Origin of the sequence: Duganella sp. sic0402 (genome assembly GCF_019219065.1) — a bacterium.
In the GTDB taxonomy this organism is placed as follows: domain Bacteria; phylum Pseudomonadota; class Gammaproteobacteria; order Burkholderiales; family Burkholderiaceae_D; genus Rugamonas.
In genome coordinates this window covers 228071-284665 of sequence record NZ_JAHUWK010000008.1, presented here as the reverse complement: position 1 = coordinate 284665, position 56595 = coordinate 228071, and the positions used below count along the sequence as shown (strand labels likewise).

Genomic DNA, 56595 nt, shown 5'->3' with positions numbered 1-56595 from the left:
AGCTGGCTTCCCGGTCGCCGAGATGTTCATCGACGCGGTGGAAGCGGCGGCGAAATAATCCCGATGACAAGAAAACTTCAATCCTCACTGGCGGTTTAACAATATGGTAGGCATACTACTTATGACACACGCGCCCCTGGGCCAGGCCTTTCTTGCGGCCTGCGCACATGTGTTCCGTGGTCCGACCGAGCATCTGGAAGCGATCGACGTGATCGCCGACCAGGATCTTGGCGAAGTGCAGACGCTGGCGGCGGCGGCGATCAAACGTCTCGACGATGGCGACGGCGTACTGGTCATCACCGATGTCAAAGGCGGCACGCCTGCCAACTGCTGCAACCGGCTGGCCGATGCGGGCCGGGTCGAGGTGATCGCTGGCATCAGCTTGCCGATGCTGCTGCGCGCCATCACCTACCGCCGCGACACGCTGGACGTGGTGGTCGAAATGGCGCTGGCCGGCGCGCAAAGTGGAGCCGTGCGCGTCGACAACCGGATACGCGTCGGGGAAACCTGACGCTTTTTAGCAATGCGCAATCTGATTGAGACAAAAGAAAAATGATTCAGCAAGAACTCGAAATTATTAACAAGCTTGGTTTGCATGCGCGCGCTTCCGCCAAATTTACCCAACTGGCAGCAAAATACAAAAGCGATGTCTGGCTGACGCGCAACGCGCGCCGCATCAACGCCAAATCCATCATGGGCGTGATGATGCTGGCCGCCGGCAAGGGCGCCAAAGTCCTGCTGGAAGCAGACGGTCCGGATGAAGGCGACTGCGTCGCCGCCCTGGCCGCGCTGGTCAACGACAAGTTCGGCGAAGGCGAGTAATGGGGGCGGAGCGCAGCCGTCCCCGTTTCCCCGCAGGCCAGCCGATGGCCTCGTTCACGCTGCACGGCATTCCTGTCTCACGCGGCATCGCGATCGGCCGCGCCCACTTGCTGGCGCCGGCGGCGCTGGACGTCAAGCACTACCTGGTGGCCGAGGAGCAGGTCGAGGCGGAAGTCAGCCGCCTGCAACACGCGCTGGCCGCCGTCCACAAAGAACTGCAAACGCTGTGGAACGAGCTGCCCAAGGATGCGCCGACCGAGCTGGGCGCGTTCATCGACGTGCATGCGCTGATCCTGTCCGACCCGATGATTTCCGAAGCGCCGCTGGACATCATCCGCACCCGCCACTACAACGCCGAATGGGCGCTGCTGACCCAGATCGATGAGCTGTCGGCGCAGTTCGACGAAATCGAAGACCCTTATCTGCGCGAACGCAAGGCCGACATCCAGCAGGTGGCCGAGCGCGTGCTGAAGGTGATGCTGGGCACCGAGCAGATCCTGCCGGCTGCCGCGCCAACCGGCGGCGACGAGTTCCAGCCGCAGATGATCATCGTCGCCCACGATATTTCGCCGGCCGACATGCTGCAGTTCCGCGACCGTTCCTTCATTGGCTTTGTCACCGATGTCGGCGGCCAGAACTCGCATACCGCGATTGTCGCCCGCTCGCTGGATATTCCGGCGACGGTGGGCGTGTCCGGCGCCTCGACGCTGGTTGAGCAGGACGACTGGCTGATCATCGACGGCGACGCCGGCGTGGTGATCGCCAATCCGAGCGCGCTGATCCTGAACCAGTACCGCGAGCGGCAGAGCGCCGCCGCACGCGCCAGGAAGAAGCTGCAAAAGCTGAAGAAGACGCCGGCCATCACCAAGGACGGCACCGAGATCACGCTGCTGGCGAATATCGAACTGCCGGACGATTGCCAGGCCGCGATGGAGGCGGGCGCCAATGGCGTTGGCTTGTTCCGCTCCGAATTCCTGTTCATGGGCCGCAACAGCAAGATCCCGTCGGAGGACGAACAGTTCGAGCAGTACAAGAAAGCCGTGGTGGCGATGAAGGGCCGCCCGGTCACCATCCGCACGCTGGACATCGGCGCCGACAAGCCGCTGGACCAGGGCGAGCAAACGGCGCTGAATCCGGCGCTGGGCCTGCGCGCGATCCGCTACTGCCTGGCCGAGCCGCAGATCTTCCTGGCGCAGCTGCGCGCCATCCTGCGCGCCTCGGCGTTCGGCAAGGTGCGCATCCTGGTGCCGATGCTGGCGCACGCGTTTGAAATCGATCAGACGCTGGCCATGGTGGCGCAGGCCAAGGCCGAGCTGCGCGAGCAGCATATCAAGTTCGATGATGATGTCGATGTCGGCGCCATGATCGAAATTCCGGCGGCGGCGCTGGCGCTGCCGATGTTCGTCAAGCGCATGGACTTCCTGTCGATCGGCACCAATGACCTGATCCAGTACACGCTGGCGATCGACCGGGTTGATTATGAAGTCGCACACCTTTACAATCCGCTGCATCCGGCTGTGCTGCAATTGATCTCGATGACGATTGCGGCCGGGCATAAAGCCGGGATCGACGTCGCGGTATGCGGCGAAATGGCCGGCGATGTTAAATTGACACGTCTGCTGCTGGGTATGGGACTGCGGGAATTCTCTATGCACCCGGCCCAACTGCTGTCGGTCAAGCAGGAAATCCTGAACAGCGACCTTGCGCGCATCATGCCGCAAACCCGCAAGATCATGCGCTCGATGGAACCCAATGTAATTGCAGACGCGGTCGAACAATTACAATTGATGTAAGTCGGCGGGACCCACCATTCGCGGTCCCGCCCTGATAGATGGCCCGCGGGGCCGCCCCTCAAAAAAAACTAAATCAACAATGTCATCCCTGGGATACGTTAAGCCGCAAACCATGCATTTTGCCGAGCCTTTGCTCCTGCAAAGCGGCGCGTCGCTGCGCGACTATATGCTGATGTACGAAACCTACGGCACGCTGAACGCCGACAAGTCCAACGCGGTGCTGGTCTGCCACGCACTGAACGCCTCGCACCATGTCGCCGGCGAATACGAAGGCCAGCCCAAAAGCACCGGCTGGTGGGACAATATGGTCGGTCCGGGCAAACCGCTGGACACTGACAAGTTCTTTGTGATCGGGGTTAACAACCTTGGTTCCTGCTTTGGCTCGACTGGTCCTATGCATGCCAACCCGGCCACCGGCAAGCCTTATGGCGCCGCCTTCCCGGTGGTCACGGTGGAAGACTGGGTGGCCGCGCAGGCGCGTCTCGCCGACCAGCTGGGCATCACGCAGTTCGCCGCTGTCATGGGCGGTTCGCTGGGCGGCATGCAGGCGCTGGCCTGGTCGATCATGTACCCTGAACGTTTGCGTCACTGCGTGGTGATCGCCTCGACCGCCAAGCTGTCGGCGCAGAATATCGCCTTCAACGATGTGGCACGCCAGGCCATCCTGTCCGATCCGGATTACCATGGCGGCGATTTCTACGCACATGGTGTGGTGCCGAAGAACGGCCTGCGCGTGGCGCGCATGGTTGGCCACATCACTTATCTGTCCGACGACGATATGGCGGAGAAGTTCGGCCGCAAGCTGCGCGATGTGGCGACCTCCGGCGACTACAAGTTCGACTTCGGCATCGACTTCGAGATCGAGTCCTATCTGCGCTACCAGGGCGACAAGTTCTCCGAATATTTCGACGCCAATACCTATCTGCTGATTACCAAGGCGCTGGATTACTTTGACCCGGCGCGCCTGCACGGCGGCGACCTGGCAAAGACCCTGGCGGGCACCAAGGCCAAGTTCTTCCTGGCTTCCTTCACCACCGACTGGCGCTTCTCGCCGGAGCGCAGCCGCGAAATCGTGCAGGCGCTGATCAGCAACCGCCGCAACGTCACCTATGCGGAAATCGACGCGCCGCACGGCCACGACGCCTTCCTGCTGGAAGATGCGCGGTATATGAATATGGTGCGGGCCTACTATGGGCAGGTGTGGAAAGAGATCGGAGCTGCGGCATGAATTTCAATGAACTGAGCGCGGCGCGTCCGGACCTGGCCTTCATCGCCCACTGGATCGACAACAAGGCGCATGTGCTGGACGTCGGCTGCGGCGACGGCGTGATGATGGATTATCTGCAAAGCGACAAGCAATGCAGCGGCTACGGTATCGAAATCGCCGACGACAAGGTATTGGCATCGACCCAGCGCGGCGTGCAGGTGGTGCAGCAGGATATGGAAAACGGCCTGGGACTGTTCGGCGATAACTCGTTCGATACGGTGCTGTGCCTGTCGTCCTTGCAGATGATGAAGCACGTCGAGGATCTGCTGCGCGACATCGTCCGCGTCGGCAAGGAGGCGATTGTGTCCTTCCCCAACTTCGCCTACTGGCCACACCGCGTGGCGTTGCTGAAGGGGCGCATGCCGGTGTCGGAATCGCTGCCATACGAGTGGTACGACACGCCCAACGTGCGTTGCGCCACCATCTACGACTTCCGCGACCTGGCGGAAGAATGCGGGCTGGAAGTGATTGAATGTGTGGCGCTGGCAGAGGGGAAACGGGTATCATTCCTGCCTAATCTGCGCGGCGATCTTGCCGTCTTCCGACTACGTAAAAAATAATGACACGCATATGAGTACCCGCCGGCCCTGGTACAGCTACATCAACGGACGCACCGCTTCCATCCTGTTCCTGGGCTTTAGCTCCGGCCTGCCGCTGTACACGCTGATTTACCTGATGCAGGCGTGGCTGGCCACGGCCGGGCTGGATGTCAAGGCGCTGGGCTTGTTCGGCCTGGCCATGTTCCCTTACACCTTCAAATTCCTGTGGGCGCCGTTCATGGACCGCTACACCGTGCTGCCGATCGGCCGCCGGCGCGGCTGGATGGCGGTGACGCAGCTGGCGCTGTTCGCCTTTATCGGCGGGCTGGGTATGCTCGATCCGAAACTGGAACTGTCGCTGATCGCGGTGGTGGTATTCCTGATCGCCTTCCTGTCGGCCAGCCAGGACGTGGTGATCGACGCTTATCGCCGCGAGATCCTGGCCGAGGAAGAGCAGGGGCTGGGCGCTGCCATCATCGTCAACGCCTACAAGGCGGCCAGCCTGATTCCGAGCGCGCTGGGGTTGGTGATGGCGGACAGCCAGCCGTGGCAGATCGTGTTCTGGACCGTGGCGGCCTTTATGCTGCCTGGCCTGGTGTGCACACTGCTGGCGAAGGAGCCGGTGGTGTACGGCGAGCCGCCAAAGAATCTGCAAGAGGCGGTGGTGCTGCCATTCCGCGAATTTGTCCAGCGTGACGGCTTGAAACAGGCGCTGTTCATCATCGCCTTCGTCCTGCTGTACAAGATCGGCGACACCATGACTACCGCACTGTCGACCAAATTCTTCCTGGATATCGGCTTCTCGACCAAGGACATCGGCCTGGCCGCCAACGCCACTGGCTGGTGGGCCAGCCTGGCCGGTGGCGCGGTGGGCGGCATCTGGATGATCAAGCTGGGCATCAACCGCGCGCTGTGGGTGTTCGGCGTGTTGCAGGCGATTGCCATCCTGGGCTTCGCCTGGCTGGCGCAGGTAGGGCCGGACAAGCTGCTGCTGAGCGCCGTCTTTGGTTTTGAAGCCTTTGCCAGTTTGGGACTGGGCTCGGCGGCGCTGGTGGCGTTCATGTCGCGCGCCACCGATCCGCGCTATACCGCCACCCAGTACGCGCTGTTTTCCAGCCTGGCTGCGGTCCCGCGCACATTCATCAATTCCTCGGTAGGGTATATTGTGGCGGAAACCGGATGGTTCTGGTTCTTTATCGTATGCTTCATCCTGGCCTTCCCGGCGATGATGATGCTGCCTAAAATCGCTCCATGGAATAGCGGACATGAAAAAGCTTAAATTGAAAGCCGCCGTGGCGGCGCTGCTGCTCTGTGCCAGCGCCATGGCGCAGAATGATGGTATCCCGGTCGAGAAGCTGTCGCGCGCGCGCGCGCTGGCCGGCGCTGACGCCGCGCAGTTCGATCAGCAGTCGAAACTGCAATACAACCAGATGCTAACCGAAGCGCACAAGAAGGATGCCGTCGCCACCGACAGCAATCCACAGCTGATTCGTCTGCGCGCGATCGCCAGGCGCATCATCCCGTTTACCACGCGCTGGAATCCCGATTCGGCCAAATGGGACTGGCAGGTCAATCTGCTGCGCTCCGACACCGTCAACGCCTTCTGCATGCCGGGCGGGCGCATCGCCTTCTACAACGGCATCCTGACCAAGCTGAATCTGACCGATGATGAAGTGGCGATGGTGATGGGGCACGAGATTGCGCACGCGCTGCGCGAACATGCACGAGCACAGGCCGGCAAGAATAATGCGGCGTCGCTGTTCGGCCGCGTTGCCGGCGCCGCCGGTGCTGCTTACTTCGGCATCGACCCGCGCCTTGGCGATGCGCTTGGCAGCGGCGCCGCCAAGATGGCGTCGTTGAAGTTCTCGCGCGGCGACGAAACCGAGGCTGATCTGGTCGGCATGGACTTGGCTGCGCGTGCCGGCTTCGACCCGCGTGCTGGCATCGCGCTGTGGGAGAAAATGAGCGCGATTAACAAGAACCAGCCGATCAGCTTCCTGTCGACTCACCCGACTGGCAAAGACCGCATCAAGGAAATGAACGAGCATATGCACCTGGTGCTGCCGGTGTATGCGCGCGCCAAAGGTCTTGATCCCAACAAACTGCCGGTTTACCGCTCGCTCGCGCTGCCACGCTCCTGATATGTCGTCTCATCCGCTGCCCATGCGCGACGGTGTCGCGCCCAGCTATCTGTATCTGCCGGAAGGCGAGTGGCCGGACCTGATCAGTTTCCTGGTGGCGCGCTTTCCAGATGTACCGGAGGCGACTTGGCGCGAACGCATGGCACGCGGCGATGTGGTGGATGGCGAAGGCCAGCAACTGCTGCCAGCCAGCCGCTTCAGGCGTGGCCTGCGGATTTTCTACTACCGCGAACTGGATATGCCGGAGACGCCGATTCCATTCAAGGAAGAGATCCTGCACATGGACGAGCATCTGGTTGTGGTCGACAAGCCGCACTTCCTGCCGGTGATTCCAACCGGCCGCTTCCTGCATGAGACGCTGCTGGTGCGGCTACGGAAAACACTGGGCGAACAGGACCTGACGCCGATTCATCGGCTGGACCGCGAGACGGCCGGTGTGGTGATTTTCTCGCGCAATGCCGCCAGCCGTGGCATCTATCAATCGATGTTCCAGAAGCGCGTGATCGACAAGGAATACGAGGCGCTGGCGCCGCGCCTGCACGATGTACAGTTTCCCTTTACCTATCGCAGCCGCATGGTGGAAGGCGACAAGTTCTTTACCATGAAAGAGGAGGAGGGCGAGCCGAATTCGGAAACGCTGATCGACATCATCGAGCACCGTGGCGAGCTGACTTTGTATCGTCTGCACCCTCACACCGGCCGTCAGCATCAGCTGCGCGTGCATCTGTCGTCGCTCGGCATCCCGATCGTCAACGACGCCTTCTATCCGGTGGCGCTGCCGTGCAAGCAGGACGATGTGTCGCAACCTTTGCAGTTGCTGGCGCGCGCCATCAGCTTCATCGACCCTGCCAGCGGCGAATGGCGCGAGTTCCGCTCGCGCCGCACGCTGTAAATCCTGAACCTAGCCCTGCGCCACATCCACCGCGATGTTCTGGCCAATCAGCAGTATCTCACCGCTGCTGGTGTGATAGGCGTGATAGTCGCCCTGCGCGCCATCGGATACCCATAGTGCACTCAGGTGGATGTGCGATCCGCTGGCAGCGGCGGTGATGGTCAGCTTGCCTGCATCGCTGAAGGTGCGCACAGCGATGCCGCTATTGATGGTCAGCTCGTTGGCGCCGCTGTCGCCAAAGTGCAGTGCTTCGACGCCTTGCACGTCCATACCGTTGAGGCCCAGTGTCAGGCCGGTGACCAGGCTCCGGACCGTCAGCGTGTCGTTGCCCAGGCCCGCGCGTATCTTGACGTAATCGATCGAACTGCAGGAGATGGTGTCGTTGCCGTTGCCTGTGGTGATGTCTGCGCCGAATCCGGTACTGACAAAATTGCTGCCATTCGCAGTGACGACCTTGCTGTCATTGCCCACCACGACATGCGCGTCATCGCCAGTCGTAATCTGGTCGCCGTATCCGCCACCGCCGTCCACTGTCGCACGTGCGCCGACGGTAATGGGGTTGATGCCGCCACCGGCGTACAAAACAATGTCGTCGTACTCCGGATGGTAGTAACCGATGTCGCGCGAGGTCATGTAGTAGGCTGCCCCGGTGATATTGCCCGCTTTATCGGCAATGCGCACGCCGTACTCCACGGCCTGCTCCAGGTCGAGTCCGGCCAGACTCCAGGTGGCGTGCGTCGTGTCAGTCTTGACGAGCGTGGCTTGCTGCCAGCTGGCGCCATGATCGAAGGTCACTTCTACGATCTGGTCGGTAATCGCGGCGTCGGCCGTCAGCGTGCCGCTGATGCTGGTATGGGTTTCGATGAAGTGATTGCCGGTCAGTGTATCGCTGCTGAACGCCTGGGTATCGACGGTGATGTTGGCGCTGACGCTGGACGCCGCCACATTGCCGGCCCGGTCGACCACGCGCGCCTGCAGGCTGTGCGCACCTTCGTTCAGGGAACCGTTCAGACTGATGTTGATGGTGTCGCGCGGGGTTGGGTCGTCATAGCCGTTGCTGAAATAATCGTTGCCGAGATAAAGATCGCCTGATTCGACAACATAGCGGCCCACCACCACCGAGCCATTGCTGGTATCGACGATCTCGATGGTGTCGCCGGCAGCGAAGCCATGCAGGCCGGCGACGTTCAGTGTGAGCGCCTCGATATATTTGGTGATGCCATCGGTGGACGATATGCCGGTATCGCTGCCATTGACCAGCGCCAGTTCATGCCCGGCCAGCGATACGGTGCTGGTCTTCAGCTGGTAATAGCTGGAGGCGACGCCGCTGGTATTGCCGGCGACGTCGATCACCCGCGCCTGGATATAGTTAGCGCCATTGAGCAGCGTCACATCCAGCTGCCAGCTGCCATTCGCTGCGCTGGCATTGGCCCAGGTGATGCCGTTGTCCATCGATACTTGCAGCTTCTGGCCGCTGAGCAGCGTGCCGCTGTAGCTGCCGCTGACCGTCTGGTCCGCCGTGTTGGTAATGCGGTCGTTGCTATTGACGCCGGTGTCAAGGGAAAAGCTGAAGCCTTCGCCGAGGTAGACCTTGATCGATTGGTTGCTGTACACGTAGTCGTGGCTGGCGGTGGCGCTGCTGCCGCCCGTCGTGTTGCTGACGCGCGCCAGTAGCGTGCCGTTGAATATGCCGGCCTCGCCCTGCCGCAGATTGGTGGTGTCGATGACGCCGTTATAGCTCCAGCTGTTGTCTGCGCCGGCCGTGGCCTTGTGCCACGACGCACCGTTGTCCAGCGATACCTGGATGAAGTCATTGGCGCCCAGCGTGCCGGTGTAGCTGCCGCTCAGCTGCTGGTCCCGTGCGGCGGTGATGTAGTCGCTGCTGTCGCCAGTGTCGGTGAAGTGGATGGCCGGCGCCACCACTGCCGCCGGTGTGGCGGGCGGCGTGCTGGCCGTGCCGCTGGCGGTGAACGGGAACAGCTTGGGCGAAGTGATGGCGTAATTGGCGCCATTGCTGCCATCGACCACGGCGCCGCTCTCCATCGTCACGCTATAGTTGACACCCGCTTTCAGCGGTGAGGTTAGCGTGATGACCACGTCCTGGCCGTTGTAGCTGATCTGCGGATCGCTGTCGTCCAGCTTGTGGACGTCGGTGGCGCCCACTATGCGCGTCGACAGGCCGTTGATGCCCATATACGACTGTGCATAGCCATCGCTGATCACAAAGTTGCCGTTGCCGGCGCTGACTGCACGGTCGAAGTGCAGGGTGATGGTGGAACCGGCGTAGCTGATGGATTGCAGCTTGAACGAGCCAACAGGAACAGTAATGGGAGTGGCCATGGTAGTGTCGTTATCTGAATTTAAGCGCTGTACTCAATGGTCAGCGGCGCGTGGTCGGAGAACTTCTCTTCTTTGTAGATGGCGACGGTCGTGGCCTTGGCGGCGATGCCTGGGGTGGCGACGTGGTAGTCGATGCGCCAGCCAACATTCTTCGCGTAGGCCTGGCCGCGGTTGCTCCACCAGGTGTATTGCTCTTCGCGCGGGTCGAGACCGCGGTGCACGTCGACGAAGCCGACTTCGTCAAAGAGGCGGGTCATCCATGCGCGTTCTTCAGGCAGGAAGCCGGAGTTTTTCTTGTTACCCTTCCAGTTCTTCAGGTCGATTTCCTTGTGGGCAATATTCCAGTCGCCGCAGATTACCACTTCGCGCCCTTCGGCGTGCAGTTGCTGCAGGTGGACCATAAACAGGTCCATGAAGCGGAACTTGGCTTCCTGGCGCTCCGGGCCGGACGAGCCGGACGGGCAGTAGACGGAAATCACCGTCAGAGTGCCGAAGTCGCAGCGTACATAGCGGCCTTCCGCGTCGAACTCCGGCGAACCAAAGCCGATCACCACCCGATCTGGTTCGATCTTGCTGTAGACGCCGGTGCCGGAATAGCCTTTTTTCTCGGCGTAGTGGAAGTGGCCGTGGTAGCCGCCAGGGTTGAGGAATTCAGGCGTCATGTCCGGCGCTTGCGCCTTGAGTTCCTGCACGCAGACAAAATCGGCGTCCTGCTTGGCCAGCCAGGTGAAAAAGCCCTTGGACGAGGCGGAGCGGATACCGTTCAGGTTGGCGGAGATGATTTTTGGCATAGATGAATCGTGGTGAAGATGACTGAATGCGCTAGTGTAGCGGTAAAATACGGGCACTTTACAGAAATGAGGCCTCATGAACACTTTACGTCAGGAATTTATTGCGTTTTCGGTCCAGAGCGGCGTGCTGCGCTTTGGCGAATTCACCACCAAGGCCGGACGCCAGTCGCCATACTTTTTCAACGCCGGCCTGTTCCATGACGGCGCCACGCTGGCCCAGGTTGCGCAATTCTATGCGCAAACGCTGCTGGATTCCGGCGTGCAGTTCGACATGCTGTTTGGCCCGGCCTATAAAGGCATCACGCTGGCCTCGGCCACGGCAGTAGCGCTGGCCGGCAAGGGCCGCAACACCTCGTTTGCCTTCAACCGCAAGGAAGCCAAGGACCACGGCGAAGGCGGCACCATCGTCGGCGCCAAGCTGCAAGGCAAGGTCGTCATTATCGACGACGTGATCTCGGCCGGCACCTCGGTGCGCGAGTCGGTGGAAATGATACGCGCCGCCGGCGCCGAGCCATGCGCCGTGCTGATCGCGCTGGACCGCATGGAGCGCGGCGGCAAGGATGGCCAGATCTCGGCGTTGTCGGCGGTACAGGAAGTGACGCAAAAGTACGGCATTCCGGTGATTTCCATCGGCAACCTGGACGATTTGTTCGGCTTCCTCAACGGCGCGGGCGCATCGCCAGAGCTGGCCCAGCACAAGGACGCGGTGGCCGCCTACCGCAGCCGCTACGGGATTGTTTAATTTGCTACGTTGCTAGACATTGATATTTCTATGGTGTAACCTTCCTGAAGCTAGGAGACTCACTAAGGTAGACCATGAATATCGCAACATTGAAGGTGCACGGTGATCCAGATGGCTTGGCGGACGTCCGCGACGGCCTGCCGAGCGAGCCGCACGGCGACTGGCAAAAGGGCGATGTCAAGCCGGATGGCCGGGTGCGTATCGACTCCGGCTTCTACGTGGCCATCGGCACCGAGCAGAATCCCGGCGACCTGCTGAAGCAGGTCCGCTTCTACCTGGGCGAGTGCCGCGCGCGCGGCATCCACTTCGAACGTTCGGACGTGGACGCCGAGCTGCGTATTTCCTTCCCCACCGAACCGGGCGTGGTCGCGCCGACGCTCGACCTGTCGCTGGCCGATATGACCATGCTGGTCGAGATGGGCATCAATCTCAGCATCACCGCCTGACGCGCATGGCGCGGTTTGGCGAAGACCGTCTCACCCAATTCACTGCGGGGCAGGGCGCGCAGCGCCGGGTCCATATCTGGTCGCCGGCTGCGCCGCGCGCGGTCATCCTCGCCATCCACGGCGGCATGGCGCATGGCGGCGATTACGTCACCCCGGCGCTGTACTTCCGCGAACACGGCATCGCCACTGTTGCTTATGACCTGAGCGGCCATCAGGATGCGCGCCGCGTCGACATTCCCGGTTTTCACGTGTTCCTGGATGACAGCCAGCTGTTCCTGCAATGGGTGAAGCAGCAGTATCCCGGCCTGCCCGTGTATGTGATGGGCCATTCGATGGGCGCGCTGATCGCCACCCACCTGGGGCTGGGCAGCTTTGCCGGCGATGCGGCGGTTCAGGGCTTTATCCTGTCCTCGCCTTATTACGTGAACGCCATCAAAGTCTCGCCCTTGCTGCTGGCGCTGTCCGGCGTGCTGGGCGCGCTGGCGCCGCGCATGAAAGTGCCGCTCGCGCCGTTGACGCATCAGCTGACCCACGATCCCGACATCACCGCGCGCCATGTGCGGGATGAGCGCGACGGCATCCGCGCCAGCGAAATCACGGTCCGCTTCGGCAATGCATTGACAGCGGCCCAGCAGGGACTGACGGCACGTATGCCTTTGTGGACCCAGCCGCTGTTTGCCGTGCTGGCCGGCGACGACAAGCTGGCCGACGCCGATGCGGCCGAAGCCATGCTGAAGTCGGTGCCGGCACACTTGCTGACCTATCAGCGCCATCCGCAGAACTTCCACGAAAACTTCAACGAGCTCAATCGCGAGCAGATCTTTGCCGATATCCTGGCGTGGATCGATCGTTAATCCGCTTGCCGGGCCGCTTATCGCGGCCGGGCTGCGCTTGTCGCAAGGCCGCCCGAATGGCGGCTGTTCCGGGCAAAGTAGCGCCATGACAAACCGTCATGACCTTGGAGATACCATGAAAAGCAAAATCGTTGTTGCCGCCCTGGTGGCTGTAATGAGTATGGTGGCGCATGCCGCGCCGCTGGAAGGCTGGGGCCTGAGCGGCGCGGCCTTCAAATCGTATGAAATTGGCGAAGACAGCCAGCAAACCATCAGCGGCAAGCCGGCGCGCTTCATCCGCTACGTGGACGGCGATGACAGCAAGTTCGGCACGCTGATGCAGCAGATTTCGGCCAACAACTACCGTGGCAAACGTGTGCGTTTCCAGGCGATGATCAAAACCCGTGACGTCAGCCAATGGGCAGGCTTATGGATGAGCGCCTATCGGGCGGGCGAGAAACAGCCAGCCGTCTTCTATAACAGCCAGGACAAGCCGATTGTCGGCAGCAGCGAGTGGCAGCTGCGCAGCGTGACGCTGGACCTGCCTGAGGATGCGGTGACGCTGAACTTTGGCGTCATCGATGGCGGCAAGGGGCAGGTGTGGATCGACCAGCTGTCGCTGGAGGTGGTGGGCAATGAGGTGCCGGTGGATGTGATGCCTGGGCAGCGCAAGTTGTCGCAGACGCCATCGCTATGAAGCCACTGCACGTCATTGTTGCAGCGCTGGCCGCCACCTGCCTGTGGGTGGCGGCGGCGGAATCCGTCGGCAAGCTGCCGCCGCCGTGGTTTATCGGCGGCGATCAAGCCACTTCTTACGAGGCTGGCATTGATAATGTCGAAACCAGCAGCGGCAAGGGCGCCAAGTTCCTGCGTTATGCGCAGGGCGGCGACAAAGGCTATGCGTCGCTGACGCAGTCGATCTCGGCGCAGCGCTACCTGGGCCAGCGGATACGCTTCCGCGCGATGATCAAGACGCATGAGGTCAGCAACTGGGCCGGCTTGTGGATGCAGGTGCAGGCGCCAAAGCGCCCCAACGCCGCGTTCTATAACAGTAGCGATCAGCCGCTGCGGGGCACCACCGCGTGGCAGGTGCGCAGCGTGACGCTGGATGTGCCCGAGGACGCCAGCATGATTTCATTTGGCGTGATCACCGTCGGCCGCGGCCAGGTGTGGATAGACGAACTGTCTTTTGAAATCGTCGGCAAGGACAAGCCGGTGGATGTGATGCCCTACTCAAAACTGCCGGAAAAGCCGATCTTATGACCGGCATGCCTGTTATCGATCCGGACAGCGCGCCGCAGGCCTTGCGCAGCGTGGTCGCCGGTTCGTACCGCCGGTATGGGCTCAGTGCGGTGCTGGTCGCGGTGGCGACGCTGCTTGCCATCGAGCTGCGCGCCTACACCTGGCTGGCGCTGTTCGCCGCCTTGCTGCTGCCTTTGGGCGGCATGGCGGCGCTGCTGATGCTGATGCAGCGTCATCCGCGCGGCCGTAGCTGGCGCGCGCTGGTGCTGGCACTTCTGATATTGCTGCCGGCCGGCGTGGCGGCTGCCGGAAGCGTGTATGCGCTGGCGCTGTCGCGAATCGGCGTGGTGCCGCTGAACCAGTTGCAGGTCATGGCGGTGGAGGCATCGCTGTTCTTGTTGCTGATGGTGCTGCCGCTATGGATGGCGCAGCATCGCGCGCGCACGCTGCATATCGCCCGGCTGTCGCAGGCCGCGCTGGCGTCGGATCTGAAAGCCTTGCAGGCGCAGATCGAACCGCACTTCCTGTATAACACGCTGGCCAATACCCGCTACCTGGTGCGGCAGCAGCCGGAGCGCGCGACCGAAATGCTCGACCATCTGATCGCCTATCTGCGCAGCGCCTTGCCCGACCTGCGCAGCCCGATGTCCACGCTGGGGCGCGAGTGCGAGCTGGCCGGCCATTACCTGGCGCTGATGGCGATCCGCTACGGCGACCGCTTGAGTGTGCATATTGACTGCGCCGATGAGGTGCGCGATCTGGCGCTGCCACCATTGATGCTGATGCCGCTGGTGGAAAACGCCGTGCAGCATGGCGTTGAACCGCATGCTGGCGCAGTGACGGTGTCCGTCAGCGCGCGCCGCGCAGATGGCCATGTGCAGGTCGCGGTGCGTGATAATGGCGCTGGTGTCGGCGATGCGGTGCTGGGCAGCGGCGTTGGGCTGCGCAATATCCGCCAGCGCCTGCACGCCTTGTATGGCGGCGCCGCCAGCCTGCGTCTGAGCATGGGCGAAGACGGCTGGACCCATGCTGAACTTATCTTGCCTCTGTCATGACACCACCCCGTATCCTGATCGCCGATGATGAACCGCTGCTGCGGGAAGAGCTGCAAGCGGCGCTGGCCGCGCTATGGCCGGAGGCGCAAGTGGTGGGGGCCGCCAGCGATGGCGTGCAGGCCTTGCACATGGCGCGCGAGCTGGCGCCGGACATCGCCTTCCTCGACATCCGTATGCCCGGCCTGAGCGGGCTGGAAGTGGCGCGTACCTTCGGCTCGCGCATCCACGTGGTGTTTGTGACCGCCTACCATGAGCATGCGCTGGCCGCCTTTGACGAAGGCGCTGCCGACTATCTGCTGAAACCCGTCGATCCGGCGCGGCTGGCGCGCGCCATTGAGCGCCTGCGCGCGCGGCTAGGCACACCGCCGCCGGACCTGGCGCGGCTGGTGCAGCAACTCGCGCCGAAGAAAGCGCCGCCAGCATGGCTGCAAGCCAGCGTTGGCAGCACCATCCACTTCATCGATTTGAACGACGTGATTTATTTCAGCGCAGAGCTGAAATACACCCGTGTGGTGACCGAGCATCTGGAAGCGCATATCCGCACGCCCTTGAAGGAACTGGCCGAGCAGCTGGAAGACGCCGGCTTCTGGCAGATCCATCGCGGCTATGTGGTGGCGGTACGGCGCATCGCCGCCGTCAACCGTGACGCCGACGGCGCGGCGTGGCTCAAGCTGCGCGGCCACGGCACGCGCCTGCCGGTGAGCCAGCGCTTCCAGCACCGCTTCAAGGGCATGTGAGCGCTTGATTAGCGCTGGATGAGGAAGCGAAATTGTCCCTCTGGCAGCATCAGTTTCGGTACTGGTGCACCTGGCGTCAACTGCACGACATCCGCCGGCACTGCGTCGTCAGGCTGGCCTTGCGGGTAAGCGTAGACAAAATAGGGCGTGATGGCATCGGGCTCGGATATCGGCGGCTCTGTTGCAGTGAAGCCGGCCAATGTACGCAACCAGGCTGGCCGACCGCTGTGCGCATCAACGCCGTATCTCGGGTGTACCACCTGCATATCGATCGCCGAGCGGTACGAGCCGAATACTTCGTAGCCATCATCTGGTGCGCGCAGCACGAATGGTATGCCGGGTCGCTGCCGTAGCGCCGCCGCGTATAGCGGATGCTCTGCTGCCGAATTGGTGTGCTCCATCATCGTGGTCTGGTCGATCGTGAGCGGATCGAGGCCGGTCAGATGACTGAGCTGGGCTGCCATCAAGGCTACGCCGCTGCCGTCACCCACACGCGGCTTCTCCCGCAGGTGGCCATAGCCCACATAGATGAAGACCTTGGCATCCGGATGAAGGGAGAAGATGCGTGCCACCAGATTGCGCGCCTCGCCGCTTTCGCGCCGTTCGATTTGCTCGGACATGGAGCCGCCGCTGTCCTGATCGAACGGCTCGTATTGCACCAGCTGCCATCCATCCGCCTTGGCGTCGCGCAGGAAGTTGCCGAATGCCGGCTCGCGGGAATAGTAGCCATCCGACAGCGCGAGATAGCCTTTGTTGAAGGGCGTCTTCTCGAACGTTTCGCACGCCAGCCAGTCGTAGCCTATGCGGCGTAGTTCCCGCGCCAGCCGCATGGCAAAGGCGCGATGTAGCGGTACATGATGCGCTTCGTTCAGGATCACCACGCGGTGCTTGTCTGCTTCACGGATGATGGCGCTGATAGCGTCTTCCTCCTGGGCCTTGGCGAGCCTCGCGAAGTCGTCTGCACTGGCGCTGCTCGCCGGGCGGGACAGGGTGAGTTCATCAAAGGCGGCCATGGCGCCCCTGTGATCGCCGACAAACGAACGCTGGGTACCCAGCCGCTGCAGCTTTTCAAGCAGCTCCCGCCTGGCCTTGGTGGCATCGGACTGCGCCAACGCCGGCTGACGCAATGTGGTGCGGACGTTCTCCACCGCAAGCTCTGCCTTGCGCAGATCGACTTCCGGGTCTACGCCGGCGCTGGCGCTCTGTATTGTGCCCGCCAGCAGGGCCATAATAATGGTGTGTCTCACTCCAGCACCCAGACGTATTGCATCTTCTGCCAGGTCTCCAGCGGTTTGCCGGCTTTCAGGGCAGGCTTGAATTGGCATTTGGTGATTCCCACGCGCGCCGCTTCGTCCAGGTCGGGGTGACCGCTGGAACGGTCGACTTTTGAGTCCTTGACCTTGCCATCGCTGCCAACCAGGAAATTCAGTTGCACGTTGCCGGTGTGCTGGGCCGCCAAGGCGCCTTCCGGCCACGCGGGCTTGCTGCATTTGCTGAAATCGATCAGTGCGCGGCGGTTGCCGGACGCGTTCTTGTCGGCGGCGGTGGCTTCCGTGTAGATCGATACGCAGGCCAGTGCGACGCCCAGCATGGCGACGGCGGCTTTCCAGTTCAGCGATTGCGGTGCGGGACGTAACAGGTATTGGATGCGCTTCATTAAATCTCCTCCATTGGCCGCCTGGGCCAGTTGATGATGGGAGAAGCGGAGCCGCTCCAGTTCCGACAACGCAAGGGCCAGGCGCCGCGGTTCGCCCAGCTGGCTTGCGGCGACGGCATCTGCAATCAGTTCGCGTTCGACACGGATGCGGTTCGATATCCACCACACTGCGGGGTGGTAGAACAGCAGCGTTTCGATCACGTTCTGCAGCAGGTTAATCAGGTAATCGTGGCGCTGGATGTGCGCCAGTTCGTGCGCCAGCAGCGCTTGCAGCAGCTCGGGCGGCATGCCGGTAGCCAGCGAGGTTGGCACCATCACGACCGGCCGCCACCAGCCGGCGGTAATCGGGCTGGCCAGTGTATCCAGCAGGCGCAGACGCACGGTGCGCGTCATGCCGAAGCGTTGCGCCAGTTGTACTAGCTCGCGTTGCAGGCGCTGTTGCGCGCTGTGGTTGCTGTCGCCGGGTTGGCGCGCCATGCGGTCTATCCATAGTAGTCCGGCCACCATGCGCAGTGCCAGCACGGCCGCGCACACTGACCACAGGCCGACTACGCCGCGCAATGCGTCGCGCAGATTGAACCAGTCGGCATCTGCGGTGAGGGCGCGTCCGGTCCATGGCAAGGCCAGCATGCTGGCGCTGGTGGCCGCAGCGTCGTTGCCAAGCCGCTGCCACAGCTCCAGCGCCGGCCAGGCGAGGCAGGCCAGCAGGCCGCAGCAGGCGACGATGTAGCGGTATTCGGCGCGGCTGTTGCGCAGCAGTGTGAGGATGACGGCGGTGGCGCAACCGAGCAGCAGGCCTTGCCACAGGAAGTGCATCAGCGTCAGGCCGAGGGCGAAGATGAAGGAGCTCATTGCTGGTCGTCCTTCAGCAGCTTTTCGATTTCAGCGCGCTCTTTTTTCGAGATGCCGTTGCGTAGTGCGGCCAGCACCAGCGCCTTGGCTGAACCTGCGAAGGCTTTCTGCATCAGGTCTTTCAGCAGGCTGCTTTGCAGCGTGTGCTTGGCCTGCGCGGGGGCGTAGATATGGGAGCGCTGACTTTCATCGCGCGTCAGGATGCCTTTGGTGTGCATGATCTGCATCAGGCGTAGCACGGTGCCGTAGGCGAGGTCGGGCTTGTCGGCCAACATGGCCTCGTGCACCTGCTTGGCGGTAGCTGCGCCGAGCGGCCACAAAGCCTGTAACAGCTCCAGCTCTCCGGCAGTAGGTTTAGGAATACTCATGCCACCTCCATATCGGTTGATGGGGGTAGAGTAACCTTTCTAGACAAGAATGTATACTTCCGGGTGTCGCCAGTGTGTATTGCGACGTGGCGGATCTGCATCAATAAAAAAATCCCCACGAGGCAGCCCTGGTGGGGATTTTTTGCGGCAAACAGGATTAGCCGGCCAGCTTGGCTTTCAGCAGCTCGGTCAGCTGCGCCGGGTTGGCTTTGCCGCGCGAGGCTTTCATCGCCTGGCCGATCAGCGCGTTGATCGCCGCTTCCTTGCCGGCGCGGTACTGCTCTACCGATTTCTCGTTGTTGGCAATTACCTCGTTGACGATGGCTTCCAGCGCGCCGGTGTCGGAGATCTGTTTCAGGCCTTTCGATTCGATCAGCGCGTCGACCAGATTGTCGTCGTCGGACTTGGCCGCCCACATATCACCGAACAGTTCCTTGGCGGTCTTGTTGTTGATGGTGCCGTCGGCGATACGCTTCAGCATCAGCGCTAGCTGCGCAGGCTTGACCGGCGCGTCGGCGATGTCCACGCCTTCGCGGTTCAGCGTCGACGAGACGTCACCCATCAGCCAGTTGGCGGCGGTCTTGGCGTTTTCCTTGCCGGCCGCGTCTACCACGGCGACGAAGTAGTTGGCCATGGCCTTGGAGGCGGTCAGCACCAGCGAGTCGTACTCCGGCAGCGCGTATTCGCTGACGAAGCGCGCGCGCATGGTGGCTGGCAGTTCCGGCATCGCGCCTTTGACTTGTTCGATCCAGGCGTTGGAGATGACCAGTGGCGGCAGGTCCGGGTCAGGGAAGTAGCGGTAGTCCTGCGCGTCTTCCTTGCTGCGCATTTCGCGGGTTTCCTTGCGGTCCGGATCGTACAGGCGGGTCGCTTGCACGACTTTGCCGCCGTCTTCAATCAGCTCGATCTGGCGGCGCACTTCGACGTGCACGGCTTCTTCGATGAAGCGGAATGAGTTCAGGTTTTTGATCTCGCAGCGGGTGCCGAATTCTGTCTGGCCTTTCGGACGCACCGAGACGTTGATATCGCAGCGGAACGAGCCTTCCTGCATATTGCCATCGCAAACGCCCAGCCACATCACCAGCGAGTGCAGGGCTTTGCAGTAAGCGACTGCTTCGGCGGCGCTGCGGATTTCCGGCTCGGAGACGATTTCCAGCAGCGGCGTGCCGGCGCGATTCAGGTCGATGCCCGACATGCCTGCATAGTCTTCGTGCAGCGATTTGCCGGCGTCTTCTTCAAGGTGGGCGCGGGTCAGGTTGACGGTTTTGGTGACGAACTCGCCGTCCTTCTCGTAGCCGAAGGTGACTGCGCCGCCTTGTACTACAGGATCTTCGAACTGGCTGATCTGATAGCCTTTCGGCAGGTCAGGGTAGAAGTAGTTTTTACGCGCGAAGATCGAGGCCGGGGCGATTTTTGCGCCAACGGCCAGGCCGAAGCGGATCGCGCGATCCACGGCTTGCTTGTTCATGACCGGCAGCACGCCAGGCAGTGCCAGGTCAACCGGGCTGGCCTGGGTGTTGGCTTCGGCGCCGAAGGTGGTCGGCGAGCCGCTGAAGATTTTTGATGCGGTAGTGAGCTGTACGTGGTTCTCAATACCGATGACGACTTCCCATTCCATATGATTCTCGCTGAGTGTTTGTTCTTAGATGCCGGCCGGAGCGCGGGTGTGCCAGTCGGTCGCTTGCTGGTAGGCGTGGGCGACGTTCAGCAGCTTGGCTTCGCCAAAATGTTTGCCGATGATCTGCAGGCCGACCGGGCGGTCTTTCGCGCCGAAGCCGACCGGAATCGACATGCCAGGCAAACCGGCCAGGCTGGTCGACAGCGTGTAGATGTCGGCCAGGTAGGCGGCCACCGGATCGTCCGACTTGTCGCCCAGGTCCCACGCCACCGTCGGCGCCACCGGGCCCATGATCACATCGCATACCGCGTCCGGACCATTCAGCACTTTCTCGAAGTCCTGCGCGATCAGGCGGCGGATCTTCTGCGCCTTCAGGTAGTAGGCGTCGTAGTAGCCGTGGCACAGCACATAGGTGCCGACCATGATGCGGCGCTTGACCTCGGCGCCAAAACCTTCGGCGCGGGTCTTGCGGTACATGTCTTGCAGGTCCTTGTAGCCATCGGCGCGATGGCCGAAGCGTACGCCGTCAAAGCGCGACAGGTTGGACGAGGCTTCCGCCGGCGCGATCATGTAGTAGGCCGGGATCGACAGCGCGGTATTCGGCAGCGAAATATCAACCAGCGTCGCGCCCAGTTCCACGTATTTGGCCAGTGCGGCGCGGACGGCGTCTTCCACGTCTTTCGACAGGCCTTCGCCGAAGTATTCCTTCGGCACGCCGATGCGCAGGCCGCTCAGTGGCTGGCCCAGTTCGCGGGTGAAGTCTTCGTCCACGCCGCCCAGTTCCGGCGTCAGCGAGGTCGAATCGCGTTCGTCAAAGCCGGCCATGGCGTTCAGCAGCAGCGCGCAGTCTTCGGCGGTTTGCGCCATCGGGCCGCCCTGGTCGAGCGACGAGGCAAACGCGATCATGCCGAAGCGCGACACGCGGCCGTAGGTTGGTTTGATGCCGGTGATGCCGCAGAAGGCGGCTGGCTGGCGGATCGAGCCGCCGGTGTCGGTGCCGGTAACGCCCGGCGCCAGGCGCGCGGCGACCGCAGCGGCGGAACCGCCCGATGAGCCGCCAGGCACGGCGCTTTTGTCCCATGGATTTTTGACCGCGCCGAAGGCCGAGTTTTCATTGGCCGAGCCCATTGCGAATTCGTCGCAGTTCAGCTTGCCCAGCGTGACCATGCCAGCTTGCTGGAACTTCTCGACCACGGTGGCGTCGAATGGGCTGACGTAGTTGGCCAGCATTTTCGAGCCGGCGGTCGAGCGCCAGCCCTTGGTGACGAAGATGTCCTTGTGGGCGATCGGCACGCCGGTCAGCGGCGTGGCGGTGCCGGCGGCGATGCGCGCGTCGGCGGCGGCGGCTTGCGCCAGGGTCAGTTCGCGGTCGACGTGCAGGAAGGCGTTCAGGTCGCTCTGTTCGATGCGGTCGAGGAAGTGCTTGGCCAGTTCGGTGGCGCTAATCGCTTTGCTTTGCAGGAGGGCGGACAGCTCTTTAATGGTTTTGGTGTGCATGGCGTTTCAATTCATTGTTACAGCGTCGTCTCCGCGCAGGCGAGGACCCATAGAACGCTGGCTCAGCATGGATTCCCGCCTTCGCGGGAATGACGGCGTGTTACTCAATCACTTTCGGCACCAGGTACAGGCCGTCCTGGGTCTTCGGTGCGACGGCTTGATAGTCGTCGCGGCGATTCGGTTCCGAGGCCACGTCTTCGCGCAGGCGCAGGGCGATATTGTTCATGTGCGCCGCCAGCGGGTGACTCAGCGGGGCGACACCTTCAGTGTCAACCGCCTGCATCTGTTCGGCCAGCGCGAAAATGCCGTTCAGCTGCTCCAGCGCGGTGGCGCTTTGCTGTTCGTTCATCTCAAGTTGGGCCAGTTTGGCAATGCGGGTTACGTCGGATAGGGTCAGGGACATGGCACAGTTAGTTGTGATATTGATAAAAAACTTGAAATTCTGCCTATCCGTCGACATTTGCCGACGAATGCCGCCTAAATCGCGGTCTGAGGCACCACACTTTTGCGTGGATTTTGGGTAAATCCCAGTCAAATTATAAGGTAGAATGGCGGGTTGATGCGTTGTCGGCGCTGAATCATTGCTGCCGCCGCATTTCGGACAGAATTTTTTACTCAACGGATTACGCGCACGCAGGTAGCGCCACAGGACACTTTAATGTTTGGTTTTTTACGTCGTTACATTTCCTCCGACCTGGCCATTGACTTGGGCACGGCCAACACCCTGATCTACGTTCGCGGCCAAGGTATCGTCCTTGATGAACCGTCGGTCGTCGCCATCCGCCAGGAAGGCGGACCAAATGGCAAGAAGACCATCCAGGCAGTTGGTAAAGAAGCAAAGCAGATGCTGGGCAAGGTGCCTGGCAATATCGAGGCGATCCGCCCGATGAAAGACGGCGTGATTGCCGACTTCACCGTCACCGAACAGATGCTGAAGCAGTTCATCCGCATGGTGCACGACTCCAAATTCTTCCGTCCTTCGCCACGCATCATCATTTGCGTGCCATGCGGCTCGACCCAGGTGGAACGCCGTGCGATCCGTGAATCGGCGCTCGGCGCCGGCGCCTCGCAGGTGTACCTGATCGAAGAACCGATGGCGGCAGCGATCGGCGCCGGCCTGCCAGTGTCGGATGCGACCGGCTCGATGGTGGTCGACATCGGCGGCGGCACCACCGAAGTGGGCATCATCTCGCTGGGCGGCATGGTCTACAAAGGTTCGGTGCGCGTGGGCGGCGACAAGTTCGATGAAGCTATCGTCAACTACATCCGCCGTAACTACGGCATGCTGATCGGCGAACAGACTGCGGAAGCGATCAAGAAAGCCATCGGCTCGGCCTTCCCTGGCTCGGAAGTCAAGGAAATGGAAGTCAAGGGCCGCAACCTGTCGGAAGGCATCCCGCGCTCGTTCACCATATCGTCGAACGAGATCCTGGAAGCGCTGACCGACCCGCTGAACAACATCGTCTCGGCGGTGAAGAACGCGCTGGAACAGACCCCGCCGGAGCTGGGCGCCGACATCGCCGAAAAAGGCATGATGCTGACCGGCGGCGGCGCGCTGCTGCGCGACCTGGACCGTCTGCTGATGGAAGAAACCGGCCTGCCGGTGCTGGTGGCCGAAGATCCGCTGACCTGCGTGGTGCGCGGCTCGGGCATGGCGCTGGAGCGCATGGATCAACTGGGCTCGATCTTCTCCTACGAGTGATCTGACAAAACCGGGGCCGCCAAACAGCGGCCCCGGTTGTTTTGGGTGAGTTGACAGTCTCGTTGGCGCGCGAGCGCCGGATTATTTGGAAGTCATGGAATACAGTCCTCCGCCACTTTTCAAGCAGGGCGCTTCGGCCCGGGTCAAGATGATGGTGTTCGCGTGCATCTCGATTGCACTGCTTTTGGTCGACTCACATATGCGCACGCTGGTGACGGTGCGCAAGGTAGCCGGCACCGTACTGTATCCGCTGCAAATGGCGGCCTTGCTGCCGCGCGACGCCATCTACGGCGTCGGTGATTATTTCTCTACCTTGTCGTCGCTGGAAAAGCAGGTGCGCGACCTGAAAACCCAGCAGATCGCCAACTCGCAGGCTTTGCAGCAGGCGCAGCTCCAGGCGGCCGAGAACGCGCAGCTGCGCCGCCTGTTCGACGCGCGCCAGCATCTGCCGGTGAAGTCGATGCTGGCCGAGGTGCTGTACGACGCGCGCGACGTCAACAGCCGCAAGCTCATTCTCGATCGCGGTAGCCGCAACGATGTAGCGCTTGGCCTGCCGGTGATCGACAACCAGGGCGTGGTCGGCCAGGTGACCCGCGTGTTCCCGTTCACCTCCGAGGTGACACTGCTGTCCGACAAGGAGCAGGCGATACCCGTGCAGCTGCTGCGCAATGGCTTGCGCAGCGTGGCCTATGGCCGCGGCAAGTCCGGCAATCTGGAACTGCGCTTCACCGCGCCGAATGCCGATATCCAGGTGGGCGATATCGTGGTCACCTCCGGCCTGGATGGCGTCTACCCGGCCGGCCTGGCGGTGGCGCGGGTGACGCAGGTGGAAAACAGCGCCGGCGGTTCCTTCGGCGGTGTGATCTGCCAGCCGCTGGCCGGTATCGCCAACAATACCCAGCTGCTGATACTGATGTCGACGCCGGAGCTGCCTCCGCGTCCGCCCGAAGAAGAACCGCGCGCGCCGCGCAAGGGCAATAACAAGATGGCGCCGATCAAGGACGCGCCGAAAGAGGAGGCCGCGCCAGCCGGTGCTGCTACCGCTGTCACCGCCGCCGCCGCGCCGGCTGCCGCAACCTCGCAGAACGCCACGCCAGGACTGATACCGCACCAGCCTCCTGCGCCGAAGCCGGCCACGCCAGCCGCTGCGGCAACGCCGGCCCCGGCTGCTGCCACCCAACCCAAGGAGCCGGCACGATGAATCGTCCGCACTACATCCTGCTGCCGGTCAGCCCGCTGTTCATCGCCTTCAGCCTGTTCTGCGCTTTTTTGCTGAACCTCCTGCCCTGGGGGCAATTCATCGGCGTGCCGGATTTCGTCGCGCTGGTGCTGGTGTTCTGGGGCGTGCATCAGCCGCGCAAGGTTGGCATCGGCACCGCCTTCGTGCTGGGCCTGCTGATGGATGTGCATGACGCCACGCTGCTGGGCGAGAACGCGCTGTCGTACACGCTGCTGTCCTACTTTGCCATCATGCTGCACCGCCGGGTGCTGTGGTTCCCGATCATGACCCAGGCGCTGCATGTATTCCCGCTGCTACTGATGGCGCAATCGGTGCAGCTGATCGTGCGCTTCTTCGTGTCGGGCAAATTCCCCGGCTGGTTCTATTTCATCGAGAGCGCGGTGGCCGTGGCGCTGTGGCCAGTGGCAACCTGGCTGCTGCTGGCGCCGCAGCGGCGCGCGGTGGACCGCGACCATACGCGCCCCATCTGACGCAGCGGTTCCGGCATGACTGAAATAAAGGACAATCAGCGCGAACTACAGCAGTTCCGCCTGCGCCTGACGGTGATCGGCGGGCTGGTGTTTTTCTGCTTTGGCTTGCTGCTGATGCGCTTCATCTGGCTGCAGGTGATCAAGTACAACGACTTCGCCGTCAAGGCGGAAGAGAACCGCATCGCCATCGTGCCGATCGTGCCGAACCGCGGCCTGATCTACGACCGCAAAGGCGTGCTGTTGGCGCGTAACTACTCGGCCTATACGCTGGAAGTCACGCCGTCCAAGCTGCACACCACGCTGGACGAAGCGATCGACGAACTCTCCAAGCTGGTGGAGATCGATGTCAAGGATCGCCGCCGCTTCAAGAAGCTGCTGGACGAATCGAAGAGTTTTGAAGGCGTGCCGCTGCGCACCCGCCTCACCGACGAGGAAGTGGCGCGCTTCAGCGCGCAGCGTTTCCGCTTCCCCGGCGTGGAAGTGCAGGCGCGCTTATTCCGCCAGTATCCGCTGGGTGAAACCGCATCGCACGTGATCGGCTATATCGGCCGCATCAACCAGTCCGAAATCAAGGCGATCGAAGCCACCGACGATGCTGCCAACTACAAGGGCACCGACCATATCGGCAAGGAAGGCCTGGAGAAAAGCTACGAGAAGCAGCTGCATGGCCAGACCGGCTACCAGGAAGTGGAAGTGTCGGCTGGCGGTCGCGCCATCCGCACCTTGTCGCGCACGCCCGCCACGCCGGGTAATAACCTGATACTGTCGATCGACATCGAGCTGCAGAAAGTGGTGGAAGAAGCGTTCGGCGAATGGCGCGGCGCGTTTGTCGCGATTGAGCCGGAAACCGGCGACATCCTGGCTTACGTCTCGCGTCCCGGCTATGATCCCAACCTGTTCGTTGACGGCATCGACTCGCAAAGCTGGAATGAGCTGAATACCTCGCTCGACCGGCCGATGATCAACCGCCCGCTGTCCGGCACCTACGCGCCGGGTTCGACCTTCAAGCCGTTCATGGCGCTGGCCGCGCTGGAGCTGGGCAAGCGCAACGCCGCCACCGCCTATCCCGATCCGGGCTTCTTCTACCTGGGCGGCCACAAGTTCCGCGACGATAAGGTCGGCGGCCACGGCAACGTCGACCTGCGCCGCTCCATCATCGTCTCCTGCAATACCTATTACTACCAGCTCGGCAACGACATGGGGATCGACCCGATCACCAAGTTCATGGCGCCGTTCGGCTTTGGCCAGAAGACCGGCATCGACCTGGATAACGAGAAGACCGGTGTGCTGCCGTCCAAGGAGTGGAAGAGCAAGCGCTTCAAGGGCAACGCTGGCCGCTGGGTCGGCGGCGATACCATTTCTGTGTCGAACGGTTCCGGCTATAACTCGTACACGCCGCTGCAGATCGCGCACGCCATGGCCAACCTGGCCAATGACGGCGTGGTGATGAAGCCGCACCTGGTCAAGATCATCGAAGACGGCGGCACACGCGCGCGCCGCCTGACCGTGCCCAAGGAAAGCTACCGCATCCCGCTCAAGCAGGAAAACATCGACATCATCAAGAGCGCAATGGTGGGCGTGAACAGTGAGCCGGGCGGCACCGCCTACCGCGCCTTCGCCAACGCTGGCTATACCTCGGGCGGCAAGACTGGCACCGCGCAGGTGGTCGGCATCAAGGCCAACGAGAAGTACAACAAGGCGGCGCTGGCCGAGCGCCTGCGCGACAACGCGCTGTACGTCGCCTTCGCGCCGGCCGACAAGCCGAAGATCGTGGTCGCGATGGTGGTGGAAAACGCCGGCTGGGGTGCGGAGATCGCGGCGCCCATCGCGCGCAAGGCGCTCGACTTCTACCTGCTGGGCAAGCGCCCGGTCGATAAGGAAACCACCAAGGTACCGAAGGAAGACGCGGCTGAATTCGTGCCGATCGAGGATGCCGAGGCGGCGGAAGCTGCTGCGGCAGCGCGTGAAACCCGCCGCGAACCTGCGCCATCGCCTGCCCCTGCGCCAGTTGCGCCACCGCCGCCAGCCACCGCCGCGCCGCAGCCAGCCGCGCCGGAACGGAAGAAACAATAAGGACTATCAGACCATGCGCATCCATGAAAGACGCTCGCTGTGGCGTCGCATGCGGCCTTACTTCACCGTCTTCGACGGACCGCTGACGGCTATCCTCATCATGCTGCTGACGGTCAGCATGATCACGCTGTACTCGGCCAGCATCGGCATTCCCGGCAAGATGGAAGACCACATGCGCAACATCGTGCTGTTCTTCTTCGTGATGTGGGTGGTGTCGAATATCTCGCCGCAGATGATGATGCGGATTGCCGTGCCGGCCTATGCGGCCGGGGTGTTCCTGCTGGTGTGCGTGGCGCTGTTCGGCATCATCAAGCTGGGGGCGCGGCGCTGGCTGCACGTCGGGATTGATATCCAGCCGTCGGAATTCATGAAGATCGTCACGCCGCTGATGCTGGCGTGGTATTTTCAGAACCGCTCCGGCCACCTCAACTGGCAATCGTTCGGCGTCGCGGCGCTGCTGCTGGCGGTACCGGTCGGCCTGGTGGTACGCCAGCCGGACCTGGGCACGGCGCTGCTGGTGGTGGCGGCCGGCTTCAGCGTGATCTTCCTGGCCGGCCTGGCGTGGAAAGCGCTGGTGGCCTTGCTGCTGGCCGGCGCCGCCGCGCTGCCGGTGATCTGGTCGGTGCTGCACGACTACCAGCGCGAACGCGTGATGACGCTGATCGATCCGACCACCGACCCGCTGGGCAAGGGCTTCCACATCATCCAGTCCACCATCGCCGTTGGCTCGGGCGGCATCACCGGCAAGGGCTGGACGCATGGCACGCAGGCCCACCTTGAATTCATCCCCGAGCGCACCACCGACTTTATCTTCGCCGTCTATTCAGAAGAATTCGGCCTGGTGGGCAATCTGATCCTGATGGTGCTATACCTGCTGCTGATCGGCCGCGGCCTGATGATCGCCGGGAACGCACCGAATCTGTTCACCCGCCTGCTGGCTGGCGCGATGACCATGATTTACTTCGCCTATGCCTTCGTCAACATGGGCATGGTCAGCGGCATCCTGCCGGTAGTGGGCGTGCCCTTGCCGTTTATGAGCTATGGCGGCACCGCGCTGGTGACGCTGGGCCTGGCCGGCGGCATCCTGATGAGTATCCAGCGGCACCGCAAGCTGGTGCAGACCTGATGGGCCTTGCGGATGGCCGTACGTGGTGGCAGCACCTGCGCCCCTACGTGATGGTGTTCGATGCGCCGCTGGCGCTGATCATCGCGGCGCTGCTGTCGGTGGGGCTGGTCACGCTGTATTCGGCCGGCATCGCCATTCCCGGCAAGGTGTGGGACCAGCTGCGCAATATCGCGGCGGCAGTGCTGGTGCTATGGCTGGTGGCGAATATTCCACCGCAGATGATGATGCGGCTGGCGGTGCCGGCATATGCGATCGGCGTTGCGCTGCTGGTGGCGGTGGCGCTGTTCGGCATCATCAAGGGCGGCTCGCGCCGCTGGCTGTATGTGGGCACGCAGATCCAGCCGTCGGAGCTGATGAAGATCGCCATGCCGCTGATGCTGGCCTGGTTCTTCCAGCGCGAGCAAGGCCACGTCAACTGGCGCACGTATATCACCGCCGCTGTGCTGCTGGCGATACCGGCCGCCCTGATCGCGCGCCAGCCTGACCTGGGCACTGCCATGATGGTGACCATGGCCGGCGCCAGCGTGATCTTCCTCGGCGGCCTGTCGTGGAAGGCGCTGGGCGCCTTGTTTGCAGTCGCCGCCGGCGCATTGCCGGTGTTGTGGACCTTCATGCATGACTATCAGCGCGACCGCGTGCTGACGCTGATCGATCCTTATCACGACCCGCTGGGCAAAGGCTTCCACATCATCCAGTCGATGATCGCCATCGGTTCCGGCGGCGTGACCGGCAAGGGCTGGACGCACGGCACCCAGACCCACCTGGAATTCATCCCTGAACGCACCACCGACTTTATTTTTGCCGTGTTCTCGGAGGAGTTCGGGCTGGTCGGCAACCTGGTGCTGATGCTGCTCTACCTGCTGCTGATCTGGCGTGGCCTGAGCATCACGCTGAATGCCCCGACGCTGTTCACGCGCCTGCTGGCCGGCGCCATCACCATGATTTACTTCACCTACGCCTTCGTCAACATGGGCATGGTAAGCGGGATTATTCCGGTGGTCGGCGTACCGCTGCCGTTCATGAGCTACGGCGGCACCGCGCTGATGACGCTGGGCCTGGGCGGCGGTATCTTGATGAGTATCCAGCGGCATGCAAGGGAAGTGCGCGGATGACCGAGTTTAAAGATAATGAAGTGGAGATGCGCGAATTCCGCCTGCGCGTCACGGTGCTCGGCGCGCTGGTGTTCGTATGCTTCTTCCTGCTGCTGGCGCGTTTCGTGTGGCTGCAGGTGATCCAGCACGAAACCTTTGCCGTCAAGGCAGAGGAGAATCGTATCTCGCTGGTGCCCGTCGTGCCGAACCGCGGGCTGATTTTGGACCGCAACGGCGTGGTCCTGGCGAGTAACTATTCGGCCTACACGCTGGAGATTACGCCGTCCAAGCTGGAAGCCTCGCTGGACGACACCATCAATCAGCTTTCAAGGCTGGTGGAGATCGACGTGCGCGACCGCCGCCGTTTCAAGAAGCTGCTGGACGACGCCAAGGGCTTCGAGAGCGTACCGCTGCGCACCCGCCTCAGCGACGAGGAAGTGGCGCGCTTCACCGCCCAGCATTTCCGCTTTCCCGGCGTCGAAGTGCAGGCACGCTTGTTCCGCCAGTATCCACTGGGTGAAACCGCGTCGCATGTCATCGGCTATATCGGCCGCGTGAGCCGCGCCGAGGCGGATGCGCTGGATGATAGCGACGACGCAGCCAACTATCGCGGCACCGACCATATCGGCAAGGAAGGCCTGGAGAAAAGCTATGAGAAGCTGCTGCACGGGCAGACCGGTTACGAGGAAGTGGAAAAAACTTCCGGCGGCCGCGCGGTGCGCACACTGTCGCGCACCCCGCCCAAGCCGGGCAGCAACCTGATACTGTCGATCGACATCGAATTGCAGAAAATCGTCGAAGAAGCGTTCGGCAAGCGCCGTGGCGCTTTTGTCGCCATCGAGCCTGAGACTGGCGACATCCTGGCCTACGTCTCGCGGCCCGGCTACGATCCGAATCTGTTCGTTGACGGCATCGATACGCAAAGCTGGGATGAGCTGAACAACTCGCCGGACCGGCCGATGATCAACCGCCCGCTGTCCGGCACCTACGCGCCGGGATCGACCTTCAAGCCTTTCATGGCGCTGGCCGCGCTGGAGCTGGGCAAGCGCACGCCGTCGCAGGTGACCTATGATCCCGGCTACTTCGTGCTGGGTAATCACCGCTTCAACGACGACGTGGTCGGCGGCCATGGTTCGGTCGATATGCGCAAGTCCATCATCGTGTCCTGCAATACCTACTACTATGCGCTGGGTAATGACATGGGCATCCAGGCCATACACGACTTCATGCAGCCGTTTGGCTTTGGCGAAAAGACCGGCATCGATCTGGAAAATGAAAAGACCGGCGTGCTGCCTTCGCCCGAGTGGAAACGGCGTCGCTTCAAAGGTGCGGCGGGACGCTGGGTCGGTGGTGATACTATCTCGGTTTCAAACGGGTCCGGCCTGAATGCCTACACGCCTTTGCAGATTGCGCACGCTGTTGCCAATCTTGCTAATAACGGCGTGGTCATGAAGCCGCATCTGGTGAAGATGGTCGAGGATAGTACCTCGCGCGCGCGCAAGTTGACGGTGGCGCAGCAAAGCTACCGCATCCCGCTCAAGCAGGAGAATATCGATTTTGTAAAAAACGCCATGGTCGGCGTGACCAGTGAACCGGGCGGCACCGCCTATCGGGTGTTCGGCAACGCCGGCTATACGATAGGCGGCAAGACCGGCACGGCGCAGGTGGTGTCGATCAAAAAAGGCGAGAAGTACAACGCCGCCAAGCTGGCCGAGCGCCTGCGCGACAACGCGCTGTTCACCGCGTTTGCGCCGGTGGACAAGCCGCGCATCGTGCTGGCCATGGTGGTGGAAAATGCCGGCATGGGCGGTGCGGAAGCCGCGCCGATCACACGCAAGGCGCTGGATTATTACCTGCTGGGCAAACGCCCGTCAGAGAAGGATAAGGGCAACGTGGAACTACAGGACAAAGAGGATGCGAATGCGCCGGCAAGATAGGCGTCTGCTGAATCTGTCGGCGATGGCGGCGGCGCTGGTGCTGGTCGGCTGCGGCACCGCGCCGGTGGCGGAGCGCACGCCGCGCCCGGTGCAGATTCCATCGCCGGTGATCAAGCCGCCGACCGTGAAGAAGACCGATCCGTCGCTGCCAGTGCTGCCGCCGGCAAACTCCGGGCGCGGCGGCTATTACCAGGACGATGGTCCGGGCGATTCTCCGCCGTCCAACCTGGCCGATACGCCGGACGCCGATGTGCGCAACGATCCGCTGCTGCCGCGCTCCAACCGTCCCTATGTGGTGTTCGGTAAAACCTATACGCCGATCACCAATGAGGAGCCGTACACGCAGATCGGCATTGGCAGCTGGTATGGCAAGAAATTCCATGGACAGCGTACCTCGTCCGGTGAGCTGTACGATATGTACAAGATGACCGCCGCGCATCCGACGCTGCCGATTCCTTCCTACGCGCGCTTGAGCAATATGGTCAGCGGCGCCACCGTGGTGGTGCGCATCAATGATCGTGGACCGTTCCACGCCAACCGCGCCATCGACGTGTCGTACACGGCGGCGCTGAAACTCGGCTTGCTGGGCAAGGGCAGCCACGAGCTGAAGATCGAACGCATTTTGCCGGAAGAAATCGAGCGTATGCTGGCCACCCGCGAAGGCCTGTCCGGCAGCACCAAGCCGCGCCTGACGGCGCAGCCCAAGGAGCGCCTGCCGTCGTCGGAGCCTGGTAGCTCAGCGCCAACGCCGACGGTCACCGCGAAAATGATCGACACGCCGCTGGTGCTGACACCGGCCGCACCGGCCAGCGGCGCACCGAAGGATATCGAAGCGCTGATGCTGGCCGACCGCGCGCCAGCCGAATACGCGGCACCGAATACCGAAGCCGCTACCGGCGGCTTTTACCTGCAACTAGGCGCCTACTCGCGCGCGGAAAACGCCGAAGCGATGCGCAGCAAGCTGGGTAGCAAATTCAATCTGATGGAAGTGGTGCAGGGCGGTTCGGTGTTCCGGTTGTTCGGCGGACCATTCGCCAGCCGCCAGGAGGCGCAACAGGCGGCGCAGGCGCTGCCGTCGTCGCTGGGCCTGAAGCCCATCGTGGTGCAGCGCTGATTATTTGCAGTTGCGGAGATCGGCGTTGGCATAGCCGGCGCGGATTTTCTCCAGCTTGGCTTTGAGGTCGGTGTCGACGTCGCGGAACTGGAACGCCAGCAGCTTGCTGCCGCTCATGCGCGGCGCCACGCGCGCCGAGCGCACGCCTTGCTTCATCAGCATGGCCAGCTGGTTTTGCGCCGCGTTTTCGGTCTTGAACACGCCCAGCGAAATCCCCCAGCGCAGCGGAGAATTGTCGGACATGATGAAGTAGTTGGTGACGCCGAGACCGCGCAATTCACCGGCTTTCTTGTCTGCGGCTTCCTTGCTGCCTTGCGAGGGAATATAAACGATATAGCTCGATACCTCGGTGCCCGGCAGATTGTGGCGCGACTGGCGGTCGCCCAGTTTCAGCGTCTCCAGCTGTGCCTCGAAGCGGCGTGCGTCGGCCAGCACGAAGCTGCCGATTTCCACGCAGGCCTGCATTTGCGGCGCCGGCTTGGCTTCGGCCACGGCGCTGGCTTCCGCCGCGTGATGGGCTTTCTCGGCGCTGATGATGGCCAGCTTGTTGGCGTTCAGCTGGTTGAGCAGGCGCTCCGGCTCGCGCTCGTTGCCGCTGAAGTGTCCCAGATAGCCGCGTCCATACGCGAACAGCACGGCATTCACGGCAAGCAGGGACCAGAAAATAAACTTCAGCACGAGGCGTTCCTTAGTTGGCGGCGGCATGCAGCCCGATCAGCACAATGTTTTCAACGATACGGTACGGTACTTTCAGCATCGGCGCAATATATGGCGCGGCGCCGCCGGAGATGATGCAGGCAGCGCCGTGGTGCGCGGCGCAGGCATGTTCGATGGCGCCGCTCTGCGCGGCCAGGATGCCGCTCAAGATGGCGTCGTCGGTGTTGTCGGCGAATCCGTCCGGCAGCTTACCGTCTTGCGCGATCTGCGGCAACTGCGCGGTGTTGCGCGCCAGCGAACTGGCCATCAGGCCCAGTCCCGGCAGGATCATCCCGCCCAGGAACACGCCGTCCGCCGTCACCGCGTCGATGGTGGTGGCAGTACCGCAGTTGACCACGATGACCGGCGCGTCTGGCGCCAGCGCATGGCCGGCGATGGCGGCGGCAAAACGGTCGCAGCCCAGCTGCGCCGGATTGCTGTAGCCATTGGTGACGCCGGCCAGCGCCGGCACGGAGGCAAACCAGTCCGGTGTGACGTCGGGCAGGCAGCGTTGCAGCACGTATTCCAGCTGCACGCGCAGCGCATTGCCGGCGACGTTGGCGATCACGATGCGCCGAATTCCGTGCAGCGACGCGGCTTCGCACCAGGCCAGTTCCAGTTGCGGCATGTCGGCGTGGGTGGCGGCGCCGCTGGCGGTCCAAGCGCCCAGTTGCGCGCCCGGCGCGGCCAGCGCCCATTTGACGCGGGTGTTGCCGGCGTCGATCAGTAATATCATGGTTGTGCTCCAGATAAGCGCAGCGACACGTCGCCGGACAGGATTTCCACACGGCCGGCGTCGGTGTCGAGCAGCAGCCGGCCGATGGCGTCGACACCGGCGGCGCGGCCTTGCTGCGTTACCTCGCCCTGGTCCAGCAGCACCACCTCCATGCCTTGCCAGGCATGCAGCGCGTTCCAGCGCTCGGTGAACGGCGCGAAGCCGGTGTCGTCAAATTCCGCCAGCACGGCAGCCAGGCGGCTGAGCAGGGCGGCCATCAATTGATTGCGGTCCATTTGCGCCAGCCATGGTGCGCTGGCCACCTCGCGGCCGATCTGCGTTTCCAGTTCGTCCGGCATCAGCAGGTTGATGCCGCAGCCGATCACGGCCCAGATGGCGTCATTGGTTTTCTGCGTCTCGACCAGGATGCCGGCCAGCTTGGCACCGTCGCGCAGCAGGTCGTTGGGCCATTTGATTTGCACCGGTACGCCGAGCGAGCCGATGGTTTCCGCCAGCGCCACACCCACCGCCATCGGTAGGCCCGACATCTTGTGTAGCGGTCCCTTGAATGGCCAGGCCAGCGAAAACATCAGCGCGGCGCCGGGTTTGGACAGCCAGCTGCGGCCGGCTCGGCCACGGCCCGCAGTCTGGTTGCCGGCGATGCGCAGCAGCGGGCCTGGCAGACTGCCGATGCGCGCCAGCAGGTCGGCGTTGGTGGAACCGGTTTCGGCGACGGTTTCAATCGCCACATGGGTGGCGGAGGTCGCGCAATGCGCGGCGATGGCAGACGCGGACAGGCTAGGCGCCGTGGCTTGGTTTATATTCATCTTAATGCGGTGCGGCCGGGCCGACCGGTTTGCGGGGTTTGTGCGGCGCCTTGCTGAACGCCCAGTCGTAGACGGTGTTTGGCAGCAGCCGCAGCAGCTTGGCGACCACGCCCATCTGCCATGGGATGACGGCGTAGCTGGCGCCGGCGGCGATGACGTGCGCGGCGCGCGCGGCAAATTTGTCGGGCGCCATCAGGAACGGCATCGGGTAAGGATTCACCTGCGTCATCGGCGTATCGATGTAGCCGGGGCAGATGGTCACCACGCGGATGCCGTAGGGTTTCATCTCCAGCCGCAGCGATTCGCAATAGCTGATCACGGCGGCCTTGGAGGCGCTGTAGGCTTCCGCGCCGGGCAGCCCGCGTATGCCGGCCACGCTGCCAATGCCTACCAGCCGTCCCGGCGTGCGCTGCGCGCGCATGGCGGCGATAAACGGCGAGAAGGTGGCGGCGGTGGCCGTCACATTGGTGGCGATGATGTCGGCGAATACAGCGATGTCTTCTGCGTGTTCGGTCAGCGTGCCAACCGAGATGCCGGCATTGGCGATTACCACATCGACGCCGCCGGCATGCGCGAGAAAGGCTTGCGCGGCGTTGCTGATGGCGGCGTGGTCGCGCACGTCCACCGCGTAGGCGCGGTGCTGCTGTGGATTCGGCAGCGTTGCGATGAGGGCGGCCAGCGAGTCGCCACGGCGGGCCAGCAGACCGAGGACGGCGCCCTGCGCGGCATACTGGCGGGCGAGTGCTTCGCCCAAGCCGCTGGAGGCGCCGGTGATGAAGACGCGCAAAGGCGCCATGCTTATTTCTTCTCTGCCTTGGCTTTGGCGACCAGCACGTCCAGCACTTGCGTGACGTTGTCGTTCAGCTGCGCTTCGCTGGTGGCGCCGGCGCCGGCCATCGACGGCGCGGTCTGGTATTTACCATCGACGATCAGCAACGGCCAGAACTCGACGTTGTAGGCATCCATCATGGACAGTGACTTGCGCACTTGTGCGGCGACGCCGAAACCACGGTAGGTGTCGGTGAACTTCTGCTTGTCCACGCCTTGCTTGGCGACGAAATCGAAGACCTGCTCGTCGCGGTTCATGCGGTTGTGGTTGACGTGGATTTCGTTGAAGGATTTGGTGTGCAGTTCAGGTGTCAGCACGCCCATGGCTTGCAGCGTGTAGAACATTTTTGCCTGTGGCAGGTCCGTGCCCTGGCGGCCGATATGCACACGCTTGAAGACGATGTTGTCGCCCTGTTTTTTCACCCAGGCGTTCAGCGTGGCGTCGAAGCCGGCGCAGTGCGGGCAGGCGTAGTCGAAGAATTCGATGATCTCGACCTTCTTGCCAGTGTCTACCGGCTGCGGCTTGGCCAGCGTTTTGTATTCAGCGCCTTCTTTTGGATCGGTGGGCGAGGCGGCGGCGCCAAAGGCCACGGCGCTCAGGGTGACAGCGGTCAGGATGAACTTCAGGAAGCGCATTGTTACTCCTTATTTTTGGTTGCGTACAACGGCCACGTCGATGCCGTTTTCGGACAGCTTGCTGCGGACTTTGTTCATCGCTTCGACCTGGTGGTAAGGGCCGAGGCGCACGCGGTGCAGCACGCCGGTGTCGGTGGAGCGGTCCGAGATATTCGCTTCAAAACCCAGCAAGGCCAGCTTGGCGCGCGCGCTTTCGGCGTCGGCCGTTTCGCGGAAGGCGCCGGCTTGCAGGTAGTAGATGTATTTCTCGTCGGCGGCCGCCGCATCGGCGGCCGGCTTGGCCACAGGCTGCGGCGCGACGTTGGCGGCGTTAGGCGTTGCCGGCGCCGGTTTGGCTGGCGCCGCTGGCGTGTTCTGGATCTTGTCGACCATCGCCTGCAGCTGGTCCGCCGCATGCGCGGCTGGCGCAGGAGGTGGGGCGGCAGGCGCCGGCGCTGCCGGCTCCCTGGCCAGGTCCTTGGCTGCTTCGCGCGCCGCGTCCTTGTTGCCGTACATCGGCTTGTTCGGATCGGCGATCTGTCCCGCAGTCGGTTCCGCTGTTTTACCCGGATGGCCCTTGTCCGTGAACGGCGTCGCGCCCTTGGTAATCATCAGCGCCACGACGACAGCGATACTCAGGCCGATGACCAGGCCAATCACGATGCCGACAAAGGTGTTGCCCTGCTGTTGCGTACGAGGAGTAAAGAAGCTGGAGCGGCTTGAACGGAAATTCATTGTGCGGGATGTCCTTCGCAATTACATTTTGTTGGGAGCCGAAACGCCGATCAGCGCCAGGCCGTTGCGCAGCACCTGGCGGGTGGCGACCATCAGCGCGATGCGGGCGGCCTTCAGCGCTTCGTCGTCGACCAGCACGCGCTCGGCAAAGTAGAAGCTGTGCAGGTTGGCGGCCAGGTCGCGCAGGTAGAACGCGATCTGGTGCGGGCCCAGTTCCGCCTGCGCACGCGCCAGCGCTTCCGGATAGGCGGCCAGCGTGGCCAGCAGCGTTGCTTCGGTCGGCGCGGTCAGCGGCGACAGGTCGACATTCGTCAGCGAGGCTTCGTCGCCGGTCCATTGTTCCAGCATGCGGCAGATGCGCGCGTGCGCGTACTGCACGTAGTAGACCGGATTCTCGTCCGAGGTTTTCAGCGCCACGTCAACGTCGAACACGAATTCGGTGTCGGCTTTGCGCGAGATGAGGAAGAAGCGCACGGCGTCGCGGCCCTTGTCAATGTCGCCGCCGCCCGACCATTCGATCAGGTCGCGCACGGTGACGTAAGAGCCGGCGCGCTTGGAGATCTTGACCTCCTCGCCGCCCTTCATCACGGTGACCATTTTGTGCAGCACGTAGTCAGGGAAGCCTTGCGGGATGCCCAGGTTGACCGCCTGCAGGCCGGCGCGCACGCGGGCGATGGTGCCGTGGTGGTCGGAACCCTGGATGTTGATCGCCTGGTTGTAGCCGCGCTGGAATTTGACGATGTGATAGGCCACGTCCGGCACGAAGTAGGTGTAGGTGCCGTCCTTCTTGCGCATCACACGGTTCTTGTCGTCGCCGTAGTCTTCGGTGCGCAGCCACAACGCGCCTTCTTCCTCGTAGGTCTTGCCGGAGTTGTTCAGCAGCTCGACAGCGGCGTCCACCTTGCCGTCCGCGTACAGCGACGATTCCAGGTAGTAGTTGTCGAACTTGACGCCGAAGGCTTGCAGGTCGATGTCCTGCTCGTTGCGCAGGTAGGTCACGGCGAAGGCGCGGATCGATTCGATGTCCTCCACGTCGCCGGAGGCGGTGGCTGGCGAACCGTCCGAGGCGGACACGGTTTTCTTCTGCTTGAAATCTTCGGCGATGTCGGCGATGTAGTCGCCGTTATAGGCCGACTCCGGCCATTCGGCGTCGCCCGGCTTGTGGCCGCGCAGGCGCGCCTGCACCGAGTTGGCCAGCGTCTGGATCTGCACGCCGGCGTCGTTGTAGTAGAACTCGCGGGTAACGTCGTAGCCTTGCGCGATGAACAGCGACGACAGCGCGTCGCCCAGTGCCGCCTGGCGGCCGTGGCCCACGTGCAGCGGCCCGGTCGGGTTGGCGGATACGAATTCAATGATGACTTTTTTGCCGTTGCCGATATTGCCGATGCCGAAGGCGGCGCCTTGTTGCAGCACGCTCTTGACCACGGACTGTTTGGCGGCGGCGCTGACGCGCAGATTGATGAAGCCTGGGCCGGCGATGTCGGCGCTGTCGATCAGGCCGTTGCGGGCCGGGTCGGCCAGCAGCGCGTCAACCAGTTTGGTGGCCAGTTCGCGCGGGTTCATTTTCAGCTGCTTGGCCAGTTGCATGGCGATGTTGCAGGCGACGTCACCGTGCGAAGGATCGCGCGGGCGCTCCAGTACGACGTTGGCGGTGACTTCAGTGCCGGCCAGGATGGGGGCCAGGGCGGCCTGGAACAGGGCCGAGATATCTTGTTTTTGTTGGGCTAGCATGCGCTTAAAAATTCATCAGATAGTGGAAACGGCGGGCGCAAGGGCGCCGGCCAAACAGCGGTAATTATACTGTGTTGACCGGATGGAGGGGCGGACTGTGAGGCAGGAGAGTGTTGTTAATGAATAAATCTTGCTACGGCGAAGGCGATGGTGCCTACCACGGCTGACAGGGTGACAGCGGTGCCGATAAACCATTTGATCAGGCGCGTCTCCATCTGGAATATTTTGACTTCGAGTTGGGCGATATCCTCTTTCGTGGCGTAGTTGGACTTGATGACAGCCAAATCTGTTTCAACAGTGGTCAGCCGCATTTCAACGCCAGTTAGCCGTGTTTCAACGCCGGTCAGTCGTGTTTCGACGACGGTCAGCCGCATTTCAACGCCGGTCAGCCGCGTTGCGACCTGATCGTTGCCGGATTCATCGAATTTTGCTTGGGGAGCCATGCGGCTATCATACGCCCGGCGGTGGCGGCACGTTTGATCTAAATTAAGCCCGTACCGCTGTCGCCTTGCGCCATACGCTAATGTATACTGCGCGATCACGGCCGTCGCCCCACTCTGGAATTAGCATATGAACAAGCGTCCAACGCTCTCTTTGAAGTCTCCCGCCAAGCAGGCCGCGCCGAAATTGCGCGCCAGTCACGCGCGGGAGCTGAAACCGGCGTTGCAGACCCATTTCCAGACCAAGCTCAAGCCTGACTCGCTGGCTTACAGCCTGATCGGCGCCGCCAGCGCCATCGCCCAGGTGAAAACCGGCACCAACCTGCCGCAGGCGCTGGCCCAGGTGTGGGCCAAACAGCCTGATCTCACCCCGCAGGCGCGCGGCGCGATGCAAGACATCGCCTACCGCGCCATGCGCCAGCTGGGCCAGAGCGAAACCCTGGTCAGCCTGATGGCGCCCAAGGCACCGGAGCCGCTGGTGTCGGCGCTGCTGTCGTGCGCACTGGCGCTGATGGCCGCACCGGACCACACACCGCCCTACGAGGAATTCACGGTTGTCGACCAGACCGTAACGGCGGCCGACGCCCACCCGGACACCGCCCGCGCCAAGGGCATGGTCAACGCCGTGCTGCGCCGCTTCCTGCGTGAACGCCAGCAGTTGCTGGACGCGGCCCTGCTGCAACCGGTGGCCAAATGGAACTACCCGCAATGGTGGATAGACGCCGTAAAAACCGCATGGCCGCAACAATGGCAGGAAATTCTTGCTTCCGGCAACACGCCGCCACCGCTGACCCTGCGCGTCAACAGCCGCAAGACCACGCTGGAACAATACCTGGCCAAGCTGGCGGACGCCGGCATGGCCGCCACCCAGATCGGCCCATACGCGGTACGCCTGGAAAAACCGGTCGGCGTGCACCTGATCCCCGGCTTTGCCGAAGGCGAGGCCTCAGTGCAGGACGCCGGCGCCCAGCTGGCCGCGCCCTTGCTGGATGTGCAGGACGGCATGCGCGTGCTGGACGCCTGCGCCGCGCCGGGCGGCAAGACCTGCCACATCCTGGAACTGGCCGGCGCCCAGGTCACCGCGCTGGACGCCGATCCGAAGCGGCTGGCGCGCGTCGGCGAAAACCTCGACCGCCTGCAACTGAATGCCACGCTGAAGCCGGCCGATGCGCAAAACAAAGACTGGTGGGACGGCCAGTCATTCGACCGCATCCTGGCCGATGTGCCGTGCACCGCCTCCGGCATCGTGCGCCGCCATCCGGATATCCGCTGGCTGCGCCGCAAGGGTGACACGCTCCAACTTGCAACACTTTCCGGCAAAATCCTCGACAACCTCTGGCAGATGCTGGCACCGGGTGGTAAATTGCTATTCGTGACATGTTCCTTGTGGCCGCAGGAATCCGAGGCGCAGGCGGCTGCTTTTGCTGTTCGTAATCAGGCTGTCCGACTGGATGCGCCCGGTCAATTGCTCCCCGCCGGCGGCTCCGGGCAGGATCACGATGGTTTGTTTTACGCGCTGTTCCAGAAAAATGCGTAACCTCTTGAGACCTTGCCAACCCGTGACGCTACGATTTTTTCGACTTCTGATCGCTCCGCTACTGCTGATGCTGGCGCTGCTGCCGCAGCCCTCGCTCGCGGCCGAAGGCGTGGAAATCCGCCGCGCACTGGTCGAGGCGACTGAAGACGGCTACCGGCTGTCGGCCACCTACGGCTTTGAACTGAGCCACGAGATGGAAGACGCGCTGCAATACGGACGCACGCTGTATTTTTACACTGAAATAGAATTCACCCGTCCGCGCTGGTACTGGTTTGACGAAAAAGCCATCACCGCGCGCCAGACCATCAGCCTCTCCTACAATGTGCTGACGCGGCAATACAATGTCGCGGTCAGCGGCAGCGTGCACCAGAGTTTCTCGTCGATGGAAGATGCGCTGTTCCTGATACGCCGGCCCAACCGCTGGATCGTCGCCGCGCGCGACAAGCTCAAGACCGGCGAAACCTACACGGTCAAGCTGAGCATGGGGCTGGACCCCAACTACGTGCCGAAGCCGCTCAAGGTCAACGCCCTGAATAATAGTGAATGGCGCCTGGCGTCGGACAAGAAAACCTTCCAGTACAGGGCTGAGTAAGTGAAGACGGCCCTGCGGTACTTTGCCGTTGTCGGCGGCGCGATTGTCAGCATCCTGTTGTTCCTGCTGGCCTCGGCTTCCGACAATTCCGGATTCTTCGACCGCTACTATGCCTGGCTGCTGGGCCTGAACGCGGCAGTCGCCGCGGCGCTGCTGCTGCTGGTGGGCGTGTCGCTGTTCCGCCTGTATTCCCGGTACAAAGCCGGCAAGTTCGGCTCCAAGCTGATGACCCGGCTGGTGCTGCTGTTTGCCGCCATCGGCGTGCTGCCTGGACTGGTGATCTTCCTGGTGTCGGTGCTGTTCGTATCGCATTCGATCGACTCCTGGTTTAACGTGCCGGTGGAAGAGGCGCTGGAATCCGGCATCAACCTGAGCCGGGCAGGGCTGGACCGCGCTGTCGGCGAACTCAGCGCCACTGCCGGCCGCACCGCGCAGGAACTGGCCGACCAGCCGTTCGGCGCGGAGCGGTCGATTCTGGCGGCGCTGGTCAAGAACGAAACCGGCATGCAGAACGCCATCATCGTCGACGCCGAAGGCGGGCTGGTGGTCAGCGCCCGCGCCAGCCGCAGCGGCAATCTCAGCGCCGACCTGCCGACCCGCGACATGATGGCCAAGGTCAAGAAGGACGATCTGTACGGCGCGCCGGAAGGCGGCAACGAGCTGCATAGCGATCTGGTCAGCGCGCCGGTGACGCCGGCCGATCCGGTCAACCAGCTGCGCCTGCGGGTGGTGCTGCCCATCCCAGATCATGTACAGCCGAACGGCACCCACCTGGCGCCGCGCTATCTGCAACTGATCCAGCTGGCGCCGGCGCAGCTGGCGGCCGATGGCGAAACCATCCGCCGCGCCTACGCCGACTACAAGGAACGCTTCGACGCCCGCGTCGGCCTGCGCAAGATGTACATCGTGACGCTGACGCTAACGCTGCTGCTGGCGGTGTTCGGTGCCATCGCCGCCGCCTTCCTGATTGCCAGCGACCTGGCGCAGCCGCTGCTGCTGCTGGCCGAGGGCACGCGCGCGGTGGCCGAGGGCGATCTGTCGCCACGGCCTATCGTCGCCACCTCGGACGAACTGGGCACGCTGACCCAATCCTTCAACACTATGACGCGCCAGTTGTCGGACGCCCGCAGTGCGGTCGAACGCAACCGTTCCGCGCTGCAAAACGCCAAGGCCCACCTGGAGTCGGTGCTGGCGAATATGTCGGCCGGGGTGATGGTGCTGGACCACGAATTCCACCTGATTAGCTGCAACGACTCGGTCGAACGCATCCTGCAGCAGGCCGGCGTCACCATGATCGGGCAGAAGCTGGACGAAATCGACGGCTTGCAGGAATTCGGCGGCGCCATCGTGGCCGCGTTTGCCGCGCAAAGCGCGCAGTCGGCCGCTGGCCGCAATATCGCGCGGCTGCACTGGCAGCGCCAGATCGAGGTGCCGCGGCGGGCGGCCGCCAGCGTCGAGGACCATGACCTGACGCTGCTGACGCGCGGCTCGCGCCTGCCGATTGAAGGCGGCAGCGGCTATCTGGTGGTGTTTGACGATATCTCCGACGTGATCTCGGCGCAGCGTTCGATGGCGTGGGGCGAGGTGGCGCGCCGGCTGGCGCACGAAATCAAGAATCCGCTGACGCCGATCCAGCTGTCGGCCGAACGCATGCAGATGAAGCTGGAAGACAAGCTGATGCCGGCCGACCTGGAACTGCTGAACAAGGGCACGGCCACCATCGTCAACCAGGTGGCGGCGATGAAGCGCATGGTGGACGACTTCCGCGACTACGCCAAAACCCCGCCGGCGGTGCTGGAATCGCTGGACCTGAACGCGCTGGTCGACGAAATCCTGCACCTGTATATCAGCGGCGAAGGCAACGACATCATCCACCCGCAGCTGGCGCCCGGCCTGCCGCTGGTGATGGGCGATCCGACCCAGCTGCGCCAGGTGATCCACAACCTGCTGCAGAATGCCCAGGACGCCATGGCTGAGTTGCCGGACGGCGCTCCGCAGGCGCGCATTGACGTGATCACTGAAGCCATTCATTATCAGGGCGCGGATGGTAGTTCGCGCACAGCCGTGCGGCTGGCGATTAGCGATAATGGTCCTGGCTTCGCGCCAAAAATCCTGGCGCGCGCGTTTGAGCCGTATGTCACCTCGAAGGCGCGCGGCACCGGCCTGGGCCTGGCGATGGTGAAAAAAATTATCGAAGAACATGGTGGACGAATCGATATTCAGAACCATGCCGATAGAAGTGGCGCGTCAGTGTTGATTTTGCTGTTAAAGTTAGCACCGGCGTCGCAAAATAGCTAAAGTGCTATGAAACACAAACATCATTGTCGTCTGAAGACGGCGAAATGAGGACAAGGGAAGATGGCAAACATTCTGGTAGTTGACGATGAAATGGGTATCCGCGAGTTGCTCTCGGAAATCTTGAGCGACGAGGGACATGCAATACAACTGGCGGAAAACGCCCAGCAGGCACGCGAAGCGCGCGCTCAGGGCGCGCCGGACCTGGTGCTGCTCGATATCTGGATGCCGGATACCGATGGCGTCACGCTGCTCAAGGAATGGCAGCGCGACGGCCTGTTGACCATGCCGGTGATCATGATGTCGGGCCATGCGACTATCGATACGGCAGTCGAGGCGACCCGTATCGGTGCGCTGAATTTCCTGGAAAAACCGATCGCGCTGCAAAAGCTGCTGAAAGCGGTGCAGGCCGGCCTGACCCGTGCGCAGGAAAGCGTGCGCGCGCCAGCGCTGGCGCCGCGTCCGGCCGCCGCCACGCAGCCGGAAGAAGCGCCGGCCGTGCCGGGCTTCGCGGTGCAGAATCCGGTGGCCGGCATTACCGTGCGCGGTGGCGCCACTGTGGCCGGCGCCGACAACCACATGTTCAACCTGTCGTTCGACCTGCCGCTGCGCGAGGCCCGCGACGCCTTCGAGCGCATGTATTTCGAGCATCACCTGGGCCGTGAAGGCGGCAGCATGACGCGCGTGGCCGAGAAAACCGGCCTGGAGCGTACCCACTTGTACCGCAAGCTGAAACAGCTGGGCGTGGAGCCAGGCAAGCTGGCCAAGAAAAACGCCTGATCCCGTGACGGCATCCAGCGACGCCGGCGCCGCCCATCACCGGCCGCCGGTGCCGGTCTGGCTGGTCACCGGCCCCCGCGCCGGCGCGCGCGAGGCGGCCATCGCGGCCCATCTGTCTAAAGAGGGGGCCAGCGTCATCATTCTGGAGGGCTTGTCGGACGGCGGTTCGGCCCTGGCCTTTGACCCGGCTGACGGCCCATTCCCATTCGATACCGTGCCGCAAGTGTTGCGTATTGCCCCAGGCTGCCTGCATTGCAGCGGCAATCTGATTTTGCGAGTAACATTAAACCGTGTGCTGCGCCGTCCTCCCGCGCGGCTCTACATTAGCCTAGCCTCTGCCGAGCACCTGGAACAGCTGCGTTCCTGGCTGTCCGAGGCGCCCTACGGGGCCTTGCTGGAACTGCAAGACGGCATCGCGGCCTAGCCCCAGCCCGCTGATTGGCCTTGAAAAGCCCCGTTTTCGACCCTATTTACAGGTTGACGGCGCAAACGCAGGTGTTTCGCCCCTTGAGAAAGGAAGCAAAATGAACCTCATCTACAACAGCGAGCAATACAGTGTTGTCGAATTCGGCGCGGACCGCAACCTGGACGCCCTGCGCTTCGGCGGCTATGAAATTGTCGACAAAGGCGGCAAGCGCGAAATCTTCATCGCCGGCGTGCTGGCGCAGAACTTCCGCCGCGACGTCAACCAGTTGATCGCCGGCGAGCCAACCATGGCCGAAATCGATGAATTCCTCGGCAGTTACGACGCCATCATGAGTCAACCGGTGCTGCTGCATTAAATCCGGCCTGCGGGCACATGGCGTGGTTATAATCACGCCATGTGCCAACTTCTAGGAATGAACTGCAATGTCCCGACTGACATTGTGTTCAGCTTTACCGGCTTCGCCATGCGCGGCGGCCACACCGACACCCACCACGACGGCTGGGGCATCGCCTTTTTCGAGGGCGCCGGCGTGCGCCATTTCGTCGATCACCAGGCGGCTATCGCCTCGCCGATCGCCGAGCTGATCAAGCGCTATCCGATCAAATCCACCAATGTCATTGCCCACATCCGCAAAGCCACGCAGGGTCAGGTGATGCTGGAGAATTGCCACCCCTTCGTGCGTGAGCTGTGGGGGCAATACTGGGTGTTCGCCCACAATGGCGATCTGAAGGAATTTCATCCGCTGCTGAATGGCGCGTTCCGCCCGGTTGGCACCACCGATAGCGAACGGGCCTTCTGCTACATCCTGCAGCAGTTGCGCGCGCGTTTTGGCGAGCAGCGCCCGGCGCTGGAAGAATTGCGTTCGGTGCTGAGCGGGCTGGCGCATGAAATCGCTACCCACGGCACTTTCAATATGCTGCTGTCGTCGGGCGGCGAGCTATTTGCCCACTGTTCCACCCATCTGTTCTATCTGGTGCGCCAGCATCCGTTCGATACCGCCAAGCTGTCGGACGAAGATGTCAGTGTGGATTTCTCTCAAGTAACGACGCCGAATGACCGCGTCGCCATCATCGTCACCCAGCCGCTGACCACCAATGAGCAGTGGAGCGCTTTTCTGCCGGGCGAGCTGAAGCTGTTCATTGACGGCTGCCCCGTCGCCTAAATATTTTGCGACACGGCCGATCATTGATGTCAAAATAGTAGCATGATCGATCTGACCTTCAATGACCGTGCTCCTGAGAACTTGCGTGTGCGCGAGTTCTACCTGGGGCGCCAGCCCATCCTGGACCGCAACCAGGCACTCTTCGGCTATGAGTTGCTGTTCCGCAACGCGCCTGTCGGGCCGGCCCACGTCACCAACGACCTGAACGCGACGGCGGCGGTGATCGCCCATGCGTCGCAACTGGGCCTGGAAAAGACCATCGGCGACGCGCTTGGCTTTGTCAACGTCGACGCTAAGGTGTTGATGAGCGATATCTTCTCCTTCCTGCCGCGCGAAAAGGTGGTGCTGGAAATCATCAACACCATCAAGGCCACGCCCGAGGTGCTGGCGCGCGTGCGCGAGCTGGCCAGCCACGGCTTCCGCTTCGCGCTGGATGATGTGACCGGCGAGACTGAGGATGTGCTGGCGCTGCTGCCGCTGGTCGATTACGTCAAAATGGACATGCGCAATACCCCGTTGTCGACGCTGACCAAGCTGGCGCCGCGCTTCCGCCTGGACAAGAAAAAGCTGGTGGCGGAAAAAGTCGAAACGCGCGAGGAATTCAAGAACTGCCTGGATCTGGGCTTCGATTACTTCCAGGGCTATTACTTTGCCAAGCCGGTCATCATGAGCGGCAAGAAGCTGTCGCCGTCGCAACTGGCGGTGATGGAACTGATGACGCTGGTGACCTCGGATGCGGAAAACCAGGAAATCGAACGCGCCATCAAGCGCGACGTGTCGCTGGCGCTGAACCTGCTGCGGCTGGTGAACACGCCGGCCGTGGGCGCACGACAGCGCATCGATTCGCTGAGCCAGGCCTTGACCATCCTCGGCCGCCGCCAGTTGCAGCGCTGGCTGCAAATCATGCTGTACGCCGAACCGAGCAAGCGCGGCCACAGCATGACGCCGCTGCTGATGCTGGCCACCACCCGTGGCCGTCTGCTGGAGCTGCTGGCCGGCAAGATGCGCCACAACCAGCGCGAAGTGGCCGACATCGCCTTCACGGTCGGCATCATGTCGCTGATGGATACCTTGTTTGGCATACAGATGGTGGAAATCCTCAAGCAGATACCGGTCAGCGACGAGGTCTGCCAGGCGCTGCTGCATCGCGATGGTTTCTATGGCGACCTGCTCAAGCTGGTCGAGTGCATCGAGCGTATCGAAGACATGGACAGCCACATCGTGCCGGCATTGCGCGACCTGGCCATGAGCACCGAGGAGCTGCTGGAGCTGGAGATGGCGGCCTTCGAATGGAGCGACAACGTGGTGCGCTACGCGCTGTAAAAAATTCCCATTTCACCGGAGGCGCTGTTGTTACTGAATGTGGAGCAGGTGTGTAAATCCTACGGCGCGCGCAAGGCGGTTGACGGCGTGTCCTTCAGCGTACGGCGCGGCCAGACGGTCGGCCTGATCGGGCCGAATGGCGCCGGAAAATCCACCACTGTCAGCATGATCTGCGGCCTGCTGCGCGCCGATGGCGGCAGCATCACGCTCGACGGCGAGGTGATCGGGCAGGGCGCCAGCGCGGCCAAGCAGAAGATCGGCTTTGTGCCGCAGGACCTGGCGCTGTACGAGGATTTGTCGGCGCTGGAAAACCTGCGCTTGTTCGGCGCACTGTATGGTCTGAGCGGCGCGCGCTTGAAGGAGCGCTGTGCGCAGGCGCTGGCGCTGGTCAACCTGGCTGACCGCGCGGCGGATCTGCCATCGAGTTTTTCCGGCGGCATGAAGCGCCGCCTCAACATCGCTGCCGCCTTGCTGCATGAGCCGCAGTTGCTGATCCTCGACGAGCCCACCGTGGGTGTCGATCCGCAAAGCCGCAACGCCATCTTCGACACGCTGGAAGCCTTGCAGGCGCAGGGGCGTTCGCTGATCTACACCAGCCACTACATGGAGGAAGTGGAGCGGCTGGCCGACCACATCGTGATCATCGACCATGGCAAGGTGCTGGCCGACGAAACGCCAGCCGCGCTGTACCAGCGCCTGCCTGCGCAAGCCGCGTTGCAGGTGGAGCTGGCCGGCGAGCCATCGGCCGCGCTGCTGTCCGGCGTGCAGTCGCTGGAGGGCGTGAAGGGCGTGGAGCACAATGGCGCAAGCCTGAGTATCGCACTGCTGGACACTGCGCACGCCGCACCGGTGCTGGCCTGGCTCAGCGGGCAGGGCAACCCGCTGCTGCATTTCTCCACCGCCCGCACCTCGCTGGAAAACATCTTCCTCAACCTTACCGGCCGCAGCCTGCGCGACTGAGAGCACAGCATGACCGCATTGATCGCCCTGATCCGCAAAGACCTGATCCGCTACCTGCACGACAAGCGCGCGCTGATGCTGCACCTGCTGATGCCGGTGGTGCTGGCGGCGTTCTTTGGCTCGCTGTTTGGCGGCAGCGGCGCCTCGAATACCAGCAAGATCGATGTTGGCCTGGTGGTGCAGGACCAGTCGGCCATCGGCCAGAAAATCGCCGCCGGCCTGAAGGCGGACGAGACGCTGCGCATCATCGATTTGAGCGCCGACGAAGCGCAAGCCAAAGTCCGTGCCGGCAAGCTGCCGGTGGCGGTGGTGATCCCGGCTGACTTTGGCGAGCGCGCCGCAGACGCACTATTCGGCGGCCGCGACAAGCCCGCGCTGCCGGTGTATTACGACCCCTCGCAATCGACGGTGCTGGCGATGGTGAAAGGGCTGTTGACGCAGCATGTAATGCAGGTGACCAGCGCCACGGTGATGGGCCCGCAAGGTAACCAGACCACCGAGCGCTATCTGGCCGAGCTGCCAGCAGCCGCTCGCCGCACGACACAACAGGCCCAGTTGGGGGAGTTCCTCTCCAGCCTGAAAAAATACCAGGACCAGCTTGCCGCCGCTCCTGCTGCGGCTTCCGCTTCCGCCGCCAGCGCGCCGGGCGATGCGCCGGCTGGCATGAGCGTGCCGTTCACCACCGGCGACCAAGCGCTGAGCAGCGGCCCCAAATACAATGGCTACGCACACTCCTTCGCCGGCATGGGCGTGCAGTTCATTCTGTTCATGGGCATCGACATGGGCATCGGCATCCTGCTGGCGCGCCAACTGGGCATCTGGAACCGCCTGCTGGCGGCGCCGGTGTCGCTGACCACGGTGCTGATGGGACGCGCCATTTCCGGCGCCATCATCGCCACTTGCCTGATGTGCGCGATGTTCGCCTGTGCCATGCTGATCTTCAAGGTGCAGATCTCCAGCTTCGCGGGCTTCTTCGGACTGGTGGTGTGCTTCGGCTTCATGACGGCGGCGTTTGGACTATTCATTGCCGCCTTTGGCAAGACGCCCGAAGCGGCGCGCGGCATCGCCGTCTTCGCCACGCTGATCCTGGTGATGCTGGGCGGCGCCTGGGTACCATCCTTCATCTTCCCCGAGTGGATGCAGACGCTGACGCTGGCGGTGCCGACGCGCTGGGCCATCGACGGCCTGGACGCCGTCACCTGGCGCGGCCTGGGACTGGAAGGCGCGCTGCTGCCGATGGCGGTGCAGCTGGGATTCTCGCTGGTCTTCGGCGGCCTGGCGGTCGCCAAATTCCTCAAGGATCAGCGCAGCTGAGCGATAAACGCGGCCAGGTCCTGATTGAAGCGCTGCGCTTCTTCCAGAAACGGAGCATGGCCGGACTGTGCGTATCGCTTGACGTGTATGCCCGGATTCAGCGCCACTGCGCGCGCAATCGACGGCCCGGGACGCACCAGCGCATCCTGCTCGCCATAAAGTAGCAACAGCGGCACGCTGGCGGCGCGCAGGCCTTGGTCCGCCGGCACCGTCATCGATTGCACGCCGCGCTGCATATCCCACGACGCCATCGCCGCATTGGCCAGCAGGCGCTCCAACACCGGCACCGCCGGCGGCGTCTGGAAGCACAGGCGCAGGAAGGTATTGATGGCGTCCAGATGCGTGCGCAGGTCGTTTGAGATCAGGTCGCGGTAGATGTCCGGATGCGCGGTGATCTGCTCGGGCGCCAACTCAATCACGCCATCCACGTACACCGCAGCGGCGAGGTCCTGGTCGCCATACGCGGCCAGATAATTTGAAATGACTGCACCACCCAGCGACCATCCCACCAGCACCGGCTTGCGCGCATTGGCGGCCTGTATGACGGCGCGCAGATCGTCGGCCCAGCGGCGGCCGTCGCTATAGGCCTGCGTACCAGCCGGCTTGGCTGACAGGCCGTGGCCGCGCAAGTCGTAGGTGATCAGGCGATAGCCTTGCAATTGCGGGCTGGCCAGCTGTTCCGACCAGTTAAGCCGGCTGCCCAACAGGCCGTGGATAAAGATGACCGGCATACCGTCCGGATTGCCGCTTTCCTGCACGGCGAGGGTGACGCCGTCAGGCGCGGTGGCGGTATAGTCGCGCGCCTGCGCTTGCAGCACGGTAGCCAGCAGCAGTACGGCCAACAGGCGTCGTAGTTTGATGGTGAACATAAAAGCTCCATGGATAATATGAGCCTTCAGTGTGAACCCTGACACCAGTGTGAGGGTCAAGCGAAAAAATGCTATGATGTCCGGCATGGAAAACCAGGCACTCACCATCGGCAAGCTGGCCGCCGCCACCGGCGCCAGCGTGCGCTCGATCCGCCACTACGACGAACATGGCTTGCTGACGTCGCAACGGGGCGGCAATGGCTATCGCATGTTTCCGCCGTCAGCGGTGACGCAGGTGCGCCAGATCCAGCGCATGATTGCGACTGGCTTCAGCCTGGAGGAAATCCGCTCCTTCCCGGATTGCATGCGCATGATCGAGGGCGCCGCCGTTTGCAGCCAGACCACCGAGGCGCAGCGCAAGCGGCTGGCTTCGATCGAACAACAGATCGCCGATCTGGAGCGCCGCCGCGCGCGCCTGCTGAAGACGCTGGCGGAAGGCGCAGTCCCGCCGCTCGATTAGGACAATTAGGACAGGTTGGGCGCCAGCCAGCGTTCCAGTTCTTCTTTCGGCACGCCGCGTCGCGCCACCATGTCGTCCAGCTGATCGTTGCCGATTTTGCCGACCACAAAGTACTTCGACTCCGGGTGCGCGAAGTAGAAGCCCGACACCGCCGCACCAGGATACATGGCGAAGGAATCGGTCAGCTCCATGCCGATCTCTTCCGCCTGCATGGTGTTGAACATCTCGCGCTTGACGGTATGTTCCGGGCAGGCCGGATAGCCGGGCGCCGGGCGGATGCCGAGGTACTTCTCGGCGATCAGGTCCTCGTTGCTCAGCGACTCGTTCGACTGGTAGCCCCACAGGTCGGTGCGCACGCGCTCGTGCAGGTATTCGGCAAACGCCTCGGCCAGGCGGTCGGCTAATGACTTCAGCATGATCGACGAGTAGTCGTCGTGCGCGTCCTCAAAACGCTTCTCGTGCTTTTCGATGCCCAGGCCGGCGGTGACGGCGAACATGCCGATGTAATCCTTGATGCCGCTGTCCTTCGGCGCGATGAAGTCGGACAGGCATTGGTTGGGACGCTGCACGCCATCCACCACCGGCTTCACGCCTTGCTGGCGCAGGCCGTAGTAGGTGAAGTCCACGGTCGAACGCGTGTCGTCGGTGTAGACCTCGATATCGTCGTCGTTGACAGTGTTGGCCGGCAGCAGCGAGATGACCCCGTTGGCGGTCAGCCAGCGGCCGTCGATCAGCTTCTTCAGCATGGCCTGGCCTTCTTCGAATACCTTGGTGGCGGCTTCGCCCACCACTTCATCGGTGAGGATGGCGGGGAAGGGGCCGGCCAGGTCCCAGGTCTGGAAGAACGGACCCCAGTCAATGTATTTGGCGATGGTGCCCAGGTCGACGTTCTTGAATTCGCGGCGGCCGATGAACTTTGGCTTCACTGGTGCGAACGACAGCTTCATCTTGTTGGCGCGGGCGTCGGCCAGCGACAGCATCGGCAGCGCCTTCTTGTTGGCGTGCTGCTCGCGGATGCGCGCGTAATCCTGTTGCAGCTCGTCGATGTACTGCTCGCGCGATTCCGGCGTCAGCAGCGACTGCGCCACCGACACCGAACGCGAAGCGTCCGGCACATACACCACCGGGCCTTCGTAGTTGTGGGCGATCTTCACCGCAGTGTGGGCGCGGCTGGTGGTGGCGCCGCCGATCAGCAGCGGAATCTTCAGCATGCGGAAATGTTCGTCTCGCTGCATTTCCTTGGCCACGTGGGCCATCTCTTCCAGCGACGGCGTGATCAGGCCGGACAGGCCGATGATGTCGGCGTTCTCCACCTTGGCGCGCGCCAGGATTTCGGAGGCCGGCACCATCACGCCCATGTTGACCACTTCGAAGTTATTACATTGCAGGACCACCGAAACGATGTTCTTGCCGATATCGTGTACATCGCCCTTGACGGTGGCGATGACTATCTTGCCCTTCGGCTTGGCGACGATGCCGGTGCGTTTTTCTTCCGCCAGCTTTTCTTCTTCGATGTACGGAATCAGGTGGGCCACGGCCTGCTTCATTACGCGCGCCGATTTGACCACCTGCGGCAGGAACATCTTGCCCTGGCCGAACAGGTCGCCGACGATGTTCATGCCATCCATCAGCGGGCCTTCGATGACGTGGATAGGACGGCCGCCGCGCGCAAAGACGGCAGCGCGCATTTCTTCGGTGTCTTCGGTAATCCATTGCGTGATGCCGTGCACCAGCGCGTGCGCCAGGCGTTTTTCGACCGGCGCATTACGCCATTCCAGATTGGCGGCATCCTGCTTGCCGGCGCCGGCTTTCAGCGTGCCGGCGAATTCGATCATGCGTTCGGTGGCGTCTTCGCGGCGGTTCAGCACCACGTCTTCCACGCGCTCGCGCAGTTCGGCCGGCAGGTCGTCATAGACGCCGACCATGCCGGCGTTGACGATGCCCATGGTCATGCCAGCCTTGATGGCGTGGTACAGGAACACGGTGTGGATGGCTTCACGCGCCGGGTCGTTGCCGCGGAAGGAGAACGAGACGTTGGACACGCCGCCGGAGATTTTCGCGTGCGGCAGGTTTTCCTTGATCCAGCGGGTGGCGTTGATGAAATCCACCGCGTAGTTGTTGTGCTCCTCGATGCCGGTAGCGACCGCGAAGATGTTCGGGTCGAAGATGATGTCTTCCGGCGGGAAGCCGACTTGCTCGGTCAGCACCTTGTAGGCACGGCCGCAGATTTCGATCTTGCGTTCGTAGGTGTCGGCCTGGCCGGTTTCGTCGAAAGCCATGACGATGACGGCGGCGCCGTAGCTCAGGCACAGCCTGGCCTGGCGGATGAATTCTTCCTCGCCTTCCTTCATCGAGATGGAGTTGACGATGGATTTACCCTGCACGCATTTCAGGCCCGCCTCGATCACCGACCATTTGGACGAATCGATCATGATCGGCACGCGCGAAATATCCGGTTCGGAGGCGATCAGGTTGAGGAAGCGGGTCATCGCGGCCAGCGAATCCAGCATCGCTTCGTCCATATTGATGTCGATCACCTGCGCGCCGTTCTCCACCTGCTGACGGGCCACGCTCAATGCCTCGTCGTACTGCTCGTTGAGGATCATGCGCGCGAACGCTTTCGATCCGGTGACGTTGGTGCGCTCGCCGACGTTGACGAACAGCGAGCTGTCGTCGATGGTGAACGGCTCCAGGCCGGACAGGCGCTGCGCCACCGGTACGGTCGGCACGGTGCGCGGTTCCACCGTGGACAGGATGTTGCCGATGGCCTGGATGTGATCCGGCGTGGTGCCGCAGCAGCCGCCGGCGACGTTGATGAAGCCCGCTTCAGCAAATTCTTTCAGCAGCGCCGAAGTATCGGCCGGCAGTTCGTCGAAGCCGGTGTCGCTCATCGGGTTGGGCAGGCCGGCGTTCGGGTAGATGCAGACATAGGTATCGGCGATCTGCGACAGCTCTTCGGCGTAAGGGCGCATCAGCGCAGCGCCCAGCGCGCAATTCAGGCCGATGGTCAGCGGCTTGGCGTGGCGTACCGAGTTCCAGAAGGCCGGCACGGTCTGGCCGGACAGGATGCGGCCGGAAGCGTCGGTGACGGTGCCGGAGATCATCAGCGGCAGGCGCTCCTGGGCCGGATGGTCTGCGTAAAATTTTTCGATGGCGAACAGCGCGGCCTTGCAGTTCAATGTGTCGAAGATGGTTTCCACCAGCAGCACATCGACGCCGCCTTCAATCAGGCCCTTGGTCTGTTCGTAGTAGGCGTCCACCAGCTGGTCGAAGGTGATGTTGCGCGCGGCCGGGTCGTTGACGTCCGGCGAGATCGACGCGGTCTTCGGCGTCGGGCCGAGTGCGCCGGCGACGAAGCGCGGCTTGTCCGGTGTGCTGTACTTGGCGGTGGCGGCGCGCGCCAGCTTGGCGGCGGCCACGTTCATTGCGTAGGCCAGGTGGCCCATGTAATAGTCGTCCTGCGCAATCCAGGTGGCGCCGAAGGTATTGGTTTCGATCAGGTCGGCACCGCCGGCCAGATAGCGCTCGTGGATTTCCTGGATGATGTGCGGCTGGGTCAGCGTCAGCAGCTCGTTATTCCCCTTGACGAACAGCTCGCGCGCGCCGGAATCGGCGGGCGCGGCGAAGTCGATGAACGCACCTTCCGGGCCGCCGCGATATGCGGTTTCATCCAGCTTGTACTGCTGGATGATGGTGCCCATCGCGCCGTCCAGAATCATGATGCGGCGGGCGAGAATCTCGCGCAGCTGGGCATCGGTCTTGGACATGACGGGGCGGGAAACGGTGTTATTCATTTGATATCTCAGGGATAAAAGGAAGTGCGCCGGAGCAAAAGGGCGGTCTGAGATTATACGGCATCGCTGAACAAGCTTCAGTCAACTGCTGCATCGCCGCAACATTCTGCTGTTTTAGCGCTTGGCGAGCGCCAAGGCGTCGGACAGGCGGTCGTTGCCCCAGTACATTTCGGGGCCGACGAAGAAGGTGGGGGCGCCGAAGATGTGCAGGGCGCGGGCTTCTTCGTTGCGGGCACGCAGGCGGGCTTTGTTGTCGTCGGATTGGGCGGCGGTGAGTAGCGCTTCCGCGTCGAGGCCGATGCTGGTGAGGATGGCGGCGATCACCTGTTCGCTGCCGATGTCTTCGTCGTGCTCAAAGTTGGCCAGCATGACGCGGGCGCAGAATTCGGCCATCCACGGCTGATGCTCGCCCAGCAAGGCCACACGTGCAGCCAATAGCGAGCGGCGCGGGAATTCAGAAGGCCGCCTCCATGGTAGTTGGTACTTTGCGCATTCACGCGGCATGTCGCGCCAGACGTACTCGCCTTTGTCCTTTTGCAGCACGAATGGAGAGTTGTCCCAGCCCTGCTCCTTGAAGATGGGCCCGAGCAGAAAGGGCTTCCATTGCACGCTCACGTCTTTTTGCCGCGCCAGGCGCAGCACGCTGAGGTAGCTGTAGTTGCTGGCAAAGTCGAACCAGCAGCTGATTTCGGGTGCGGCCATCACGCTCTCCTTTATACTGTTTTATTTGCCCAGTTGAGGAAGTGTAGATGAATATCACTTTGACCATGCGATTGATGTGCGTTGCCGGTGCACTGGCCCTGTCGCTGAATAGCCACGCCGAGAGCATTGCGTCGTCCGCTTCCAGTGCCGGCTCGGCGTCCAGCGGCAGCGTGTCCGATTCGCTGTCGGGCTCCAGCAATAGCTCCAACAATAACAAGAAGGTGGCGGACGCGGAGTACCGCATCATCGACATCGCCGCCACGCCGGACCGCGATGGCCGCGCCCGCCTTACCATGCAGGCTGACGACCCCGCGCAGCGCGTGGTGCTGGATCTGCCGCAAACGACCTTCGAGCGTCAGCAGCTTGCGGTCGGTGATCGGATGTATGCGCACAACCGCGTCTACGGCATCGAGTTCGGCCGCGCCGACAATCGCCAGCCGTTCTACCTGGTGCTGGCCGATGAATGGTATGACGAACTGTCCTCGCGCGCGCTGAGCCTTTGAAGCAGCTATCTGCGCTGGTGCTATGCCTGCTATTCGCGGCAGGTGCAGCGCAGGCGTCTTCCTCGCGGTTTTGCGACCGCGAACATGATCTGACGGCCGCCGAGCAGGACCGCCTGCTGCGTTTCGCCGCCGTGCTGCGCGAAGAACTGGCGGCCACCGAAGAAAGCGTGGCGCTGGTCAGCCGCTCCGGCCTGGATCTGTCGCGCTTCAACATCCGCTATTCGCATGCCGCGCTGGCGTGGCGCTCGGATCAAGGCCTGTGGGCGGCGCGCCAGTTGTACTACGCCTGCGATGAAGGCCACCCACGCATTTACGATCAGGGGCTAGCCGGTTTTGCGATGGGCACTGACTCGCCGAAAATCGGCTACCTGAGCATCGTGCGCTTGCCGCCGCAAGCTGTGCTGGCGCTGCGTCCCGCGCTGCTCGACACATCGCGCGCGCTGCATTTGCTGGCGGCGCGATACAGCGCCAATGCCTATGCCTACAGCCTGCGTTACCAGAACTGCAATCAATGGCTGGCCGAAATGCTGGCCGCCGGCTGGGGCGATCTGGCGGATGGTGTGGATTTACGGGAGCGTGCGCAACGCTGGCTGCGCGAAGCGGATTACGCGCCGCAGCCGGTGAATGTCGGCTCGCGCTGGTGGATGCTGGCCTCGTACTTCGTGCCGCTGGTGCACCTGGACGATCATCCGGATGAAGACCGGGCCGCGCTCAAGCTGCATGTCAGCTTGCCGGCCACGCTGGAGGATTTTGTGCGCGCCCGCTTTTCGCAAAGCGAGCGCGTCGAACTATGCCACGATGAACAGCAGATTGTCATCCACCGCGGCTGGACGCCGATCGCCGCAGGCTGCAAGCCAGCTGACGGCGATCAAGTCATTTCGCTGCGGGATTAGTTCAGCTCGGTG

General features: G+C 62.7%; 56 protein-coding genes and 1 pseudogene (2 of these 57 only partly in view). 37 read left to right on the top strand and 20 right to left on the bottom strand.

Features of this window, described 5'->3' with window-relative positions; all coding sequences use genetic code 11:
• The 9 genes in view from gshB to KW842_RS19755 are tightly spaced (at most 45 nt apart) and all read left to right on the top strand, a layout consistent with a single transcriptional unit that may run on beyond the window.
• Nucleotides 1-58 carry the 3' portion of a glutathione synthase gene (gene gshB, locus KW842_RS19795; protein WP_218305835.1) on the top strand. 884 nt of this gene lie to the left of the window's left edge, so 58 of the gene's 942 nt are visible here — the last part of the coding sequence; its start codon lies beyond the left edge, outside the window; its stop codon occupies nt 56-58.
• Nucleotides 59-103: 45 nt separating this feature from the next.
• Complete coding sequence (locus KW842_RS19790; protein ID WP_218305834.1) at nt 104-511, top strand: PTS sugar transporter subunit IIA; 408 nt, start codon at nt 104-106, stop codon at nt 509-511.
• Between the two features lie 41 nt (nt 512-552).
• Nucleotides 553-822 carry an HPr family phosphocarrier protein gene (locus KW842_RS19785; protein WP_218305833.1) on the top strand — a complete coding sequence of 90 codons (270 nt, stop codon included), beginning with the start codon at nt 553-555 and terminating at the stop codon, nt 820-822.
• A 44-nt stretch (nt 823-866) separates the two neighbouring features.
• Nucleotides 867-2615 (top strand): phosphoenolpyruvate--protein phosphotransferase, encoded by a 1749-nt coding sequence (gene ptsP, locus KW842_RS19780; protein ID WP_218305855.1) that lies wholly within the window; start codon nt 867-869, stop codon nt 2613-2615.
• 31 nt (nt 2616-2646) lie between these two features.
• A complete protein-coding gene (locus KW842_RS19775; RefSeq protein ID WP_373925211.1) occupies nt 2647-3843 on the top strand; it encodes a homoserine O-acetyltransferase in 1197 nt (398 codons plus the stop codon).
• Nucleotides 3840-4442: a methionine biosynthesis protein MetW gene (metW, locus tag KW842_RS19770; RefSeq protein ID WP_218305831.1), complete on the top strand. Its 603-nt coding sequence runs from the start codon at nt 3840-3842 to the stop codon at nt 4440-4442. The genes KW842_RS19775 and metW overlap by 4 nt, the downstream gene beginning before the upstream one ends.
• Before the next feature lie 10 nt (nt 4443-4452).
• Nucleotides 4453-5700 carry an AmpG family muropeptide MFS transporter gene (locus tag KW842_RS19765; RefSeq protein WP_218305830.1) on the top strand — a complete coding sequence of 416 codons (1248 nt, stop codon included), beginning with the start codon at nt 4453-4455 and terminating at the stop codon, nt 5698-5700.
• Nucleotides 5687-6562 (top strand): M48 family metallopeptidase, encoded by an 876-nt coding sequence (locus tag KW842_RS19760; RefSeq protein ID WP_218305829.1) that lies wholly within the window; start codon nt 5687-5689, stop codon nt 6560-6562. Before KW842_RS19765 ends, KW842_RS19760 begins: the two co-directional genes overlap by 14 nt.
• A gap of 1 nt (nt 6563) precedes the next feature.
• Entirely contained in the window at nt 6564-7454 is an 891-nt protein-coding gene (locus KW842_RS19755; protein ID WP_218305828.1) for a pseudouridine synthase, read from the top strand.
• A 9-nt stretch (nt 7455-7463) separates the two neighbouring features.
• Here the strand turns inward: KW842_RS19755 and KW842_RS19750 are convergent, their stop codons facing one another.
• Together KW842_RS19750 and KW842_RS19745 are read right to left on the bottom strand one after the other, a co-directional pair.
• Nucleotides 7464-9794: an Ig-like domain-containing protein gene (locus KW842_RS19750; protein ID WP_218305827.1), complete on the bottom strand. Its 2331-nt coding sequence runs from the start codon at nt 9792-9794 to the stop codon at nt 7464-7466.
• 20 nt (nt 9795-9814) lie between these two features.
• Nucleotides 9815-10585, bottom strand: coding sequence for an exodeoxyribonuclease III (locus tag KW842_RS19745; protein WP_218305826.1), 771 nt, complete (start codon nt 10583-10585; stop codon nt 9815-9817).
• A 76-nt stretch (nt 10586-10661) separates the two neighbouring features.
• Between KW842_RS19745 and pyrE the strand changes: the two genes are divergently transcribed.
• The 7 genes from pyrE to KW842_RS19710 all read left to right on the top strand — a co-directional run bounded on the left by pyrE (nt 10662) and on the right by KW842_RS19710 (nt 15640).
• Nucleotides 10662-11327, top strand: coding sequence for an orotate phosphoribosyltransferase (pyrE, locus tag KW842_RS19740; RefSeq protein WP_218305825.1), 666 nt, complete (start codon nt 10662-10664; stop codon nt 11325-11327).
• 74 nt (nt 11328-11401) lie between these two features.
• Nucleotides 11402-11773: a hypothetical protein gene (locus KW842_RS19735; RefSeq protein WP_218305824.1), complete on the top strand. Its 372-nt coding sequence runs from the start codon at nt 11402-11404 to the stop codon at nt 11771-11773.
• A 5-nt stretch (nt 11774-11778) separates the two neighbouring features.
• A complete protein-coding gene (locus KW842_RS19730; RefSeq protein ID WP_218305823.1) occupies nt 11779-12627 on the top strand; it encodes an alpha/beta fold hydrolase in 849 nt (282 codons plus the stop codon).
• 115 nt (nt 12628-12742) lie between these two features.
• Nucleotides 12743-13303, top strand: a complete 561-nt coding sequence (locus tag KW842_RS19725; RefSeq protein WP_218305822.1) for a transcriptional regulator — start codon at nt 12743-12745, stop codon at nt 13301-13303.
• Nucleotides 13300-13869: a transcriptional regulator gene (locus KW842_RS19720; RefSeq protein WP_218305821.1), complete on the top strand. Its 570-nt coding sequence runs from the start codon at nt 13300-13302 to the stop codon at nt 13867-13869. The genes KW842_RS19725 and KW842_RS19720 overlap by 4 nt, the downstream gene beginning before the upstream one ends.
• The gene (locus KW842_RS19715; protein ID WP_218305820.1) at nt 13866-14903 is read left to right on the top strand and encodes a sensor histidine kinase; all 1038 of its coding nucleotides are present in this window, start codon (nt 13866-13868) and stop codon (nt 14901-14903) included. The genes KW842_RS19720 and KW842_RS19715 overlap by 4 nt, the downstream gene beginning before the upstream one ends.
• Nucleotides 14900-15640 (top strand): LytTR family DNA-binding domain-containing protein, encoded by a 741-nt coding sequence (locus KW842_RS19710; protein ID WP_218305819.1) that lies wholly within the window; start codon nt 14900-14902, stop codon nt 15638-15640. Before KW842_RS19715 ends, KW842_RS19710 begins: the two co-directional genes overlap by 4 nt.
• 8 nt (nt 15641-15648) lie before the next feature.
• Here KW842_RS19710 and KW842_RS19705 read toward each other — a convergent pair whose 3' ends face one another.
• From KW842_RS19705 to gatC, 6 genes and pseudogenes are all read right to left on the bottom strand, one after another.
• On the bottom strand, nt 15649-16965 hold the full coding sequence (locus KW842_RS19705) for a hypothetical protein (protein WP_218305818.1): 1317 nt from the start codon (nt 16963-16965) through the stop codon (nt 15649-15651).
• Nucleotides 16884-18149 carry a M56 family metallopeptidase gene (locus KW842_RS19700; protein ID WP_218305817.1) on the bottom strand — a complete coding sequence of 422 codons (1266 nt, stop codon included), beginning with the start codon at nt 18147-18149 and terminating at the stop codon, nt 16884-16886. The genes KW842_RS19705 and KW842_RS19700 overlap by 82 nt, the downstream gene beginning before the upstream one ends.
• A complete protein-coding gene (locus KW842_RS19695) occupies nt 18146-18517 on the bottom strand; it encodes a BlaI/MecI/CopY family transcriptional regulator (protein WP_218305816.1) in 372 nt (123 codons plus the stop codon). The genes KW842_RS19700 and KW842_RS19695 overlap by 4 nt, the downstream gene beginning before the upstream one ends.
• Nucleotides 18518-18674: 157 nt before the next feature.
• A pseudogene (gene gatB, locus KW842_RS19690) lies at nt 18675-20141 on the bottom strand (Asp-tRNA(Asn)/Glu-tRNA(Gln) amidotransferase subunit GatB); the annotation flags it as partial.
• 18 nt (nt 20142-20159) lie between these two features.
• Nucleotides 20160-21632, bottom strand: coding sequence for an Asp-tRNA(Asn)/Glu-tRNA(Gln) amidotransferase subunit GatA (gatA, locus tag KW842_RS19685; protein ID WP_218305814.1), 1473 nt, complete (start codon nt 21630-21632; stop codon nt 20160-20162).
• A 100-nt stretch (nt 21633-21732) separates the two neighbouring features.
• Nucleotides 21733-22035: an Asp-tRNA(Asn)/Glu-tRNA(Gln) amidotransferase subunit GatC gene (gene gatC, locus KW842_RS19680; protein ID WP_218305813.1), complete on the bottom strand. Its 303-nt coding sequence runs from the start codon at nt 22033-22035 to the stop codon at nt 21733-21735.
• 255 nt (nt 22036-22290) lie between these two features.
• Here gatC and KW842_RS19675 point away from each other — a divergent pair, with 255 nt between their 5' ends.
• The 8 genes from KW842_RS19675 to KW842_RS19640 all read left to right on the top strand — a co-directional run bounded on the left by KW842_RS19675 (nt 22291) and on the right by KW842_RS19640 (nt 32385).
• Nucleotides 22291-23334 carry a rod shape-determining protein gene (locus KW842_RS19675; protein WP_072789105.1) on the top strand — a complete coding sequence of 348 codons (1044 nt, stop codon included), beginning with the start codon at nt 22291-22293 and terminating at the stop codon, nt 23332-23334.
• Nucleotides 23335-23428: 94 nt separating this feature from the next.
• Entirely contained in the window at nt 23429-24535 is a 1107-nt protein-coding gene (gene mreC, locus KW842_RS19670; protein WP_218305812.1) for a rod shape-determining protein MreC, read from the top strand.
• Nucleotides 24532-25044: a rod shape-determining protein MreD gene (gene mreD / locus KW842_RS19665; protein ID WP_218305811.1), complete on the top strand. Its 513-nt coding sequence runs from the start codon at nt 24532-24534 to the stop codon at nt 25042-25044. Before mreC ends, mreD begins: the two co-directional genes overlap by 4 nt.
• Before the next feature lie 15 nt (nt 25045-25059).
• Nucleotides 25060-27117, top strand: a complete 2058-nt coding sequence (gene mrdA, locus KW842_RS19660) for a penicillin-binding protein 2 (RefSeq protein ID WP_218305810.1) — start codon at nt 25060-25062, stop codon at nt 27115-27117.
• A gap of 13 nt (nt 27118-27130) precedes the next feature.
• Entirely contained in the window at nt 27131-28243 is a 1113-nt protein-coding gene (rodA, locus tag KW842_RS19655; RefSeq protein WP_218305809.1) for a rod shape-determining protein RodA, read from the top strand.
• Nucleotides 28243-29355: a rod shape-determining protein RodA gene (gene rodA / locus KW842_RS19650; RefSeq protein WP_218305808.1), complete on the top strand. Its 1113-nt coding sequence runs from the start codon at nt 28243-28245 to the stop codon at nt 29353-29355. The genes rodA (KW842_RS19655) and rodA (KW842_RS19650) overlap by 1 nt, the downstream gene beginning before the upstream one ends.
• On the top strand, nt 29352-31271 hold the full coding sequence (gene mrdA / locus KW842_RS19645) for a penicillin-binding protein 2 (RefSeq protein WP_218305807.1): 1920 nt from the start codon (nt 29352-29354) through the stop codon (nt 31269-31271). Before rodA (KW842_RS19650) ends, mrdA (KW842_RS19645) begins: the two co-directional genes overlap by 4 nt.
• Nucleotides 31255-32385, top strand: coding sequence for a septal ring lytic transglycosylase RlpA family protein (locus KW842_RS19640; protein WP_218305806.1), 1131 nt, complete (start codon nt 31255-31257; stop codon nt 32383-32385). Before mrdA (KW842_RS19645) ends, KW842_RS19640 begins: the two co-directional genes overlap by 17 nt.
• Here KW842_RS19640 and KW842_RS19635 read toward each other — a convergent pair whose 3' ends face one another.
• The 8 genes from KW842_RS19635 to KW842_RS19600 form a co-directional block, all read right to left on the bottom strand.
• Nucleotides 32386-33063 carry an SPOR domain-containing protein gene (locus tag KW842_RS19635; RefSeq protein ID WP_218305805.1) on the bottom strand — a complete coding sequence of 226 codons (678 nt, stop codon included), beginning with the start codon at nt 33061-33063 and terminating at the stop codon, nt 32386-32388.
• A gap of 10 nt (nt 33064-33073) precedes the next feature.
• Nucleotides 33074-33817, bottom strand: coding sequence for a type III pantothenate kinase (locus KW842_RS19630; RefSeq protein ID WP_218305804.1), 744 nt, complete (start codon nt 33815-33817; stop codon nt 33074-33076).
• Nucleotides 33814-34623: a biotin--[acetyl-CoA-carboxylase] ligase gene (locus KW842_RS19625; protein ID WP_218305803.1), complete on the bottom strand. Its 810-nt coding sequence runs from the start codon at nt 34621-34623 to the stop codon at nt 33814-33816. The genes KW842_RS19630 and KW842_RS19625 overlap by 4 nt, the downstream gene beginning before the upstream one ends.
• A 1-nt stretch (nt 34624) precedes the next feature.
• Nucleotides 34625-35419: an SDR family oxidoreductase gene (locus KW842_RS19620; RefSeq protein WP_218305802.1), complete on the bottom strand. Its 795-nt coding sequence runs from the start codon at nt 35417-35419 to the stop codon at nt 34625-34627.
• A 2-nt stretch (nt 35420-35421) separates the two neighbouring features.
• Nucleotides 35422-36087, bottom strand: coding sequence for a thiol:disulfide interchange protein DsbA/DsbL (locus KW842_RS19615; RefSeq protein WP_218305801.1), 666 nt, complete (start codon nt 36085-36087; stop codon nt 35422-35424).
• Between the two features lie 9 nt (nt 36088-36096).
• Nucleotides 36097-36801: an SPOR domain-containing protein gene (locus tag KW842_RS19610; RefSeq protein ID WP_218305800.1), complete on the bottom strand. Its 705-nt coding sequence runs from the start codon at nt 36799-36801 to the stop codon at nt 36097-36099.
• Nucleotides 36802-36822: 21 nt separating this feature from the next.
• A complete protein-coding gene (argS, locus tag KW842_RS19605; protein ID WP_218305799.1) occupies nt 36823-38532 on the bottom strand; it encodes an arginine--tRNA ligase in 1710 nt (569 codons plus the stop codon).
• Nucleotides 38533-38648: 116 nt separating this feature from the next.
• The gene (locus KW842_RS19600; RefSeq protein WP_218305798.1) at nt 38649-38975 is read right to left on the bottom strand and encodes a hypothetical protein; all 327 of its coding nucleotides are present in this window, start codon (nt 38973-38975) and stop codon (nt 38649-38651) included.
• 127 nt (nt 38976-39102) lie between these two features.
• Here KW842_RS19600 and rsmB point away from each other — a divergent pair, with 127 nt between their 5' ends.
• The 10 genes from rsmB to KW842_RS19550 all read left to right on the top strand — a co-directional run bounded on the left by rsmB (nt 39103) and on the right by KW842_RS19550 (nt 49362).
• Nucleotides 39103-40509 carry a 16S rRNA (cytosine(967)-C(5))-methyltransferase RsmB gene (rsmB, locus tag KW842_RS19595; RefSeq protein ID WP_218305797.1) on the top strand — a complete coding sequence of 469 codons (1407 nt, stop codon included), beginning with the start codon at nt 39103-39105 and terminating at the stop codon, nt 40507-40509.
• The gene (locus KW842_RS19590; RefSeq protein WP_373925210.1) at nt 40502-41101 is read left to right on the top strand and encodes a DUF4390 domain-containing protein; all 600 of its coding nucleotides are present in this window, start codon (nt 40502-40504) and stop codon (nt 41099-41101) included. Before rsmB ends, KW842_RS19590 begins: the two co-directional genes overlap by 8 nt.
• Nucleotides 41102-43399, top strand: a complete 2298-nt coding sequence (locus KW842_RS19585; RefSeq protein WP_218305795.1) for an ATP-binding protein — start codon at nt 41102-41104, stop codon at nt 43397-43399. It abuts the gene before it with no gap.
• A 60-nt stretch (nt 43400-43459) separates the two neighbouring features.
• The gene (locus tag KW842_RS19580; protein ID WP_218305794.1) at nt 43460-44176 is read left to right on the top strand and encodes a response regulator; all 717 of its coding nucleotides are present in this window, start codon (nt 43460-43462) and stop codon (nt 44174-44176) included.
• A 4-nt stretch (nt 44177-44180) separates the two neighbouring features.
• Nucleotides 44181-44600 (top strand): GTPase, encoded by a 420-nt coding sequence (locus KW842_RS19575; protein ID WP_218305793.1) that lies wholly within the window; start codon nt 44181-44183, stop codon nt 44598-44600.
• 100 nt (nt 44601-44700) lie between these two features.
• Nucleotides 44701-44958, top strand: a complete 258-nt coding sequence (locus KW842_RS19570; RefSeq protein ID WP_218305792.1) for a DUF3567 domain-containing protein — start codon at nt 44701-44703, stop codon at nt 44956-44958.
• 39 nt (nt 44959-44997) lie between these two features.
• Nucleotides 44998-45765, top strand: coding sequence for a class II glutamine amidotransferase (locus KW842_RS19565; protein ID WP_218305791.1), 768 nt, complete (start codon nt 44998-45000; stop codon nt 45763-45765).
• Nucleotides 45766-45807: 42 nt separating this feature from the next.
• Entirely contained in the window at nt 45808-47088 is a 1281-nt protein-coding gene (locus KW842_RS19560) for an EAL and HDOD domain-containing protein (RefSeq protein ID WP_218305790.1), read from the top strand.
• Nucleotides 47089-47115: 27 nt separating this feature from the next.
• Entirely contained in the window at nt 47116-48048 is a 933-nt protein-coding gene (locus KW842_RS19555; protein ID WP_229223794.1) for an ABC transporter ATP-binding protein, read from the top strand.
• Nucleotides 48049-48057: 9 nt separating this feature from the next.
• Nucleotides 48058-49362, top strand: a complete 1305-nt coding sequence (locus KW842_RS19550) for an ABC transporter permease (protein WP_218305789.1) — start codon at nt 48058-48060, stop codon at nt 49360-49362.
• Here KW842_RS19550 and KW842_RS19545 read toward each other — a convergent pair.
• Nucleotides 49350-50231 carry an alpha/beta fold hydrolase gene (locus tag KW842_RS19545; protein ID WP_218305788.1) on the bottom strand — a complete coding sequence of 294 codons (882 nt, stop codon included), beginning with the start codon at nt 50229-50231 and terminating at the stop codon, nt 49350-49352. The genes KW842_RS19550 and KW842_RS19545 overlap by 13 nt on opposite strands.
• A gap of 85 nt (nt 50232-50316) precedes the next feature.
• Between KW842_RS19545 and KW842_RS19540 the strand changes: the two genes are divergently transcribed.
• Nucleotides 50317-50691 (top strand): MerR family transcriptional regulator, encoded by a 375-nt coding sequence (locus KW842_RS19540; RefSeq protein WP_373925209.1) that lies wholly within the window; start codon nt 50317-50319, stop codon nt 50689-50691.
• A gap of 5 nt (nt 50692-50696) precedes the next feature.
• Here KW842_RS19540 and metH read toward each other — a convergent pair whose 3' ends face one another.
• Both metH and KW842_RS19530 read right to left on the bottom strand, forming a co-directional pair.
• Nucleotides 50697-54458, bottom strand: a complete 3762-nt coding sequence (gene metH, locus KW842_RS19535) for a methionine synthase (RefSeq protein ID WP_218305852.1) — start codon at nt 54456-54458, stop codon at nt 50697-50699.
• A gap of 141 nt (nt 54459-54599) precedes the next feature.
• On the bottom strand, nt 54600-55187 hold the full coding sequence (locus KW842_RS19530) for a 2-hydroxychromene-2-carboxylate isomerase (protein WP_218305787.1): 588 nt from the start codon (nt 55185-55187) through the stop codon (nt 54600-54602).
• Between the two features lie 47 nt (nt 55188-55234).
• Between KW842_RS19530 and KW842_RS19525 the strand changes: the two genes are divergently transcribed.
• Nucleotides 55235-55690 (top strand): hypothetical protein, encoded by a 456-nt coding sequence (locus KW842_RS19525; protein WP_218305786.1) that lies wholly within the window; start codon nt 55235-55237, stop codon nt 55688-55690.
• A complete protein-coding gene (locus KW842_RS19520; protein ID WP_218305785.1) occupies nt 55687-56583 on the top strand; it encodes a DUF2145 domain-containing protein in 897 nt (298 codons plus the stop codon). Before KW842_RS19525 ends, KW842_RS19520 begins: the two co-directional genes overlap by 4 nt.
• Here KW842_RS19520 and KW842_RS19515 read toward each other — a convergent pair.
• On the bottom strand, nt 56580-56595 hold the end of the coding sequence (locus KW842_RS19515; protein ID WP_218305784.1) for an NAD(P)H-dependent oxidoreductase. Its footprint extends 623 nt past the window's final position; the window shows 16 of its 639 coding nt (coding positions 624-639); its start codon lies off the right edge, out of view — the gene reads right to left on this strand; the stop codon is at nt 56580-56582. The genes KW842_RS19520 and KW842_RS19515 overlap by 4 nt on opposite strands.

Coding starts and splice junctions, on each gene's coding strand:
- KW842_RS19545 (WP_218305788.1), bottom strand. CDS start 50,231: ATGTTCACCATCAAACTACGACGCCTGTTGGCCGTACTGCTGCTGGCT.
- mreD (WP_218305811.1), top strand. CDS start 24,532: ATGAATCGTCCGCACTACATCCTGCTGCCGGTCAGCCCGCTGTTCATC.
- KW842_RS19745 (WP_218305826.1), bottom strand. CDS start 10,585: ATGCCAAAAATCATCTCCGCCAACCTGAACGGTATCCGCTCCGCCTCG.
- rodA (WP_218305809.1), top strand. CDS start 27,131: ATGCGCATCCATGAAAGACGCTCGCTGTGGCGTCGCATGCGGCCTTAC.
- KW842_RS19610 (WP_218305800.1), bottom strand. CDS start 36,801: ATGAATTTCCGTTCAAGCCGCTCCAGCTTCTTTACTCCTCGTACGCAA.
- KW842_RS19760 (WP_218305829.1), top strand. CDS start 5,687: ATGAAAAAGCTTAAATTGAAAGCCGCCGTGGCGGCGCTGCTGCTCTGT.
- metW (WP_218305831.1), top strand. CDS start 3,840: ATGAATTTCAATGAACTGAGCGCGGCGCGTCCGGACCTGGCCTTCATC.
- KW842_RS19720 (WP_218305821.1), top strand. CDS start 13,300: ATGAAGCCACTGCACGTCATTGTTGCAGCGCTGGCCGCCACCTGCCTG.
- KW842_RS19785 (WP_218305833.1), top strand. CDS start 553: ATGATTCAGCAAGAACTCGAAATTATTAACAAGCTTGGTTTGCATGCG.
- KW842_RS19630 (WP_218305804.1), bottom strand. CDS start 33,817: ATGATATTACTGATCGACGCCGGCAACACCCGCGTCAAATGGGCGCTG.
- KW842_RS19715 (WP_218305820.1), top strand. CDS start 13,866: ATGACCGGCATGCCTGTTATCGATCCGGACAGCGCGCCGCAGGCCTTG.
- mrdA (WP_218305810.1), top strand. CDS start 25,060: ATGACTGAAATAAAGGACAATCAGCGCGAACTACAGCAGTTCCGCCTG.
- metH (WP_218305852.1), bottom strand. CDS start 54,458: ATGTCCAAGACCGATGCCCAGCTGCGCGAGATTCTCGCCCGCCGCATC.
- KW842_RS19730 (WP_218305823.1), top strand. CDS start 11,779: ATGGCGCGGTTTGGCGAAGACCGTCTCACCCAATTCACTGCGGGGCAG.
- mrdA (WP_218305807.1), top strand. CDS start 29,352: ATGACCGAGTTTAAAGATAATGAAGTGGAGATGCGCGAATTCCGCCTG.
- KW842_RS19675 (WP_072789105.1), top strand. CDS start 22,291: ATGTTTGGTTTTTTACGTCGTTACATTTCCTCCGACCTGGCCATTGAC.
- KW842_RS19525 (WP_218305786.1), top strand. CDS start 55,235: ATGAATATCACTTTGACCATGCGATTGATGTGCGTTGCCGGTGCACTG.
- KW842_RS19615 (WP_218305801.1), bottom strand. CDS start 36,087: ATGCGCTTCCTGAAGTTCATCCTGACCGCTGTCACCCTGAGCGCCGTG.
- KW842_RS19790 (WP_218305834.1), top strand. CDS start 104: ATGGTAGGCATACTACTTATGACACACGCGCCCCTGGGCCAGGCCTTT.
- pyrE (WP_218305825.1), top strand. CDS start 10,662: ATGAACACTTTACGTCAGGAATTTATTGCGTTTTCGGTCCAGAGCGGC.
- KW842_RS19620 (WP_218305802.1), bottom strand. CDS start 35,419: ATGGCGCCTTTGCGCGTCTTCATCACCGGCGCCTCCAGCGGCTTGGGC.
- gatA (WP_218305814.1), bottom strand. CDS start 21,632: ATGCACACCAAAACCATTAAAGAGCTGTCCGCCCTCCTGCAAAGCAAA.
- KW842_RS19725 (WP_218305822.1), top strand. CDS start 12,743: ATGAAAAGCAAAATCGTTGTTGCCGCCCTGGTGGCTGTAATGAGTATG.
- KW842_RS19710 (WP_218305819.1), top strand. CDS start 14,900: ATGACACCACCCCGTATCCTGATCGCCGATGATGAACCGCTGCTGCGG.
- KW842_RS19565 (WP_218305791.1), top strand. CDS start 44,998: ATGTGCCAACTTCTAGGAATGAACTGCAATGTCCCGACTGACATTGTG.
- KW842_RS19570 (WP_218305792.1), top strand. CDS start 44,701: ATGAACCTCATCTACAACAGCGAGCAATACAGTGTTGTCGAATTCGGC.
- KW842_RS19540 (WP_373925209.1), top strand. CDS start 50,317: ATGGAAAACCAGGCACTCACCATCGGCAAGCTGGCCGCCGCCACCGGC.
- rodA (WP_218305808.1), top strand. CDS start 28,243: ATGGGCCTTGCGGATGGCCGTACGTGGTGGCAGCACCTGCGCCCCTAC.
- mreC (WP_218305812.1), top strand. CDS start 23,429: ATGGAATACAGTCCTCCGCCACTTTTCAAGCAGGGCGCTTCGGCCCGG.
- KW842_RS19530 (WP_218305787.1), bottom strand. CDS start 55,187: ATGGCCGCACCCGAAATCAGCTGCTGGTTCGACTTTGCCAGCAACTAC.
- KW842_RS19755 (WP_218305828.1), top strand. CDS start 6,564: ATGTCGTCTCATCCGCTGCCCATGCGCGACGGTGTCGCGCCCAGCTAT.
- KW842_RS19695 (WP_218305816.1), bottom strand. CDS start 18,517: ATGAGTATTCCTAAACCTACTGCCGGAGAGCTGGAGCTGTTACAGGCT.
- KW842_RS19640 (WP_218305806.1), top strand. CDS start 31,255: ATGCGCCGGCAAGATAGGCGTCTGCTGAATCTGTCGGCGATGGCGGCG.
- rsmB (WP_218305797.1), top strand. CDS start 39,103: ATGAACAAGCGTCCAACGCTCTCTTTGAAGTCTCCCGCCAAGCAGGCC.
- KW842_RS19590 (WP_373925210.1), top strand. CDS start 40,502: ATGCGTAACCTCTTGAGACCTTGCCAACCCGTGACGCTACGATTTTTT.
- KW842_RS19735 (WP_218305824.1), top strand. CDS start 11,402: ATGAATATCGCAACATTGAAGGTGCACGGTGATCCAGATGGCTTGGCG.
- argS (WP_218305799.1), bottom strand. CDS start 38,532: ATGCTAGCCCAACAAAAACAAGATATCTCGGCCCTGTTCCAGGCCGCC.
- KW842_RS19750 (WP_218305827.1), bottom strand. CDS start 9,794: ATGGCCACTCCCATTACTGTTCCTGTTGGCTCGTTCAAGCTGCAATCC.
- KW842_RS19625 (WP_218305803.1), bottom strand. CDS start 34,623: ATGAATATAAACCAAGCCACGGCGCCTAGCCTGTCCGCGTCTGCCATC.
- KW842_RS19765 (WP_218305830.1), top strand. CDS start 4,453: ATGAGTACCCGCCGGCCCTGGTACAGCTACATCAACGGACGCACCGCT.
- KW842_RS19580 (WP_218305794.1), top strand. CDS start 43,460: ATGGCAAACATTCTGGTAGTTGACGATGAAATGGGTATCCGCGAGTTG.
- gatC (WP_218305813.1), bottom strand. CDS start 22,035: ATGTCCCTGACCCTATCCGACGTAACCCGCATTGCCAAACTGGCCCAA.
- KW842_RS19700 (WP_218305817.1), bottom strand. CDS start 18,149: ATGAGCTCCTTCATCTTCGCCCTCGGCCTGACGCTGATGCACTTCCTG.
- KW842_RS19550 (WP_218305789.1), top strand. CDS start 48,058: ATGACCGCATTGATCGCCCTGATCCGCAAAGACCTGATCCGCTACCTG.
- KW842_RS19705 (WP_218305818.1), bottom strand. CDS start 16,965: ATGCCAATTCAAGCCTGCCCTGAAAGCCGGCAAACCGCTGGAGACCTG.
- KW842_RS19560 (WP_218305790.1), top strand. CDS start 45,808: ATGATCGATCTGACCTTCAATGACCGTGCTCCTGAGAACTTGCGTGTG.
- KW842_RS19600 (WP_218305798.1), bottom strand. CDS start 38,975: ATGGCTCCCCAAGCAAAATTCGATGAATCCGGCAACGATCAGGTCGCA.
- ptsP (WP_218305855.1), top strand. CDS start 867: ATGGCCTCGTTCACGCTGCACGGCATTCCTGTCTCACGCGGCATCGCG.